Here is a 56,483-nt window from a genome sequence, read left to right as displayed (position 1 = left end):
AGCGCAAAGAGAGTGTCAAATTCTGTGCGGCGACAGCCGTGATGAGACTTTTCCTAAAATTAGCATCAAGTTTGTTAACCGCCAATTCTGGTACGTAATTAGCCACTAGCTTTAAGGATAAATCCTATATAATGGTTAAACTCTGGCTAAGGAATGGGTCTTGTTAAATGAAAAAAATGATAGCGCTTGCGCTGCTGGTGGTTGCTGTTGGGGCGGGTGCAGGTATTTACTCTATTAGTAATGACGAACCAGAATATATTCAGTCCGCGAAAGCGCGTGTTGGGTCATATTTAACCAGCGATTACGGACGCGTGGCCTGTAATAGCACCAGAATTGATGACCAGCGCTGGCAATTAGGCTGCACCAATCAGGCAAGAGGTAAAACATTCGAGTTTGCGGTTTATCCGTCTGAAAAAGCACCGTATGGTGTGTCGCGTTCGTTTTATCTGGAAGCCATCAATGATGATGCAAAACAGAGCGCGGAGCAGGGTCTGATGCGTTATTTGCAAATCAATACCAAAGCGGGTTAATCAGGCTGTTTACCTTTCATTGAGACTATGGATGTTAGTTTGTAAGAGATCCGCTGCCCGGCCATGGAGTGTCGGGACGTAGAGACCAAAATACAAATCTATCCATGCAAGCATTTACCGCCATATTATGGCGGTTTTTTTTGTCTGCAATCCGGCCACTAGCGGGCAGGACGCGAATAGTGTTTGCGATACTGGGCCGGTGAAAGGGCGAACTGCTGCCGAAAATGGTGACGCAGGGTCGATGCCTGACCGAATCCGGTCTGCTCCGCGATGCTGTCGATACTTAAACGACTGCTTTCCAGATAATCTTTTGCCCTCAGCAGGCGCTCATTGAGCAGCCAGCGCGCGGGCGTGGTGCCGGTCGCATCCTGAAAGCGGCGCAGAAAGGTGCGTTGACTCATGCCGACCCGACGCGCCAGTGAATCAACGCTGTGCGATACGGCAAGATGGGTGTGCAGAAAATCAAACAGCTGACCGAGACGCTGACTTTCGCGCAGTTGCGCCACCGGGCGGCTTAGCTGCTGCGGCTGTGAGCCATCCCGGTGCGGGGGAATGACCAGACGACGCGCTACGGTGTTGGCGATTTCCATCCCATAATCCCGCCGGACTACGTGTAGGCATAAATCGATGCCTGCCGCGCTGCCCGCCGAGGTGAGAATGTCGCCGTCGTCCTGATAAAGTACATCTTCAACCACCTCGATGGCCGGGTACCGGGCCTTAAGCGCCTCAATATAGCGCCAGTGCGTTGTGGCTTTACGCCCATCCAGCAGCCCGGCAGCGGCAAGAACAAACACGCCGGAACAGATCGACAAAAGCTGGCATCCCCGCGCATTGGCCTTACGTAATGCCGCGCAGAGCGCGGGCGGAACCGGTGAATCCAGTCCTCGCCAGCCGGGCACAACGATCAGGTCGGCCGTCTCAAGCAGGGTTAAATCACCGTCGGTGATGAGGCGAATCCCGCCGGTCGCCCGAAGTTCACCGCTGTCTACGCCCGCCACGGCAAAACGATACCATTCGTCTCCCAGCTCCGGACGCGGCAGACCAAAGATTTCCACTGCCACGCCAAACTCAAAGGTACACAAACCGTCATACGCCAGCACAATGACCTGAGGGCGGGAAATCTGTCTTAAGTTTGTCATCTTTTTGCTGTTTTCTGGCATAAGCGAGCGCATTCACGGGCTGAATTTGTGGATAGAGTAGTGTTAACACAAACGCCAAAGATGAGGAAGGATCATGAGTTATGTTACTGAATTTCCGGCTGCTGAACCCCAGGAAGCCGTTACCCATTTTCTGCGCCGCCTGAGCGTCGAGACCGATTGCGCCGATGTGCATCATGCCATCACGAATCACGAGCAGGATTTCGTCCTGCTGCACGTCGTCGGGAGCCCGCAGCAGTTCACCCGCCGTCACGTTCCCGGTGCGCTACATATGCCGTGGCGTCAGATCACCGCCGAACGCATGGCTCAGTGGCCTGACGGCACGCTGTTTGTGGTCTATTGCGCCGGGCCTCACTGCAACGGTGCGGACAGAGCCGCGCTGAAGCTGGCGCGTCTGGGGCTGCCGGTGAAAATTATGCTCGGTGGGATCACCGGCTGGGAAGATGAAAAGTTTGAGTTTGCGAGCCAGGAATCGCTCTCCGCACTGTGAAGATGAATTTTTTTCAACACCCGTGAAATTTTCTCGTTTGCTGGCTGGCGGCAGGTATGACATCTTTTTTGGACATTTAGACATCCAGAAGTCTAAAGATTCAAATAATGAATTATCACTGCGGGCAATTATTGTCGGCAGATAAAGGAGATTTCCATGCAACGTCACCATGCCCCATACCGCGCCGATGTAGTCGGCAGCTTTTTACGTCCGGATGCCATCAAACAGGCTCGCCTGAAATTCGCCAGCGGCGAAATTGATGCCGGGCAGCTTCGTGCGGTTGAGGATGAGGCGATCCGCCATGTTGTCGAGCAGCAGTGCGCCTGTGGCTTGCATGTGGTGACCGACGGTGAATTTCGTCGTGCCTGGTGGCACTTTGATTTCTTCGACGGTCTGCAGGGTGTTGAGCGTTACGATTCTCAGCAGGGTATTCAGTTCAACGGTGTACAGACCAAAGCCCACGGCGTGCGCGTGACCGGCAAACTGGGCTTTGGCGATCACCCGATGCTGGAGGATTTCCGCTACCTGAAAAGCATTAGCGGCAATGCTCAGCCGAAGATGACCATTCCCAGCCCGAGCGTGCTGCATTTCCGCGGTGGGCGCAAAGACATTGATGCGACGGTCTACCCGGATCTGAAGGACTATTTTGACGATCTGGCGACCACCTGGCGGGACGCGATCCGGGCGTTTTACGACGCGGGCTGCCGTTATCTGCAACTGGATGACACCGTCTGGGCCTATCTCTGTTCGGACGAACAACGTCGTCAGATCCACGAGCGTGGTGACGATGCCGACGAGCTGGCGCGTATTTATGCCCGCGTTCTGAATAAGGCACTGGAGGGCAAGCCGGACGATCTCACCATCGGGCTGCATGTCTGTCGCGGCAACTTCCGTTCAACCTGGATTTCCGAAGGGGGCTATGAGCCGGTGGCTGAAGTGCTGTTCGGGACGGTCAACGTGGATGCCTTTTTCCTTGAGTACGACAATGACCGGAGCGGTGATTTTGCGCCACTGCGTTTTGTTCGCCCGGGCAAGCAGCAGGTGGTGCTCGGCCTTATCACCACCAAAAATGGCGAGCTGGAGAACCCGGAAGGGGTGAAGGCGCGTCTGGAAGAGGCGGCGAAATACGTGGCTAAAGAGCAGATTTGCCTGAGCCCGCAGTGCGGATTTGCCTCTACCGAAGAGGGCAACAGCCTGAGCGAAACCCAGCAGTGGGACAAAGTCCGCCTGGTGACGCAGATCGCCAGCGAAGTCTGGTAAACCCTCCGCCACAGCGCTGCATTATAAAAGTGCAGCGCTGTACCATTCTGAGTCGTTCTTTTTACATCCTTCGTTACTTCTCCTGTCATAGCGCTTTATCCATCCTGGCATCCTTTTTGCTCTCTCTAAGCTGACGTTTTTATTTTCTGCGTCCACGCCGTAACGGACGCCTTTGCACAGCTTTCTTTTTCAGGAGTGAAAATATGCACCGTCGTACCTTATTAAAAGCCTTCGCATTGTCCGCGTCTGTCGTAGCTATGGGGATGAGTTTTGGCGCTCAGGCGGCCGATACCATCAAGGTGGGGATCATGCATTCCCTTTCCGGCACGATGGCGATTTCCGAAACGCCGCTTAAAGATGTTGCGCTGATGACCATCGATGAGATCAACGCCAAAGGGGGCGTGCTGGGTAAGAAGCTGGAACCGGTAGTGGTTGACCCGGCCTCGAACTGGCCGCTGTTTGCCGAAAAAGCGCGCCAGCTGTTGAGCCAGGACAAAGTAGCGGTGGTGTTTGGTTGCTGGACGTCGGTGTCGCGCAAATCGGTGCTGCCGGTGTTTGAGGAGCTGAATGGACTGCTGTTCTACCCGGTGCAGTATGAGGGTGAAGAGATGTCACCTAACGTCTTCTATACCGGTGCCGCGCCAAACCAGCAGGCTATCCCGGCGGTGGAGTACCTGATGAGTGAAGACGGAGGCAGCGCGAAACGCTTCTTCCTGTTAGGCACCGACTACGTTTATCCCCGCACCACGAACAAAATCTTGCGTGCTTTCCTGCATTCGAAAGGGGTGGAAGACAAAGACATTGAAGAGGTATACACCCCGTTTGGTCACAGCGATTACCAGACAATCGTTTCCAGTATCAAAAAATTCTCTGCCGGAGGGAAAACCGCGGTGGTTTCCACCATCAACGGCGACTCCAACGTTCCGTTCTATAAAGAGCTGGCTAACCAGGGCCTGAAAGCTACCGATGTTCCGGTTGTAGCCTTCTCCGTGGGAGAAGAGGAGCTGCGCGGGATCGACACCAAACCGCTGGTGGGCAACCTGGCGGCGTGGAACTACTTTGAGTCCGTTGATAACCCGACCAACCAGGCGTTTGTGGCGGATTACAAAGCGTATGCCAGGGCACACAAATTGCCGAACGCCGACACCGTGGTCACCAACGACCCGATGGAAGCCACCTACGTCGGGATCCACATGTGGGCGCAGGCGGTTGAAAAAGCAGGTACCACCGACGTCGATAAAGTTCGGGCGGCAATGGCCGGTCAGTCCTTCAAGGCCCCTTCAGGCTTTACGCTCACCATGGATGCCACCAACCACCATCTGCATAAGCCGGTCATGATTGGCGAAATTGAAGGTAACGGCCAGTTTAATGTGGTCTGGCAGACGGAACAGCCGGTGCGTGCTCAGCCGTGGAGTCCCTTCATTGCCGGTAATGACAAAAAGCCCGATCAGCCGATGAAAACCGCCAGCAACTAAGTTATCACCGCAGGGAGAAAAGTCATGAACGCCATACGCACGATCATCGCTATTGTGTGGCTTACCGGACTGCTGCCAGGGATGGTGCAGGCATCGGATGCCGACCAATTCGTGGCCGCCAGTCGCAGCCAGCAGGCAGAACTGTTGACGCAGTGGGCAACCGCGCCGGAGGCGGCACGGTTGCCGCTGCTCCAGGCGCTACAAAGTGAAAGTCTCTATACCGACAGCCAGAAACATGCGTTTGCACAACGCCAGGGGGCAATGGTTCCCCTGGGTGAAACAAAAGCCGCAGCAGGCCAAACCAAAGCCGTGCGTCTGACCAACCGGCTGCGCAATCTGGTGGCGACGGCAATGGCAACCCATCAGCTCGTGAGTGACAGTGTCACGGAGAGGCGTACGGCAGCCCGTCAACTCCAGCGGGATGCACAGCCTGAAATGCTTGATTTCCTGCAAAAACGGGTGAGCAGCGAAACGGATGATGTGGCCCGTCAGTCGCTGATGCTGGCGCTGGCGAACCTCCAGCTGGCAAGTCCGCAGGCTGCGGTGCGCCTGAACGCTGTGGCGCTGTTAGGGCAATCAGACGATCCGGACGTTCAGTCCCGGCTGACGCCGTATACGCAGGCAGCAACGGAGCCGGATGCTGGCGTGCGTGCTGCCGCTGCCGAAAGTCTGAAACTGATTGAGCATCGCCTGATGTGGGGCGATCTGCTTGGTCAGGCGTTTATGGGACTCTCGCTGGGGTCGGTACTGTTGCTCGCCGCGCTGGGGCTGGCAATTACCTACGGCCTGCTGGGGGTGATTAACATGGCCCACGGGGAGATGCTGATGCTGGGCGCGTACGCCACCTGGATGGTTCAGCAGGTGATGGCCGGGCTCGCCCCACAGTGGCTGGCGCTCTACCCGATCGTTGCGCTGCCGGTGGCGTTTATTGTGACCGCCAGCATCGGGATGGTGCTTGAGCGTACCGTTATTCGTCATTTGTATGGCCGACCACTGGAAACGCTGCTGGCGACATGGGGTATTAGCCTGATGATTATTCAGCTGGTACGCATGACGTTTGGCGCCCAGAACCTGGAGGTGGCAAACCCGACATGGCTGTCCGGTGGCGTGCAGGTGTTTGCCAATCTGACGCTGCCGTGGAACCGCATTGTGGTACTGGGTTTTGTGCTGCTGGTGCTGTTCTTCACGTGGCTCATTCTGAACAAAACCCGTCTTGGTCTGAACGTGCGCGCAGTGACGCAAAATCGCAGCATGGCGGCCTGCTGCGGGGTACCGACAGGTCGCGTCGATATGCTGGCCTTTGGGCTTGGCTCGGGGATTGCGGGTCTGGGGGGCGTGGCGTTATCGCAGTTAGGCAACGTTGGGCCAGAACTGGGCCAGGGTTACATCATCGACTCGTTCCTCGTGGTGGTGCTTGGCGGGGTGGGTCAACTGGCAGGTAGCGTGGCCGCGGCGTTTGGGCTGGGGATCTTTAATAAAATTCTCGAACCGCAAATGGGGGCAGTATTGGGCAAAATCCTGATCCTGGTGGCGATTATTCTGTTTATTCAGAAACGTCCGCAGGGGTTATTCGCACTGAAAGGGAGGGTTACTGACTGATGAGCCAGCCGCTTACCTTAACGCTGGCGCGCAAAGCGCCACGCACGACGCAGATAGCCGGTAGCCTGATCGTGGCCTGCCTGCTGATTTTACCGTTTTTCGCCTTACTGCCCTCGACGCATCCGCTGGCGATCTCGACCTGGATGCTCACGCTCACGGGTAAGATCCTCTGCTATGCCATTGTCGCCGTGGCGCTCGATCTGGTGTGGGGCTATGCCGGAATGCTCTCCCTGGGCCACGGTATCTTCTTCGCGCTGGGCGGCTATGCGATGGGCATGTACCTGATGCGCCAGGCGGCGGGTGACGGGCTGCCCGCGTTTATGTCGTTTCTCTCCTGGAGCGAACTGCCATGGTTCTGGTGGGGGACGCAGCACTTTGTCTGGGCACTGGTATTAATTGTGATGGTGCCGGGGATGCTGGCGCTGGTGTTTGGCTGGTTTGCCTTTCGCTCAAAAATCAAAGGGGTCTATTTTTCGATCATGACCCAGGCGCTGACGTACGCGGGGATGTTGCTGTTCTTTCGCAATGAAACCGGCTTTGGCGGGAATAACGGATTTACCGGTTTTACCACGCTGCTCGGGTTTTCCGTTACCGCGACCACCACCCGTATTGCGCTGTTTCTGGCTACCGTGATGCTGTTGCTGATAGCGCTGGGCACAGGCTTCGCGCTGGCGAAAAGTAAGTTCGGTCGCATTCTGACCGCGGTGCGTGACGCCGAAAACCGCCTGACGTTTTGCGGGTACGATCCCCGCGGTTTCAAGCTGCTGGTGTGGACACTTTCAGCCGTACTCTGCGGTCTGGCTGGCGCACTGTATGTGCCGCAGGTGGGCATTATCAACCCGGGTGAAATGTCGCCAACCAACTCAATTGAAGCGGCCATCTGGGTTGCGCTGGGGGGGCGCGGCACGCTGGTCGGCCCGGTGATAGGCGCGGCGCTGGTGAACGGTGCGAAGAGCGTCTTTACCGTTGCCCTGCCGGAATACTGGCAGCTGTTTCTGGGGCTGATTTTCATCGCCGTGACGCTGTTTTTACCGCGCGGTGTCTACGGTCTGTTTCGTAAGGGAGAACACTAATGCAGCCAGCCGAAGAATTATTTACCCGCCAGTTACCCGGGGATCGCTATCGCGACCAGACCGATCCGGTACTGCAACTTGAAGCCATCAACGTGAATTTCGATGGTTTTCAGGCGCTGACGGACCTCTCACTGAACATTGGCGTGGGTGAATTGCGCTGCGTGATTGGCCCAAACGGTGCGGGAAAAACGACATTAATGGACGTGATTACCGGCAAAACGCGGCCTAAAAGCGGCAGAGCGCTGTACGATCAGTCCATCGACCTGACGGCGCTTGAACCCGCCGAGATTGCCCGCCAGGGCATCGGACGTAAGTTCCAGAAGCCCACGGTCTTTGAAGCGCTCACGGTGTGGGAAAACCTTGAGATTGCGATGAAAACCGACAAATCCGTCTGGGCGAGCCTGCGGGCCAGACTCAACGGCGAGCAGCGGGACCGTATTGACGAGATGCTGCTCTTGCTGCGGCTTGGCGGCGAGCGCAATCGCCGCGCCGGGCTACTTTCGCACGGGCAAAAGCAGTTTCTGGAGATTGGCATGCTGCTGGTGCAGGACCCGCATCTGCTGTTGCTGGATGAACCGGCGGCCGGAATGACCGACGCGGAGACCGACTATACGGCTGAGCTGTTCAGAACCCTTGCGGGCAAACACTCCCTGATGGTCGTCGAGCACGATATGGGCTTTGTCGAAACCATTGCCGATCACGTGACGGTACTGCACCAGGGACGCGTGCTGGCGGAGGGTTCACTTCGCCAGGTGCAGGCCAATGAGCAGGTCATAGAAGTCTATCTGGGACGCTAAGGAGCCGTCATGTTACAGGTGAACGAACTGAATCAGTATTACGGCGGCAGTCATATTCTGCGCGGGGTCAGTTTTGAAGCGGCGACCGGTGAAGTGACCTGCCTGCTGGGGCGCAACGGGGTGGGGAAAACCACGCTGCTCAAGTGTCTGATGGGCCTGATCCCGGTAAAAACAGGCGACATTATCTGGCAGGGAAAAAAAATCACCCACAGCAAACCGCACCAGCGCGTGGAGTCCGGTGTGGCCTATGTTCCACAGGGGCGTGAGATTTTTCCACGCTTAACGGTCGAGGAGAATCTGTTGCTCGGGCTGTCACGCTTCCCCGCCCGCGACGCAAAGCGCGTCCCGGAGGATATCTGGCAGTTGTTCCCGGTGCTTAAAGAGATGAAGCATCGTCGTGGAGGCGATCTCTCCGGCGGTCAGCAGCAACAGCTGGCGATTGGTCGCGCTCTGGCGAGCCGGCCACAGCTGTTAATCCTCGATGAACCCACGGAAGGTATTCAGCCGTCGGTAATCAAAGAGATAGGCCTGGTGATCCGCAAGCTGGCGGACAGAGGGGATATGGCAATCCTGCTCGTAGAGCAGTTTTACGATTTCGCCGCTGAACTTGCCGACAGCTATCTGCTGATGTCGCGCGGGACCATCATCCAGCGTGGACGGGGCGATACAATGGAACAAGAGGGCGTTCGCGGACTGGTTGCGATTTGAAATGTTATATTATAACATCCTCATTCTCATAAAACGGAGTGAGGAGTTTGTTTTGGCTGCACATATTGGCAAATTTGCAATGACTCTGGGGGCGCTGCTGGTAAGCGGTCAGCTGTTTGCCCATTCGCATGGACATCAGATGACGGAAGCGGAACAGAAGGCGGCGAACGGCGTCTTTGAGGATAAAGACGTCAAAGACAGAAAGCTGTCTGACTGGGATGGGACATGGCAATCCGTCTATCCATTTTTGCTCGATGGCGCGCTGGATCCGGTTTTTAAACAGAAAGCGCAGAAGGATAAAAAATCCTTCGACGAGGTGAAAGCTTACTATCGCACAGGGTATGCGACGGACGTTGAGGCTATCGGCATCGAAAACAACGTGATGGAATTCCACAAAGGAAAGGCTATCAGTCGCTGCCAGTATGATTACAGCGGCTATAAGATCCTGACTTATGCATCAGGTAAGAAAGGGGTTCGCTATCTGTTCGAGTGTAAAGATCCGGACAGCAAGGCGCCGAAGTTTGTCCAGTTCAGCGACCATACCATCGCCCCAAAAGCCTCTTCCCATTTCCATATCTTTATGGGCAACACCTCCCACGAGGCGCTGCTAAAAGAGATGGATAACTGGCCGACGTACTACCCGAACGAAATGTACAAACAGCAGGTGGTAGACGAGATGCTGCACCATTAATGGCCTGCCCGAAGCCGGGTGGGCGTCATGCCGCCCGGCGTTGAGGACTTAAGCCACTTTCGGCATTTCGCACCACGCCTTCACGCTCATCCCACGCAAAATCATCAGCCAGGCAATCACGATGGCAACCATCATGATCGCAAACAATGACCAGTGCGGCAGGTTGGTAAGGATAATACCGGTGATCATCGGGTTTGCCGCCGCCCCAAGCCAGCCCAGCGCCTGGGCAGAGAAGTAACTCGCTTTCATACCCGGCGGGGCAATATTGTCGATCAGCATATATTCGCCCGGTGCATAGATAATCTCACCCAGCGTAAACACCGCTGCCGCAATGCCCCAGTAGACCAGGTTTTCCCCGGAGAGCATAAAACCGCCCAGACCCAGGACGAAGAAGAGAGTTCCCACCGTCATCAGCGGACGTATATTGGTGGCGGAGATCTTGCGACCGATAACGTATTGCAGGGTGACGACCACCGCAGCATTAACCGGCAGCACCACGGCGACCACGTTTTGCGCAAAGTTGCTGTCGGCATTCGCAGCCAACACGTACTGCGAAATACAGCTGGCGAATGACCCGCCCACATACGACGCCAGCAGGCCGGAAAGGGTGTACCAGAAGAGGGCGCGGTCTTTAAGCAGTACAGACGGTTGCCACGGCATTTTCTCTTCGGTGGCATCGAGCGCAACGCTTTTTTGCACGAAGAAATGGATAAAACCGAGCGGCAATGCGGCACAAAAAGCGGCCAGCCAGAACGGCAGCTGCAGGCTGTACATCACCAGTAAGGTGCCCACCGGCGGCCCGATCGTCCAACCAATGTTCAGGAAGCTATAGTTTAGCGAGAAAACGCGCGCTTTTTGGCTCGAGGTTAGCACATCGGCAAACCAGGCCTTCAGCACCGTTGAAAATACCGAATAGGCGCAGTTAATCAGGGAAAAGAAGAGCACCACCAGCGTGACGTTATCCACCAGCGGGATAGCAACAAACCCGGCAATAAAGGCGACGATAGAAATCAGCATGTAGCGCTTTTTATCAAACTTATCGGCGAGGATGCCAAACCCCATACTGAATACCACACCGACGGTAAGCGCAATGGTCAGGGCATAGCCAATATTCTCAACGCTCATATTAAATACACGCGTGAGATAGATGGTCATAAACGGCAGCGTTGCCCCACGACCAATGGTTAATAATAACGACGACGCCAGCAGCGCTGCGGTTGAGCGCCTGAGTGATGGTTTCATATTCCTGCCAGACAATTGCGTTTGTTTTTTTTGAGCCGCAGAGATTCTGGCCGCGCTTGCTCGCCGCCATCCTGCAACGTGTATTATTTTAGGTATATATCAGGAGTATCACGACATAAGAGGCTTGTATAGCACCTAATTTATCCGTAAGTGCTTCAGTTGACTGCCAGAAATAATGATCTTCTCGTGGCATGTTTTTTTCGTTACCTTGAAGTGTTTACAAAAATTTAATTATTCAGGGGCAGAGTATGACGCGAAAAGACGGGCTGCTGGCGTTGCTGGTGGTCATCGTATGGGGTCTGAATTTTGTGGTCATCAAGCTTGGGTTGCATAACATGCCCCCACTCATGCTGGCCGGTTTGCGTTTTCTGCTGGTGGCCTTCCCGGCGCTCTTCTTTGTCGCGCGCCCGAAAATTCCGTTCAGACTCTTACTGGGATACGGCCTGACCATCAGCTTTGGCCAGTTCGCGTTTCTGTTCTGCGCCATTAAGTTCGGGATGCCCGCCGGTCTGGCTTCTCTGGTGTTACAGGCTCAGGCGTTCTTTACCATCATTCTCGGGGCGTTTGTCTTTGGCGAGCGTCTGCAGGGTAAACAGCTGGCGGGGATCACCCTTGCGGTGTTCGGCGTGCTGGTGCTGATAGAAGCCAGCCTGAACGGGCAGCACGTGGCGTTACTGGGCTTTATGTTAACGCTGGCGGCAGGACTGAGCTGGGCCTGCGGGAATATCTTCAACAAGCTGATTATGCAGCATGAGGCGCGCCCGAAGGTGATGTCGCTGGTGGTCTGGAGCGCCTTGATCCCCATTGTTCCGTTTATGGTTGCGGCGCTCATTTTTGATGGGCCGGACGTGATGCTGAAAAGCCTGGTGGAAATCGATCTCACCACCATTTTATCGCTGATCTACCTGGCGTTTGTGGCCACCATTATTGGTTACGGGATCTGGGGATCGCTGCTGGGTCGCTACGAAACCTGGCGCGTGGCGCCGTTATCCCTGCTGGTTCCGGTGGTAGGGTTGGCCAGCGCCGCGCTGTTGCTCGATGAAAAGCTGAGTGCGCTGCAGCTGCTGGGGGCCGTGCTGATCATGGCCGGGCTGTACATCAACGTGTTTGGTTTGCGCGTGCGTCGGGTAACGCGGGCAAGAGGATAGGCATAAAAAAAGCCCCGCATCCGCGGGGCAAAAACGAATCAGAAGCTGTGCTGATTATAATAAGGCACGCCTAACTCGTCGGATTTGTCACTACCAGCACCCATGTGGTTGAAGTCATAAGGTGACTGGTCATGTGCTGACGGCAAAATCATCGTGTCACGATTATTTTGCTGCGTTGCACGAGGGGTTTGCTCCGCGAAGGTCTGGCTGGAAAACAGCACCAGCAAGGCGAGGGCGGCGGAGGCTGTAACTTTCATGATTTCCTCGGTTACGTCTTTACAGGCGATGATTAACTACAATGTTTTAGTGGATACAGGTATCGGGATTCACCCGGCACGCTGGTAATACGGTATTTGTGAGGCGGCACGTCGAAGTAGTTCTTAAACGTACGCGTCAGGGTTTGCTGTGATTCAAAACCGTAACGTTCCGCCAGATAAAGGATCGGCTCATTGCTTTCTTTCAGCTTCTGGGCAATTTCCGTCAGCTTGCGGCTGCGAATATATTGACCTAATGAATGGCCGGTCTCTTTTTTGAACATCCGTTGCAGGTGCCATTTGGAGTAACCTGAACGCTCTGACACTTTTTCAAGGGAGAGCGGCGATTCCAGGTTATCTTCGATCCAGTCCAAAATGCTATGAATAGTAATAGCGTCAGTATTGCGTCTGGACATCGTCATACCTCTTTTTCTGTTTACGGCAGTATTTTCTTAAGCAAAAGCTCAAGCGTTGCCACTTCATCTGCCGTTAAGTTTTTTGTTAGTTCCTGATGCAGTGTTTGTCCTACTAGTTGATGACATTGCTCGCACATAGCCGCGCCATCGCTGGTGAGTTTCACCAGGACGCCGCGTTTGTCATTCGGGTTAGGGCTTCGTTCTATCCATCCTTTGCAAACGAGACGATCGAGCATGCGGGTTAGCGCACCCAGATCGACAGAGAGCACCTTTTTCAGCTCAACCGGCGTGATACACACTTCGCAGCGAATGGAGCACAGCACTTTAAACTGCGTGGCGGTGATATCCAGCGGTGACAGATAGTCATTGAGCAGGCGATCTTTTTTCTGGTTAACCATATGAATAAGACGACCCAGCGGAATAATGTCGTTAAAGAGATCACTGGTGCTTTTCACAATGGTTGCCCTGGCAAGTAGTTTAGTCACGGCAGATATTATTGCTCAGGCAAGTATAAGTCAACTGAATGGATCAGCGGATGCCACGAATTGCTAAAACGTTTCATGAACTTTTTTTGCATGCTTTCAATTCAAATAGATAACGAAGGGTTATCGTTAATGACCGTAAATAATCGTTACGTTGAGCGAATGGCTGAACGTCACACTTTCACCCTATAATTGCGGTGATAAACATGGATAAGGACAACGACGCACTATGTTGGATTTGATTAAAGCAATTGGTCTGGGGCTGGTGGTATTGCTGCCGTTGGCTAACCCGCTAACGACGGTTGCGCTCTTCCTGGGGCTGGCAGGGAACATGAACAGCGCCGAGCGTAACCATCAGTCGATGATGGCCTCGGTCTATGTGTTTGCCATCATGATGGTGGCTTACTACGCCGGACAGCTGGTGATGAACACCTTCGGAATCTCTATCCCGGGTCTGCGTATTGCCGGCGGACTGATTGTCGCCTTCATCGGGTTCCGTATGCTGTTCCCTGCGCAGAAAGCGCATGAGTCACCTGAGGCCAAAAGCAAATCCGAAGAGCTGGAAACCGAGCCCAGCGCGAATATTGCTTTTGTCCCGCTGGCGATGCCAAGTACGGCGGGACCAGGAACAATTGCGATGATCATCAGCTCCGCGTCAACGGTGCGGGATGGTTCGACCTTCCCGGACTGGGTCATCACGGTTGCGCCCCCGCTGATTTTTGCACTGATTGGTATCATCGTATGGGCATCCTTGCGCAGTTCAGGCGCGATCATGCGCTGGGTCGGTAAGGGCGGTATTGAGGCGATTTCCCGCCTGATGGGCTTCTTACTGGTGTGTATGGGCGTGCAGTTTATTATCAACGGCGTGCTGGAGATTATTAAGACGTACCATTAATCACCCGCCCGGTAATGCAAAACGGCAACCTCGGTTGCCGTTTTACGTTGACTGCGGTCTACCCGTGATGGGCCTGTTCTTCCAGTGCGACCGGCCATTTACGGAAGATGAGCAGGGACCAGATGAGCGCCACCAGTGCCGGAATGGCACCCAGATAGCCAATCGCCGACATCGACACGTGAAGGCTAATCTGATTTCCCAGCAGCGCGCCCGCGCCAATACCAAGATTGAAAATCCCCGAGAACAGTGACATCGCCACATCCGTTGCGTCCGGCGCGAGGGCCAGCACCTTCACCTGCATACCCAGACCGATAATCATGATCGCCACTCCCCAGAACAGGCTCAGGACGGCCAGATGCCCCTCGCTGCCCGCCGCTGGCATGAGTAACACCAGGCACGCCAGCAGTAAACCAATGGCGCTACTGACCAGCGCCGACGCGTGCTGATTGCCGAGCTTACCAAACAGAATACTGCCAATAATGCCCGCGCCCCCCAGGATCAACAGCAGAACGGTGGCAAAGTTGGCGCTAAAGCCGGCCACGACCTGAACGAACGGCTCAATATAGCTGTAGGCGGTGTAATGTGCCGTGACCACAATGACCGTCAGCAAATAGATACTCAGCAATGCCGGACGACGCATTAACAGCGGCAGGCTTTTCAGCGAGCCGGAGTGTTCGCTTGGCAGCTTCGGCAGCAGTTTAATCAGGCAGACCAGGGTGATCATTGCCCCCATGCCGATAGCGAAGAACGTGGTTCGCCAGCCAAAGTATTGCCCAACGATACGGCCAATCGGCAGGCCCAGGACCATAGCCAGTGCCGTGCCGGTGGCTATCAGGCTCAGCGCCTGCGCGCGTTTACCCGCAGGTGCCAGGCGGATGGCCAGTGACGCGGTGATCGACCAGAATACGGCATGGGCAAAGGCGATACCGACGCGGCTGATGACCAGCACCGTAAAGTTCCACGCCAGAAACGACAGGACGTGGCTGACGATAAACAGGGCAAACAGGCCGATCAGCAGCTTCCGCCGTTCCATCTGGCTGGTCAGCAGCATAAACGGCAGTGACATCAGTGCCACCACCCAGGCATAGATGGTCAACATAATGCCCACCTGCGCGGTTTCCATCTGGAAACTTTCAGCGATGTCAGACAACAGCCCAACCGGAACAAATTCTGTGGTATTAAAAATAAACGCGGCAATTGCCAGCGTGACCACGCGTAGCCACGCGACTCTGCGGGTAACTGTGTTCGTTGTCATAGCGATGTCGGAGATTCGTTGCTGAAAAGAAGAGGAGACGATCTTAAAACGTCAACCGGCGAAAACTCAACCATTATGTGATGCAGATCTCAAAATTCACCTGGTAAAAGCGGTAGCCGGGGGCATGGTTTTCATTGAATATAAAAGAACATCACAACAAAAACAGGCGGTAAGACAATGCAGGAGATTGATTTTTATCTGGTAGATGCGTTCAGCAATGCCTCTTTTGGTGGAAACCCGGCGGCCGTGTGCCCGTTAGACGCATGGTTGCCTGATGAGACACTGCTCAGAATGGCACAGCAGCATAATCAGTCGGAAACGGCGTTTTTCGTCTGCAGTAAAGCGGGAATTGAGTTACGCTGGTTTACCACCCTTACCGAAGTCAACCTTTGCGGACATGCCACACTGGCAGCCGCGTACGTCCTGTTTAATGAACTCAACTATCCTGACTCGCGTATCCACTTTGATACCGCCTCTGGCCAGCTGACGGTTAGCCGGGAAGGGGACTGGATGACGCTGGACTTCCCGGCATGCCCGACGCAGGAAGAGACGCCCCCGCCGGCGATGCTTGCGGCGCTGGGGATCGGCCATTACGTAGAAGCCCGTAAGGGGCGAGCCTGGGTGGTGGTTCTGGAAAACCGCCAGCAGGTTGAGGCGCTTGCGCCGAATATCTCGGCAATGACGCCTGGCGAACATAAGGTCAGCGTGACGGCGCGGGGAGAGGGGGATTATGATTTTGTGAGCCGCTTTTTCTCACCGGGAGTTGCCGTCTGGGAAGATCCGGTCACCGGATCCGCGCATACAATGCTTATTCCCTACTGGAGTGAAAAACTGGGTAAAACAGCGATGTTTGCCCGCCAGGTGTCGGCGCGTGGCGGTGATATGCGCTGCGAACTGAAAGGTTCACGCGTGCTGATGAGCGGGCAGGCCTCGCTGTATCTGAAAGGCACCGTCTTTCTGCGCTAAATAACCATAACAAAAGAGGAAGAGACAATGCAGGAAATTGATTTCTATCTGGTCGATGCCTTCAGCGACAGGGCGTTTGGCGGCAACGCAGCGGCGGTTTGCCCCCTGGAAGAGTGGCTGCCGGACGAGACGCTGCTCAACATGGCGCAACAGCACAATCAGTCTGAGACGGCCTTTTTCGTACGCACTGACGGCGGATTCGAGCTGCGCTGGTTTACTACCCTTGACGAAATTAACCTGTGTGGACATGCCACACTGGCGGCATCGCATGTCATTTTCGAATACCTTGATTATCCACACACGGAAATCACCTTCACCACCCGTTTCGTCGGCGAGCTGACGGTAAAACGCAGCGGTGACTGGTTGACGCTCAACTTCCCGGCCTGGCCGACGGAGGTCGTCGATAATCCGCCAGCGCTGCTGTTGAGCGCGCTGGGCATTGAGCGGGCAAAAGAGGTGCGTGTCAGGCGCGACTACATGGTGGTGCTGGAGAACCAGCAGCAGGTAGAGGCCCTTACGCCGGATATCTCAGCAATGATTCCGCTGGATAAGATGGTCTGCGTCACGGCACCGGGCGATGAATATGACTTCGTCAGCCGCTTCTTCTGTCCGGGAGAAGGGGTGCCGGAAGATCCGGTCACGGGGTCCACTCACAGCATGTTGATTCCCTACTGGAGCGATAAGCTGGGCAAAACCGTGCTGAACGCGCGCCAGGTCTCGCGACGGGGCGGGGATTTACGCTGTGAACTGGCGGGGGACCGGGTGTTAATCGGCGGTCAGGCCACCCTGTATCTGAAAGGGCATATCTATCTACGCCAGGCGATGTAAGCCAGGAATGGGCCACCGTCATTTCATCATCGGGAATGACGGTGGCTTGCGTTAATCAAACGTTCGTTTTTCCCCCTGCCAGCCAGACGTAATCAGAAATTCACGCCACGTTAAGGTGGCAGGGTTTATGGTTCTGCTCCAGGTGAGATCCCGGTCTTTTCCGTAATAGCCGTAGTTCACGGCATATTCCGTCATGCCGGTAATTTCACTGACCAGTGCCGCGTTGTCTGCGAAATCGGGGAAGTGGTTAAGGAGTGCTTCTCGCGTGTAGGCTGAGCGATACCGGGCTTTTATGCCGGTGACCTCCGTGAAGGTTTCCACCATCTCACTCGGCGAAAGACACTCACCGACAACGGGTAACGTCATGCCGTTGTAGTGTTCGGGGTTATCGAACATCTCAAGCACCGCAGGGCCGGTTGCCGTGAGCGGATCGACAAAGGGCGCCCGAACGTCTTCCGGGAGATAGAGGGGAAAGATCAGCTCGTCGCCTTCTTTACGCGGCGGATAATATTCGGCCAGATTGGTGTAAAAGAACGCCAGTTGAATAAACGACGCGCTGACGGGGAGTGTGCGGATGTACTCCTCAATTCGGCCCTTATCGCTGAAATGAGGAGCCCATAGAGTTCCGCCCGTTATTCTCTCGACGTTTTCCAGACTGCTGAAGACAAGGTGTTTTACCCCGGCGTTGACGGCGGCATCTGCAAGCCTGTAGCCCAGCGCCGTTTCACCCGTTGGCATCTGCGTCGATACGGGGATGAAACCCGGTGTCATCAGGAACGCCCCGTCTGACTCGGCAAACGCCCCGATCAGATGCGCATCATTGCCCGTCTGAAGGGTGATTTGTCTCAGTTCAGCACCCCGTTCCGCCAGCTGTTTCGCCGCAGGAGAGTCCGTGTTTTGCGTTAAGGCGCGCACCCGATAGCGCCCACTTTGCAGCAGGGTTGTGGTTACGCTACGTCCTTGTTTACTGGTGGCACCAAAAACTGTTATGAGTGGTTTTTTATCATACGACATTTCATTCTCGCTCTGTGTTGTTGCGGTAGTGCATTATCGGAATGCGGACGGCGAGCGTGAAATCGATTTATTTCTTACATGATATCCACCCTATGAATACCAAAAAGCCTGACGTAAACCTGCTGCTGACTCTGGAAGCGCTGGTCGCGGAGCAAAATGTCACCAGGGCCGCCAGCCGGCTTTGTCTTAGCCAGCCTGCCGTCAGCGCGCAGCTTAACCGGCTGAGGGGGATGTTTAACGATCCGTTATTGATCCCGGGGCGCAGGGGGATGACGCCAACCCCCAAAGCTCTTGAGCTGATGGCGACGCTTGGTGGGGCGCTGGCAAAAATACGGGATACGCTGCAATCACATGAGGACTTTGATCCGCTGCACGATTCGCTAACGGTCTCTCTGGCCTGTACTGATTACGTGCAGGCCGCGGTTATTATGCCGCTGATTGTGACCCTGCAAGAGATTGCCCCCGGCGTGCGTATTGCTGTCAGGAATTACGATCCGCATCAGCTGGCCCATCAACTGAGCTCAGGCGATGTTGATGCTGCCATAGCCACGCCAGACCCTGCTCAGGCGCAGCTCAGAACGCAATATCTCTATGACGAATCGTACGTGCTTATCGGGCGCCCTCAGCATCCTGAACTGAACGACCAACTGACAATGGAAGCGTTCGCAAAACTTGAGCATATTATCGTGTCCCCCTCGGGGGGCGGTTTTACCACGCCGATGGATGTCATGCTGGCGGAGTCAGGGTTGCAACGTAAGGTTGCGGTGTCTGCGGCATCATTTCTGTTTGTTCCCGGCATGGTGCAGATGAGCCATCTGGTAGCACTGGTGCCCCGACGATTAATTATGGGAACCGTTAACCCGCTCACCGTGGTGGAACTCCCCTGGCTGAAAGAGACGTTTGACGTCAGTCTTATCTGGCATGAACGCAGCCATAACCACGCCGGACACCGCTGGTTAAGGAATACCCTCGTCAGCCTGAACGGCAATGCTGATATAAGTTAACGGTATGAAGCACGTGTGCAGGGCTGCGCTATGTTGAAATAAAAACAACAAGGAGCCCGCCATGTATTCCATTACCGCTGAATCTGCACATCACCCTGATATTTTGCATCTGATTGCCGCGCTTGACCGCTATCAGAGCGAACTCTATCCCGCTGAAAGTAACCACCTGCTCGATCTGACCGAACTGCCGACAGCCTCGCTGATCCTGATGATTATTCGGGACCGGCAGCTTCATGCCGTCGGGTGTGGTGCCGTGGTGCTCAACGGCGACGGGACCGGTGAAATGAAACGGGTGTATATCGATCCGGCTCATCGCGGGCAACATCTCGGCGAGATGCTGCTGGCGGCGCTGGAAGATGAAGCCCTGAGCCGTCACTGCCACACGCTTCGCCTGGAGACGGGCATCCGGCAACATGCCGCCGTCCGTCTGTATGAGCAGTGCGGCTATGAGCAACGTCCGGCGTTTCCGCCGTATGTTGATGACCCGCTGAGCCTATTTATGGAGAAGGCACTGGTGGTTGACGTTCGTTTAGCAGCGCTATAAAAGCCTCCAGCGGGCGGGTCATAGCCCCGCGGCGCCAGACCAGCCAGGTGGTAAGCCAGCGCCAGTTTTCTGCCAGCGGCCAGGCTTCCACCTGATGGTGGCCTGGCATACTTTCCAGCATCGAACGAGGCATCAGCGCGATACCGGCGCCCGCGATGACGCAGGCGAGCATGCCGTGATAAGACTCCATCTCATGAATACGCCCGGGCGTGGCTCTGTCGGCGTGAAACCAGCTTTCCAGATGTCGGCGATACGAACAGTTTGCGCGAAAGGCGTAGACGTCACTGCCGCTTACCTGCGTGGCGCGTGCCACTTCTGCATGCCCGGCGGGCGTGACCAGCATCATCTCTTCCCGGTAAACCGGCATGCCTTCCAGTTCCGGATGCGAAAGGGGGCCGTCGACAAACGCGGCGCTTAAGGTTCCCTCCAGTACGCCGTCAATCATTGTGCCGGACGGTCCGGTAGAGAGGGCAAACTGGATACGTGGATAGCGCTGGTTAAACTGCGCCAGGCTTTCCGGAATACGCACGGCGGCGGTACTCTCCAGCGCACCAAGCGCAAATAATCCCTGCGGTTCATCACCGGCGACGACCATTCGTGCCTCATCGACCAGCGCCAGGATCTGCTTGCTGTAGCGCAGGAAGTTATGCCCGGCAGGGGATAAACGTAAACGCTGGTTCTCACGAATAAACAGCTCAACGCCAAGATCGGCCTCCAGCTGGCGGATGCGGGTGGTCAGGTTCGACGGAACGCGATGCACCTTTTGCGCCGCCTGGGTGATGCTGCCGGTGAGCGCCACGGCGTTAAACATTTCAAGCTGAGTTAAGTCCATACCATTCTCGATTCGTGAACAAGGTGGTTAGTATTATTCATTTTTAAGAAATAGCAGAGTGCGCCACAATGAATCAACCGTTATTACGTGGAGACCATCATGACTTATTCCTCTGCTACACATGCCCTCTCTGTTAACCCAGCCACCGGTGAGACGCTTGCGGCGTATCCGTGGGCGAGCACCGACGACGTTGAACGCGCAATTGCGCAGGCTGATGCCGGTTTTCGTCAGTGGAGACGCGTAAGCGTTTCAGACCGGGCGCAAAAGCTGCGCGATCTCGCCAGCGCGCTGCGCAACCGTGCAGACGAGATGGCACGAATGATCTCCCGTGAGATGGGCAAACCTATTTTGCAGGCGCGTGCTGAAGTGGCAAAATCCGCCAGCCTCTGCGACTGGTATGCGGAACACGGCCCGGCAATGCTGCAGCCCGAACCGACCCTGGTAGAAAACCAGAACGCGGTGATTGAATACCGGCCGCTGGGACCTGTTCTTGCCGTCATGCCGTGGAACTTCCCGCTCTGGCAGGTACTGCGTGGCGCGGTACCCATCCTGCTGGCCGGGAACAGCTATCTGCTCAAGCACGCGCCAAACGTACTCGGCTCGGCTGACCTTATTGCGCAGGTGTTTGCTGACGCCGGTTTTCCGCAGGGTGTCTTTGGCTGGGTGAATGCCACGAATGAGGGCGTGAGCCAGGCGATCAACGACCGTCGCATTGCCGCTGTAACCGTAACCGGCAGCGTGCGCGCGGGGGCGGCGATTGGTGCGCAGGCGGGGGCAGCACTGAAGAAATGCGTTCTGGAGCTGGGCGGTTCAGATCCGTTTATTGTGCTCAATGATGCTGATTTGGATCTGGCGGTGAAAGCAGCCGTGGCCGGACGTTATCAGAATACCGGACAGGTTTGCGCCGCCGCTAAGCGCTTTATTGTGGAAGAGGGCATCGCTGATGCTTTCACCCAGCGTTTTGTCGAGGCGACGGCAGCCCTGAAGATGGGGACGCCGGATCGCGAAGAAAACTTTATTGGCCCGATGGCGCGATTTGACCTGCGCGATGAACTGCATCAGCAGGTGCAGGCCACGCTGGCCGAAGGCGCCACGCTGCTGCTTGGCGGGGAGAAAGTTGCCGGTGAAGGTAACTACTATGCACCGACCGTGCTGGGTAATGTCACTGCCAGCATGACGGCATTTCGTCAGGAGCTGTTTGGTCCGGTTGCGGCGGTTAGCGTTGCGAAAGACGCGGAGCACGCGCTGCAGCTGGCTAACGACAGCGACTTTGGTCTGTCCGCAACCGTCTTTACCGCGAACGATACGCTGGCGGAGAAATTCTCCCGTGAGCTGGAGTGCGGTGGGGTGTTCATCAATGGTTTCAGCGCCAGCGATGCGCGCGTGGCCTTTGGCGGCGTGAAGAAGAGCGGTTTTGGTCGTGAGCTTTCCCACTTCGGTCTGCACGAGTTCTGTAACGTGCAGACGGTATGGAAGAACAGAGTCTAGTTCGCTCTCCGATAACGGCCTTCAGCACGAAGGCCGTTGTCATTTTCCTGCAATGGTTCTGTCATTTTCGTTTCGTAGACTCGCACGCGTCTAACGTCTTGTTACTGAAGAAAATTATGAACCTAACGCAAATTTTTCGCCGTATTGCGCAGCGCCTCATCCCTCGTCAGTTTGGCCTGCTGACCGGTATTTTCTGTATTATTGGTCTTTTCTCCGCACTGCAACTCTCCTCTTCATTTTTGCTCAATGCTTCCCTGAAGGACGCTCAGCGCAACGAGCAGCAAAATCTGCTGGCGTACCAGCAACAGAGCAAACTGGATCTGGCCCGCGTGTCTCTGCTGGCAGCAAGCGATCTGCTTAACCGCTCCGGCGTCTGGTTTATGCAGGATAAAGAGACCGGCTCTGAAGGAAGCTGGCACAGCCTGATGGACGAAGCTCAGGCGTCGCTGACGGTTTCTCAGCAGGCCTGGAACGCCTGGCTGGCGCTTAATCCGCCAAAAGATGACGCCCTGATCACCAGCTACCAGCTTTTCTACGGTGCCATCAAGGAGCAGGCGGAAGGGCTCATCAAGACCAACACGATCGATGCCTTTTTTGCCGTACCTGCCCAGGCTTTTCAGACTGACTTCAACGAAAACTATGCCCGCTATCAGCAGGCCAGCGAGAAGCAGGCGATGCAGGGCCGCCAGAGCCTGATGGCACAACTCTCTGGCCTGCAAACGCTCTTCCTGATTGCACCGGTTCTGCTACTTGCCATCGCCGTTCTGGTGTGGTTCGGCATGTCCCGCTGGGTCATTACGCCGCTGCGTCGGTTGATTGCTCATATTAACCAGCTGGCGGCAGGAGACCTGTCCGGTACACCGCCGGGCGTGCTGCGCTTTAACAAGGAGATCGGACAGTTGAGCGACAGTGTTTCCACCCTGCAGGACGGACTGCAGGAACTGGTGACCCAGGTCAGCAATGCCACCCACGCAATGGTCGAAAATATAGGCTCGCTGGCGCAGGGCAACCAGAAGCTGTATCTGCAGTCGGCTCGTCAGGCGAAAGAGCTTGAGGATGTGACGACACACATTGCCGCGCTGGAAAACCACGTAGAAGGGAATACAGGTTATGCAAAACTCGCCAGTTCCAGGGCGGACGAGGCGCGCCAGGTAGCCGCGGGTGGCGATCGGATGATGACAACCGTCAATGCCTCCATGCAGGCGATCGTTGACCGATCGTCAGAGATGCGCGGGATTGTGGCGATGATCGACAGCGTGGCGTTTCAGACCAACATTCTGGCACTGAATGCGGCCATCGAGGCTGCCCATGCGGGGAACCACGGGCGCGGGTTCGCCGTTGTCGCCCGGGAAGTGGGGCTGCTGGCCAGAAAGAGCAGCCACTCGACGCAGACTATTCAGGCACTGATCAATCACTCTTTGCAGGGCATCGAAGACGGTTCCCGGGCCGTTAACCTGCTGGAAGATAATCTGCAGCAGGTGATCGGGCTGGTGGCTAATTTAAGCAGTCTGCTGAATGAGATCTCGGTAGCAACCCTGAGCCAGGGGGAGAGCATTCATCAGATGACGCGGCAGCTTCAGGCATTAAATCAGGTTTCCCGTCAGACCGACATGCTGGTGTCTGACGCGTCGGATGCCTCTGAACGGCTGCATAAGCAATCCGATCTTTTATTGCAGGCGGTTTCGCGTTTTCGTCTTAGCGCCTGACGCAACATATAAGCCTCTGTTATACTCGCAGCCCGTTTTAGCCTGAGGGCAAGGAGCAAAGTGTGGCTGCGGTCATCCATAATGAGATGTTGGACGAGATTCTGTCGCAGGTTCGTCCGTTAATTGGAAAAGGGAAGGTTGCCGACTATATTCCGGCCCTTGCCTCGGTCAGCGGGAATAAGCTGGGTATTGCCATTTGTACGGTAGACGGGCAGCGTTACCAGGCCGGTGACGCCACCGAGCGTTTTTCAATTCAGTCGATTTCAAAAGTACTCAGTCTGGTTGCGGCCATGCGCCAGTATGAGGAAGACGAAATCTGGCACCGCGTGGGGAAAGATCCGTCCGGGCAGCCTTTCAACTCACTGCTTCAGCTCGAAATTGAACAGGGTAAACCGCGTAACCCGTTTATCAATGCCGGTGCGCTGGTGGTTTGCGATATGCTGCAAAGCCGTCTCAGCGCCCCTCGCCAGCGTATGCTTGAAATTGTCCGCCAGCTCTCGGGCGTCGCGGATATTGCCTACAATGCGGTGGTGGCGCGCTCGGAGTTTGAACACTCCGCCCGTAACGCGGCTATCGCCTGGCTCATGAAATCGTTTGGTAACTTCCATAACGATGTCGCCACCGTGCTGCAAAACTATTTCCATTACTGCGCGCTGGAAATGAGCTGTGTTGAACTGGCACAGACATTCTTGTTCCTCGCCCATCAGGGGCATGCGCCGCACCTCGCGCAAGATGTTGTCTCGCCCATGCAGGCGCGTCAGGTGAATGCCCTGATGGCGACCAGCGGGATGTATCAGAACGCCGGAGAGTTTGCCTGGCGCGTCGGTCTTCCGGCTAAATCGGGTGTCGGCGGCGGGGTGGTGGCAATCGTGCCTCACGAAATGGCGATTGCCGTCTGGAGCCCGGAGCTGGATGAAACGGGAAATTCACTTGCCGGTGTGGCAGTTCTGGAGAAACTGACCCAACGTCTGAGACGTTCCGTATACTGATGTCGACCCTGGATCCGCTTTTTGCCCGCCTGGCACGATCGCCTTTTCGTTCGCGCTTTCGCTTAGGCACGAAGGAACGGCAGTACTGCTGGGACAAAGGTGCCGAAACCATTGACCAGCACGCCGCCGATTTTATTGCCCGGCGTCTTGCACCGGCCCATCCCAACAATGACGGGAAACAGACGCCCATGCGCGGTCATCCGGTGTTTATAGCTCAGCATGCCACCGCCACCTGTTGTCGTGGCTGTCTGGCAAAGTGGCATAACATTCCGCAGGGTGTTCAGCTCAGCGCGCAGCAACAGCATTATATCGTCAGCGTGATCCACCACTGGCTGGTGCTGCAGATGAACGCCTAAATTTGACGAGTTATGATCCTGTTGTATTTGTGTTATAGATGCAGGTTAAGTTAGTTCAGATCCTGCTGACGATCGACATAATCGCCATAAGTTATTATACGGAATGATATTTAATGCGTTCTGCTCTCTCTGCCTTCAGGTTTTTTCAACCCGATACTCCGCTGCGTAATGCGTCGTGGATCTTTATTTTCACCACCTTATTCTATTTTGTGGGTGCTGAATTGCGTCTGGTTGAAGCGTTGTCGCTGTTCTGGCCACTGAATGGCGTTATGGCGGGAGTATTCGCCCGTTATGCTTATCTGAATCGTCTGCATAACTACGCGATCGCGTATGTTGCCATGCTGATGTACGACGCGGTCACCACCAGCTGGGGAATGGCCTCGCTGGTGATTAACCTGTCGAATATGATTTTTATCGTCGTGGTCGCCATACTGGTTCTGCGTGATAAACGGCTGATGAAAACCCCCGATCCGCTTAATGCGCTGCGTCTGTTTAACTACTGCCTGATTGCTGCGCTGCTGTGTGCCTTGCTTGGCGCGGTGGGGTCGGTCGGTATCGACAGTCACACCTTCTGGCCGCTGTTTGCCGACTGGTTTAGCGAGCAGTTTTCAACGGGGGGGCTGATTGTGCCGTGTATGCTGACGATTAGCCTGCCCGTGCGTGATATTCAGCTACGCCTGGAGCAGCTGTTCCCGGTTATGGCGTTGATTGTCTCGGTGGTCGCGTCGGTGGTGATTGGCGGCGCGGGGAGCCTCTGTTTCCCGCTGCCGGCGCTTATCTGGTGTGCGGTACGCTACCCGCTGCCCGTCACCTGTTTACTGACGTTTCTCACGGGCGCCGTTGAGATCATTCTGGTTGCCAACTCCATTATCAATATTGCCGTCGCGACACCGCTTTCGACCCCGATGATGTTCTCAGCCCGGCTGGGCATTGCCACTATGGCTATTTGTCCGGTGATGGTCTCCGTCAGCGTGGCGGCCATTAATTCACTGATTCGCCAGGTGTCACTGCGGGCAGATTATGATTTTCTAACGCATGTCTATTCCCGCTCCGGGCTTTATGAAGCGTTAAAGCAAGAAGAGGCGCACCGGCATTCGCGTTTTTTAACCGTCATGCTGCTGGATATCGATTACTTCAAAAGCATCAATGATAACTACGGTCACGAGTGCGGTGACCGCGTACTGGCGGCCTTTGCCCGGCAGGTTCAGCAGGTTGTCGGTGAGGACGGTATGGTGGCGCGAATGGGCGGAGAAGAGTTCGCGGTGGTCGTGAATTCCGGGGATGCGCAGCACGGTTTTGAACTGGCTGAACGCATCCGAACCACCGTCGCACATCATCCGTTTACCTGGCGCCAGCAGACGCTGTATCTGACCGTCAGCATTGGCCTGGGCAGCGGTAAATCTGAGTCATGGCAGTTGACGGAGGTCTTTAATAAGCTGATGGCTGAAGCGGACGATCATCTCTATCGTTCAAAGAAAGCGGGGCGAAATCGGACCAGCGCCCGGCTGTCGGATGAGCAGGTTACTGCAACGTCCGGCAGCGAAACATCACTGCATTAGTCGTCATAAGCCAGTGACGTTAACAAATAGCGTCTGAACAGGATATTCGTACACTGACAATGTCTCTGTTTAAGCTACGCTTTTAGTAAAGCTTGCGTCAGGAGACGTTATGAAAACACCTGCAACCCCTGAAAATGAAACGGAACGTCTGAACTCGCTGCGCGAATCAGGCCTGCTTGAAATCGACAGTTCGCCGGCCTTTGACCGCCTGACGCGTCTGGCAAAACGCTTTTTCCAGGTGCCGCTGGCGATGGTCAATCTTATCGATGAGCATTCGCTGATCGTGAAGTCAGCGGATGGCCAGGCACCGGACTCTGTCCCGCGCAATATCTCATTTTGTGGCCATACGATCCTCAGCGAAGCGCCGCTGGTGGTGGGGGACATGCGTCAGGATGACCGCTTTGCCGATAATCCGCTGGTGGCCGGTGAGCCTGGCGTTCGTTTCTACGCTGGTTTCCCGCTGCGTCTGCGCGACGGCGCGAGCGTCGGATCGCTTTGCCTGATTGATTATTCTCCGCGCGAGTTTACGGCGGCCGATCTTGCCGTGCTGGGAGACCTGGGCGCGCTGGCAGAAGATGAATTTGCCGCCGTCAGTGCGGCGACTACCGATGAACTGACGGGCTTATTCAACCGTCGGGGCTTTAATCAGCTCGTCCGGTTTACCCTGTCCGTCGCCCGACGCCGTGCAGAGCCGTTAACCCTCGGCTGGCTGGATCTGGATCGTTTTAAGGAGATAAACGATCGCTACGGCCACGAGGAAGGCGATAAGGCGCTGAACGTGATGGCGCAACTGATGCGTTCCTCCTTCCGTGAGGCGGATCTGCTGGTTCGCTTTGGTGGGGATGAGTTTGCCGTGCTGTTCGCCGATACGGATGAGCAGGGGGCCTGGATTGCGATGCAGTATCTGGCCGAGCAGGTCGAAAATTATAATGCCCGCAAACTGCATCCGTGGTCGCTTCTGTTCTCGTGGGGCCTCAGTGAATTCGACCACAATGGCCATGACCTGCAACAGTGGCTAAAAGAGGCCGATGAAAAGATGTATGCCATGAAGCAGCAGCGCCATCGCGAAAGATGACATAACAAAAGCCTATGATCGATCCGTTTGCGTTAATAAGATGTTAATTGCACAGTGACGGTATTCAACGTAAGGAAAAACAATGAATACCTCACTGCACATCAAAAACCTCTCCCGGGAAGAGATCCTCACTCACCTCGATGCGTTGTCCGCGATCCTCGAAAACTGCGTTAACGGCGGCGCATCCGTCAGTTTTATGTTGCCCTTTAGCCCGGAAAAAGCGCGTGCTTTCTGGCGCGGTATTGCTGAGAGCGTGGGACGCAATGAACGTCTTGTGCTGGCCAGTATCGATCCGCAGGACGGTGTTATCGGCACGGTACAGTTGATCACCGATCAGCCGGAGAATCAGCCGCATCGCGCGGATGTGGCAAAACTGCTGGTCCATGAAAAAGCGCGCCGTAAAGGGGCGGCAATGGCCCTGATGGAAGAACTTGAAGTTCAGGCCAGAGCCAGAGGCATTTCGGTCCTGGTACTGGATACGTCGACTGGCAGCGGTGCCGAGACGTTCTACCAGCGTGCTGGCTGGCAAAAAGTGGGGGAGATCCCGCGCTATGCATTGATGCCGGATGGCGCGATGACCGCCACCTCCGTGTTCTATAAGTTCTTATAATTATTTTTCACAACTCCATCATGAATTGATCAAAACAGGGTTCCCGGTCGTAAAGTTTTGATAAGTTATCGTACCAATCTTATCAGGCTGTATGACTAATTATAAAAGGAACCCATTGTGAACACACTTAACCGTCATGATTTTCCCGGTCCACACTATCCGGAACGTATCATTCAGTTTGGTGAAGGCAATTTCCTGCGGGCGTTTATCGACTGGCAAATCGACTTGTTAAACGAACATACCGATCTCAACGCCGGTGTGGTGGTCGTTCGTCCCATTCAAAGTGATTTTCCGCCGTCGCTGAATACGCAGGATGGACTGTATACCACGATCATTCGCGGCCTGAACGAGAAGGGCGACGCGGTGAGCGATGCGCGTCTTATCCGTTCCGTTAACCGCGAAATCAACGTTTATAATGAATACGATGCGTTCCTCAGGCTGGCTCATAACCCGGAGATGCGCTTTGTGTTCTCGAATACCACGGAAGCCGGGATCGGTTATCACGCGGGCGACACCTTTGAAGATGCGCCTGCCGTCAGCTACCCGGCGAAACTGACGCGATTGCTCTTCGAGCGTTTCAGTCATTTTAACGGTGCGCCAGACAAAGGCTGGGTCATCATTCCGTGTGAACTGATTGACTACAACGGGGATGCGCTGCGGGAACTGGTGCTGCGCTACGCGCAGGATTGGGCGCTGCCGACGGCCTTTACTGAATGGTTGAACGATGCCAACTGCTTCTGCTCGACCCTGGTTGACCGCATTGTAACGGGTTACCCGCGTGACGAAGTGGCCGCCCTGCAGGCTGAACTGGGTTATCAGGACGGGTTCCTGGATACCGCCGAAAACTTCTATCTGTTTGTGATTCAAGGCCCTGACTCCCTTGCCAGCGAACTGCGTCTCGATAAGTTCCCGCTCAACGTATTGATCGTGGATGACATCCGCCCTTACAAAGAGCGTAAAGTCGCCATTCTGAACGGTGCGCACACGGCGCTGGTACCGGTAGCCTTCCAGGCCGGGCTGGACACGGTAGGCGAGGCGATGAACGATGCTGACGTGTGTGCTTTTGTCGAAAAAGCTATCTATGAGGAAATTATTCCGGTACTGGATTTGCCGCGTGATGAGCTGGAATCGTTCGCCAGTGCGGTAACGGGCCGTTTCCGTAACCCTTACATCCGGCATCAGCTGCTGTCGATTGCCCTCAACGGGATGACAAAGTTCCGCACCCGCATTCTGCCGCAGCTGCTGGCAGGGCAGAAAGCAACCGGGTCATTGCCTGCGCGACTGACGTTTGCTTTAGCGGCACTGATTGCGTTTTATCGCGGGGAGCGTAACGGGGAAAGTTACCCGGTACAGGATGACGCGCACTGGCTGGCGCGTTTCCAGCAGATGTGGACACAGCATCACGATCGCCAGATCACTACCCGCCAACTGGTAAAATCGGTACTGAGCGTGAGCGAACACTGGGAGCAAAATCTTACGCAGGTTAACGGCCTGGTCGAGCAGGTTACGCGGGATCTGGATGCTATTCTGCTACAGGGAATGCGTGCGGCGGTTAAACCGCTCTGCTAACACCGTTGCCCGGCTTCGGCCGGGTTTTAATGGAAATCTTATTAGTTACAACATACTATTTGCTCTGTTTTTAAAAAACACCTCTGACACCGTGCGGTTTAGGCTAACCAGGTCAGAAAATTCAATGTTTTATTAACATGCTTGCAACCGTGAGGGGGATCACGTTTAATAGCCACGCTCTTTTTCTTTCCTGAAACTCACTATGATTGTTCGTCCTAAACAGCACTGGTTACAACTCATCTTTGTCTGGCATGGCTCGGTACTGCCAAAAATCTATACCCGCTTGCTACTCAACTTTCTGCTTTCTATCGCCGTGATCCTGATGCTGCCGTGGTACACGTCCCTTGGCATCAAATTTACCGTTGCGCCATTTAGCATTCTCGGTGTGGCGATCGCTATCTTTCTCGGTTTCCGAAACAACGCCTGCTATTCCCGCTACGTTGAGGCGCGCCAGCTTTGGGGGCAACTGATGATAGCGGCACGCTCTCTGTTTCGCGAGGTAAAAAACACCTTGCCGGACGATAAACATCTCGGCGAGTTTGTCCGCCTGCAGATTGCCTTTGCCAACTGTTTGCGCATGACCCTGCGCCGGGAAACGAACGCCGAACAACTTTCCCGTTATCTTCCGGAAGATGATTTACGCAAGGTGATGAACGCCAACTCGCCGGCGAACCGTATTTTACTGATCATGGGGGAGTGGCTTGCCGTCAGGCGCCGCAATGGCGAGCTCTCAGATATCCTGTTCCACAGTCTCAACAACCGGCTGAACGACATGTCCATCGTCCTGTCGGGTTGCGAGCGTATTTTGACGACACCCGTACCGTTTGCTTACACGCTGATCCTTCATCGTACGGTGTATCTGTTCTGCATCATGCTGCCGTTCGCGCTGGTCGTCGATCTGCACTACATGACACCTTTTGTGTCGGCGCTGATTTCTTACACCTTTATCTCGCTGGATACGCTGGCGGAAGAGCTGGAAGACCCGTTTGGTACCGAAGATAATGACCTGCCGCTGGACGCCATCTGCAACATGATGGAACGAGACCTGTTGCAGATGAACGATGAAGAAGAGATCCCCGAAAGACTGTTACCGGATAAATATTATCAACTGACCTGACGGGCATTCCATTCGTCACGGGTGATTTCCCATAGTTCGGAGTCCAGTATGCCGCTGACGTACGCTTTCTTTTCTGTCCTGATAAGCCGCATGCCGCTACTGTCTGAAATACGACGGGAGCGGCTGTTAGCAGCCGCTTTTGGCGCACGCAACACCGGCTTGTTCAGGGTGTTAAACCAATAATCCGTCGCCGCAATACTGGCCTCACGCATGTATCCCTTACCCTGAAACTCCGGCGCCAGCCAGAACCCACGGTTATTATCTTCAACATCGTACAGGCAGATAATCCCCATCAGCTCATCCGGCACCTCGCGACGTCGAATACTCCAGAACCAGGCAATGCCTTTTTCCATATCCGGCAGCGCAACGTTATTAACATAATACTCCGCGCCGTTATCCGGGTAGGGCCAGGGCACTGAGGAGACCATATAGCGAACGATTTCCCAGCGTGGATAAAGCCGCTGTATCTGGACGGCATCTTCCGCGACCAGGGGAATGAGTAACAGGCGGTCTGTCGTTAGCGTCGGTATTGTCATCCGTGGTTCTCCCTGTTTAAGCGTTATGTTCTTGTTCACCTTCTGATATTTTCATCTCTATCACATTCTTTTTCGGTGTGCTGGAATTCTTTACTACCAATAACTGCTTTTAAAAGGCTTTCGATTTGTAATATGAGGAATATATGGCTGTTACGGTAAGAGCTTTACGCGCAGAAGATTATTCCCAGTGGCGTCCGCTGTGGGACGGCTACACCCATTTTTATGACTGTGTCCTCGATGAGTCCGTGACAGCCGCGACATGGCAAAGGGCGCTCGACGAGCGATCATCGATGTTTTGCCGGGTTGCGGAAAGCGACGGCAACGTCATCGGCTTCGCCATGTGTATTTTGCACGAAGGAACCTGGTCGACAGCGCCCGTTTGTTATCTGGAAGACCTGTTTGTTGCTGCCAGCCAACGGGGAGCAGGGACCGGAAAAGCGCTCATTGACGCCCTGATGGACGAAGGCAAGCGCGAAGGGTGGTCGAAACTTTACTGGGTCACGCGGCAGAACAACCCGGCACGTAAACTCTACGACCAATATGGCGAAGCCGACGATTACGTTCGTTATCGCGTCTCGCTTTAAGACGCAATGACCTGTGTTTGTATCACATTGTATCAACGCCTCTGATACATACACAGGCTTGCAATAAAGGCCCATTCGCACATATCCGCTATACAAACCGATGTTGTTATATCCCCGTGAATCGTACTCAATCGGAGATAACAACATGTTCAGCAAACTCGCATACTCAACTCTGGCGTTAACCGTTTCTCTTGGTACCGTCATGTCCTGTCAGGCCGAAGCAACCGGTACTGATTTCGCGACGGCGTTTGATCATCCTCAGCAGATTAACGCCGGCGACCTTAACGTCGGTTATGTCGACATCGGCCCGAAAAATGGTCAACCGATCATTTTATTACACGGCTGGCCCTACGATATTCATAGTTATGCGCAAGTCGCTCCCGCGCTGGCTGCCAAAGGATATCGGGTGATTGTGCCTTCTCTGCGTGGCTACGGAACTACCCGTTTCCTCTCAGACAAAACGCCGCGTAACGGCCAGCCTTCGGCCATGGCGAAAGACATTGTGAACCTGATGGATGCCCTGAACATCAAGCAGGCCGTTTTTGCAGGATACGACTGGGGTGCCCGTACGGCGGACATCGTCGCGGCGCTGTGGCCAGAACGCGTTAAATCGCTGGTCTCCGTCAGCGGATACCTGATCAGCAGCCAGCAGATTGGCAAACAACCCTTACCGCCGAAAGCAGAAGTTCAGTGGTGGTATCAGTTCTATTTCGCCACCGAACGTGGTGCTGAAGGCTACGCCAAAAACACCCATGACTTCGCCCGTTTGATCTGGTCGCAGGCATCACCTGACTGGAAATTTAGCGATGCAACGTTTAACGCCAGTGCCAAATCCCTTGATAACCCGGACCATGTCGCGGTGACGCTCAGTAACTATCGCTGGCGTTTAGGGCTGGAAAAAGGGGAGCGCAAATACGACAGTTATGAGCAAAAACTGGCAACGCTTCCGAATATTACCGTCCCGACGATCACCATCGAAGGTGGAAACAACGGGGCGCCGCATCCTGCTCCACAGGCCTACGCCGGGAAATTCACCGGCAAGTATGAACACCGTACCTTTGGCAAAACCGTAGGTCACAATCCTCCGCAGGAAGATCCGCAGGATTTCGTCAACGCAGTTGTGGACGCAGATAAACTCTGAAATGTGCTATTTTCAATACGTTACCCTTCAGTCTGGAGATTTCTGTGGAGCATATTGATCATATCCTTGTCGTCGATGACGACAGGGATATTCGTGAGCTGATTGTCGATTACCTCGTTAAGTCCGGATATCGCGCCTCTGGCGCGGCAAATGGCAAAGAGATGCGAGTTGTGCTTGATAAACAGCATATCGATCTTGTGGTGCTGGATGTCATGATGCCCGGCGATGACGGATTAACGCTGTGCCGTCAGCTCCGAAGCGGTAAACATAAAGACTTGCCCATTCTGATGCTCACGGCGCGTAACGAGGAAACAGACCGGATCCTGGGGCTGGAGATGGGGGCAGACGATTATGTCGTGAAGCCTTTTGTTGCACGCGAGTTACTCGCGCGGATCAAAGCCATTTTACGTCGTTTCCGCACAATGCCCCCTAATTTACAGGTGACGGAAGCCGGACGACTGGTCACGTTCGGAGAATGGCAACTGGACACCGTGGCCCGTCATTTAATCGACAGTGAAGGGATGGTGGTGGCGCTCAGCGGGGCGGAATATCGTCTGCTGCGCGTGTTCCTCGATCACCCTCAGCGTGTCCTGACCCGCGATCAACTGCTAAATCTGACCCAGGGGCGCGATGCCGAGCTTTTTGAACGATCGATTGATCTGCTGGTGAGCCGGGTGCGTCAGCGTCTGAATGAAGACGCCCGCACGCCGGCCTATATCAAGACCGTGCGCAGTGAAGGTTATGTCTTTACAATGCCGGTGACCATAAAAGAGGCCAATGAATGACGCTTTGGCCACGCTCGTTGCTGTCCCGGCTGTTGGTCATCGTGCTGGCTGGACTCTTGCTGGCGAATACTCTCAGCCTGACGCTGGTGATGGTTGAACGCATGCACAGCGCCCGCACCGTAATGCTGGGTAATCTGGAAAACGATGTAGCCACTAGCGTGGCCATTCTTGACCGGCTTCCCGCCCAGGAGCGGGCGGCCTGGCTGCCGCGGCTGGAGCGCGGTAACTATCGCTATATTCTCGGGCCTGGAGAACCGGGCGCACCGCCTGAGGATAAGCGTTCACGCGATGCCATTCGAACGCTTAAAGAGACCCTTACGGCTGACTACCCGCTCACGTTTACCGCCGTTCCCGGTCCCATTTCCCATATTCAGGCGCATCTCACCTTACGGGATGGCGCACCGTTGACCATCGATCTGACACCACGCATGCCGCCGGTCGCCAGCTGGTTACCTGTCGTGCTGGTATTGCAGCTGCTGCTGCTTGCGGCCTGTGCCTGGATCGCCGTGCGTCAGGTGATTCGGCCTTTTTCTCAGTTTACCCGTGCGGTTGACGCGCTGGACCCGGCGGCAAACACACCAATGACGGAGAAGGGGCCGGTAGAAGTGCAAAGAGCCGCGCATGCCTTTAACGCGATGCAGGCGCGCATTCAATCCTATCTTCGCGAACGCGCGCAGATCCTGGCATCCATTTCTCACGACCTGCAGACGCCCATCACGCGCATGAAATTGCGCGTCGAGATGGCCGATCAACCCGAGTTACGAGACAAGTTATTGAACGACCTCGATAACATGACCCGTCTGGTGCGAGAGGGGATTGCCTATGCCCGGTCATCAGAATCTCTGGAAGAGACCTCGCTAAAGCTGGAGCTCAATGCCTGGGTAAACAGCATTGCCTGTGATTATCAGGACATTGGTAAAAACGTGCAGTTTCAGGCAAACGACGCTCGTCTGCCGATAGTGACTCGGCCGCAGGCGCTTCGCCGGGTGATGACCAACCTCCTGGATAACGCGCTTAAGTTTGGTGGCTATGCCGTTATTGAGATTGATGATTCTTCAGCCGGACACATTGCTATCCATATTCTGGACGGCGGGCCGGGGATACCCGAGGCTGAACTCGACGCGGTATTACAGCCTTTTTATCGGGTAGAAACTTCGCGTAACCGTGATACCGGCGGAACCGGCCTGGGGCTGGCGATTGCCTCACAGCTGACCGCGCAGCTTGACGGGAAACTGCGGCTGGCAAACCTTCCTGAAGGCGGGCTGAAGGTCACGGTAACGCTGCCGCGTCGCTAATTGTACGGTTTTGTATCCGGTTCCGTTACCGATACGAGAGCAGACAAATCATCCCGTTTTGTACACATCCCAAACACATCCGTACGATGAAATACCCTCACTGCAGCGTCGCAGGCCATCTGTAATGTGAGGTTTTTATGTTTTTGATAATCGCGTTTCTGGGCGGGATGATAAGCCTGCTCAGTCCATGTACGCTCCCGGTGATACCTCTTCTGTTTGCCGGTTTTCAGGGGCAGCGAAGACATATCCTGGCTCTGCTGGCAGGGATGATCGTGATGTTTACCGTGGTGGCGATGGTTGTCACGGTTGCCAGCGAATGGATCACGGATGCCACGATAATAGGGCGCTGGCTGGCACTCATTATTCTGGCTACAGCCGCGCTGGCCTTGATTTTCCCGTCCTTCGCCCAGCGTATAGCCGAGCCTGCGGTCAGCGCGGGCAATATCCTCAATACCCGCAGCGGACAAACGCGCGGAATGTTTTCTGCTTTCCTGGCCGGACTGGCCGTCGGTCTGCTCTGGTCTCCCTGTGCCGGACCGATCCTCGGGGCTATTTTCAGTATCAATATTGCAGGTCATTCGGCCATCACCACCGGCGCGCTGCTGGCGGCGTATGGCAGCGGATGTGCGCTTATGCTGGGCCTGCTTATGGCCGGTGGTCGGAAACTGATGGCACCGCTGCGGGCCAAATCAGCACTGATGGAAAGGATGCGCAAGGGGGCGGGCGTGGTGATGTTAGCGGCTGTGGCGTTCAACGCCACGGGGATGAACTCGGTGCTGAAAGGTGCAAATGGCGTGGCAGACCGTCTTGAAACCACGCTGTTGACTCTGGCGAAGCCCGCCACTGCGCCAGTAAAACTGCAGCCGGTCGTCATGACCGAACCCAGCAGTCAGTTGCCTTCGTTAAGTGGCGGAACCGGATGGGTTAATGGTGACCCTGTCACGTCTGAATCTTTGCGAGGTAAAGTCGTCCTGATTGATTTCTGGACCTGGGACTGCATCAACTGCCAGCATACGCTCCCGCATGTCCGCGACTGGGCCACACGATATCAGTCCCAGGGTCTGGTGGTCATCGGCGTGCATACGCCTGAATATCCGTGGGAAAAACCGCTCTCGTCGGTGAAAAACGCGGTGAACAAATGGCAACTGCCGTATCGGGTCGTGACGGATAATAACTACCAGATCTGGAACGCCTTCGGTAACCAGTACTGGCCTGCACATTATTATTTCGATGCCAAAGGGCAGTTACGTTATACCTCTTTTGGTGAAGGTAACTATGAAGAACAGGAAAAAGTTATCCAGCAGTTGCTTAAAGAGGCCCGCTCATAACGTTGCTCAGGGCTGACGTTGAGCAATGATAAACAACCGTGGAAAAGCCAGCAGTATCTGCCCGTTTTCCTGGAGCGGATACTGCTCTTCCAGCATTTCATGGTAGCGCTTGAGAAAACGTTTCTGCTCGCTCTCATTAAGCTCCTGCAGCCACGGACGTAAACCGGTCGCGCTTACCCAGTCAATGATGGCCTGGTGTGAGCTCATTTTATGGAAATAGGTTGTCCGCCAGATATCCACATCACAACCGGCGTCTGTCAGAATGTCGTAATAGGCATGCACGCCGGGTAAGGCTTCACGACCCCGGTCGGGATAGCCTTGCTCCCAGGCAACTTCACGCATCGCCACATGAGTGGGCTCAAGCCAGTTGTCAGGCATCTGAATGGCCAGTACGCCATTTAACGTGAGCAGAGAGACCAGGTGCGGCAGAAGATCGTAGTGGTCGGGCACCCACTGCAATGAGGCATTGGCGTAAATCAGGCTCAGCGGCTGGCCGGGCTTAAACTGACGGATATCGGCCTCAACAAAGTGGCAATCCGGTAAGGCGCTGCGGGCTTCGTCGAGCATCGCAGGTGAGTTATCGACCCCTGTGACGTGCGCTGAAGGCCAGCGATGTTTTAACAGCGCCGTACTGTTTCCAGGCCCGCAGCCCAGATCGACGATGGATGACACGTCATCCAGGGGAATTCTGGCGAGCAATTCAGCGGCGGGGCGCGTACGTTCGGCTCCGTATCGCAGGTACAGGGAAGGGTTCCAGTCAGCCATCTTTGCATCTCCGTTGTGCATGCTTCAGCAAGAATAGCACACACAGACACCTGCACTGCGGCAGGTGTCTGTCCTGCAGCAATTACAGAATGCCTTTCAGGGCAATATGATAAAGCAGCATGATGGTTTTCCCGTCGACAATCCTGCCCGTTTCAATGCCGCGCAGTGCCTCTTCCAGCGTCATTTCCAGTACGTCGATATCCTCACCCTCCGCTTTGAGTCCACCGCCTTCACTGGTTCTGTCTTTCGGCTGGTATTCGGCGAGATAAAAATAGAGTTTTTCAGTGACGGAGCCCGGGCTCATGTAAGCTTCAAAAATTTTCTCAACGCGGGAAACGCTATAGCCGGTCTCTTCTTCCGCTTCTGCTTTAATCCGGCTTTCCGGATCCATGTTATCGAGCAAGCCCGCAGCAGCTTCAATAAGGTCATCTTCGTGCCCGTTAATAAAGACAGGGAAACGGAACTGGCGGGTCAGGATCACCGTCTTTTTATCCCGGTTATAAAGCAGGATGGTGGCTCCGTTTCCCCGGTCGTAAACTTCGCGATTTTGCCGCTGCCATTCGCCATCGCGTCGCTGCAGATCAAAGGTATATTTTTTCAGGATGTACCAGTTATCAGACAGTGTTTCACTTTCTATGATGCGTACATCTGCACGTTTTGATTGCACGTTTGTTCCTCCTTACGTAGAGTAATTATCATAAACAGCATTGTCGTGCAGTTTCAAGATTAAACGTGCAATATCAGGAATTCCTTATGCTCACAACGCAGCGAAAACAATTGATCCTTGAAAAGCTCGAGGCTGAAGGTCAGGTCCAGTCGAAAGCGCTCAGCACGCTTTTCGCGGTGTCTGAAGATACCATTCGGCGTGATTTACGCGAGCTGGCGGCAGAAGGGCGTTTACAGCGTGTTCACGGCGGGGCGCTGCCGTCATCCTCGGCCATTGCCCCGTTTGCTGAGCGTAAATCGGTAAAGATGGATGCCAAGAAAAATGTCGCCCGTAAAGGTGCGCAGCTGATTTCTGACGGCCAGGTGGTGATCATTGACGGCGGCACGACCACGTCAGAGCTGATTACGTTTCTGCCTCCTGATTTGAAGATAACCGTGGTCACGCACAGCCCTGGCATTGCGCTGGGACTTGTCGAACATCCCTCCATTGAGGTTATCCTGATCGGTGGCCGTCTGTATAAACACTCTATTGTCGCGGTCGGCGCGGCTGCTATCGAAGGCATCGAAAAAATCCATGCGGACCTGTTCTTTATGGGAGTGACTGGCATCCATCCTGATGCGGGCCTGACGACCGGTGATTTTGAAGAGGCGAGTATCAAACGTGCATTTTCCGGCAGAGCCGCCGAAACGGTTGTGCTGGCTTCCCCCGAAAAAATCAATACCGCGTCATCTTTTGTGATTGGCGATCTGTCGCTGGTGAACACGATTGTCGTTGAAGACGATACCGATAGCGCCTGGATTAACGCGGTAAAAGAAAAGGGGATTTCCGTGGTGATGACCTCAGCACGGGAAAAGGCATAACCCACGCGAAAAGCCTTTATGATCCGGCCTGTCGGTAAGCCGACAGGCTGGCAGGCCACATCAAACCTGAGGGATATCCTCAAGCGCAGTGTAAATCTTAAGCCCCAGCGTTTGCGCCACCTCTATGTCCATATCGGCCCCTTTGGACGCGCCGGCAATCCGGTAGATAGCATCACATTTTGCAATGAGTCGGTGCGCGACGGGATACAGCATTGCTTCACTGATTTCATCACCCATCGATTTCGAGCCAGCCGCTTTTGCCAACGGTAAGGCCAGCCATTCGCCAATAACCGGAACGTGGCCACGTTGATAGACGGCTAACGCCGCATTTTCAAGACGAGCAAGGTTTTCATCAATGCGCGCCTGCACGCCATCGGTGCCGCTACGATAGGGGCCGGCGATTAAAATCAACTGTTGTGTCATATCAACCTCAGTAAGTAAAAATGCATGAGTTTGCACATTTGTGCGTCTTTTGTTTCTGGCTTCATATTAATCGCCAGTTTCGTGCAATTTCAAGCAATATTGTGCATTATGGTTTTTTTAAGACAGTTGCAGAAGAGTAGAGCTGGTCTATGCTCAAAAAGCAGAGATCAACCATTCTCTGGGCGTATTGAAAAATAACAATAATCTTGCGTTTCAGGGGGTGGAAATGAAGAGGATCCTGCTCGTTACAGTGTCATGCTTGCTCTCGGTAATCTCCTTTCTCAGCGTAGCCGCAGAGCCGCGCCAGGAGCCGACAGATCGGGAGCGCGCCAGAACGATTTATATTTTCCATCAGCCGATTGTTATGCTGCAGGCAAAATTCGGTCTGACCACGCCTGAAGAGCGAGTTTTGCGCATTCGTAATACGCTGCGCAATTTCTCTCAACAGGATGTTCGGGAGCCCCTGAAAATTATTCCGGTTACCCGTTACAACCAACCGGGAAGACTGATTGTGATGAACGGCAAGCCGGTGATGTTACTGGCACAAGCCGATCTCGATGAGGGCGACGACCTGACGCTTGATGAGGCAGCTCAACGTGTGCTGACCCGAATGGAGGCACAACGTACGGCGCTTCGCGATCAATATGACGCCGGGTGGCTGGCATTATCGGCAGGCAAAACGGCCGCAGGGCTGCTGGCACTGTTTGTTTTCTGGTACGGTGCCTGGCGGTCATGGCGTGGAGTAAGGCGTTTTTACCGAGGCCGCATTCTTGAGAACCGCAGTATCATTCCACAAAGCTGGCGCAGGTTTGTCGGCGCGATTGAGACTCGTTTGTATGCTTTGCTGATGATTATTCTGGGTATTCTCGGGCTTTATATCTGGCTAAGTTGGTCATTCAGTCTGTTTCCCTGGACGCGCGTTTGGGGGGCATCGCTGGGTGACTGGACCATGCGTGTTCTGCGGGATATCGCACTGTCTATTGTCTCGGCTATGCCGGGCATTTTAATCGTCCTGATTATTTTTCTTATCACAGCCTTCATTCTAAAACTCCTTAAAGTCTTGTTAAATCAGGTAGAAGCAGGGCGTTTACACCTTCCCGGGATCCATCCTGAAACCGTCGGCGCGACGCGGAAGTTAATTTCTGTAGTGGTGTGGTTATTTGCTCTGTCCGCGGCATACCCGTTTTTACCCGGGGCCAATTCACTGGCCTTTAAAGGTATCAGTGTATTCTTTGGGCTGATGTTGACCCTGGGATCTGCCGGGGTGATGAACCATGCCATGAGTGGCCTGGTACTGATTTACTCGCGAGCATTGAGAAAAGGCGACATCATTCGGGTCGCGGATAACGAAGGGTTGGTCACAGAGATAGGTATGCTCGCGACGAAAATCATTACGCGGGAGAATTATGTTGTAACCGTACCGAATGCTGTCGTAGTTAGCGGCAAAATCACTAATCTGAGCGCGCAAAATCCAGATGGTGGCGTGAACCTGACGACAGGTGTCACTATCGGATACGACACGCCATGGCGGCAAGTTCATGCCATGCTGGAGATTGCCGCCAGACGGGCGAAATGTATCGATCAGTCACAACAGCCGCTGGTAAGACAATTGAGTTTGATGGACTGGTATATTGCTTATGAACTTCAGGTGAAGCTGCGTGCCGGGCAATCACTGGCGGAGGCCCGCAATGAACTGCACAGCAATATTCAGGATGTCTTTAACGAGTTTAATGTACAAATCATGTCGCCAAACTTTGTGATGCAACCAGAAGGCGCGGTCGTCGTGACGGAAGATAACTGGTATGCAGCGCCGGCAGAGAAGCCAGAGAATAAACAGCGTGAGTGAAGATGGCTATGCAGGTTTAGAGGATTCGGAGCAGATAAGGTGCATTAGAGGATGTCAAACACCAGAACAAGGATGACCATAAAAAGCCAGATTCTGCCTTAATCTATGTAAGTGCGCATAATGTATATTATGTTAAATTGACTATTATGATCCATTCATGGGCAACACTCATTACGCAATCCTACCTCCTTCTATAAGATGCTGCTATTTACCCTTCATAATCGCGCATGGCGCCAGCAAATCCGCCAGACACGCAATAACATGCAGCGTTAAACACATTCCCGCCACTACTGGCGGGACTTCGCCCTGTGCCTGCGCAACCTTATCGCTCGGTCGCGGAGATCAAAAAATCAATCAGGGCTTTCACCCTTTTCGTTAAGCTTCGAGTGCATTCCTCTTGGCTCCTTTATTAACTGGGAAAATCTCTTCTCAGAAGAATTTAAAAACTAAAAGCACGGCGTGGCTGACGTCCCGTCTTTTTAAGACGCTGCATCTGAAAACACGCCTGAGTTAAACATCCATCAATTCTGCATAACTGATTGAAATGAAAAATATCCTTATCGTTTCCGGACATCCAGAACTTAACCATTCTGTCGCCAACGCCACCATCCTTGACGAGGTGGCGACAGCCCTGCCCGACGCTGAAGGTTGATCATGAGGCGGGCACGCTGGCGATGTACGCGCTGAAACGCAGTGACAATGCGCGTCAGGCATATATGGTTGAGCTTTATGCAAGCGAGTTGGCCTACCGCAAACATCTGGATGCCGCTCCATACAAAGCGTTTGATGCTCAAGCTCCTGATATGATTGATCGGAAGCTGAAAATCACACTGGTGCCGCAATTTACAGGGGACAAACACATCATACCCGATGAGCGGACCATCAATAATCTGGTGGTAGTCGAGGTGAAGCCGGAATATCAGACCGAATTCAAAAACATTGTCCTTCCTGAAATGGCTCAGTCGCTCAACATAGAAAAAGGTGTGCTTGCCATGTATGCCGCGACAGACGTAGATGATCCCCACCGCTGGTATTTCTATGAGATTTACGCCAGTGAGGAAGATTATCAACTCCACAGACAGACGCCGCACTTTAGGGATTATCTAAAGCAAACGGCGCACATCAGTACCCGTAAAACGTCTATTCCTGTCAAACCACTATTTCTGCGTAATAAAGGTGGGATAACCGCAGATATCGTCCCTGGCGGCTAAAGCGTAGAAAAATGGCGTTTAAGCAGGCCAGGTGTGATACATTCCGGGCGCTCTAATGACCACCACACATGACAGGTATGCAGAACATAACTCAACATTTTCGCTGGCTTCTGCTTGTTATCCCGTCACTCAGCGGTTGTGGCACGCTCTCGCAAATGTCCTCCCCGGCAGGAACACAGGAACTCCTCACCCATAAATCGCTGGACGGCGACGTTGATAGCGTGGTGCGTCACTATATGGCGCAAAAATCCGTACCCGGGATGACGGTTGCGGTGATCCATAATTACGGTTCTCCGCAGTTTTACAGTTGGGGCGTAACCGATGCGGCCAATCGCTACCCGATCGGGTCCAATACCTTGTTTGCCCTCGGTTCGCTCAGCAAAGGGATTACGGCGGAAGTGGTGGCTTGTCTGGTGAACGAAGGAAGGCTGAGTTGGGACGATAACCTGGCGACATTGCTGCCACCGGGTACGCCCTTAAGCGCAGATGCACAAAAAATTACTCTACTGGAACTGGTGAATCACACCTCTGGCCTGCCCCGTCAGAATATGGATGTTCCGATGCTGGGAAAATTCATCAGCTATTTAAGCAGTGGTGATAACTTTTATGGCGAACTGGATAGCGATAACGTATTGCGCTATTTAGCCAACTGGCATGCACCGCAGCATAAAATGCCGCAATACTCTAATACCGGCTATGCCCTGATTGGCTATATCCTGAAACACAAAACCGGCGAAGATATTCAGAGTTTAGCCTCGCGCTATATTTTTCAACCGCTGCAAATGGCTAACAGTAGTTTTACTCCCCAGACGTTAAAGGGATACCCGCAGCGTGCGCTTGGCCACGCTGGCGATCAACCCAAATTCATCCCGCGCGGTCAGCTGACGCCCGACTGGCATTTTTCCAACAACATGGTAGCGGCAGCGAGTTTATACAGTAACGCCGAAGATCTGGCCGCGTATGCCCGCTATCACGTGGCGACAACCGACAATCGCTTATTGGATAGCGTCTTTGCTGAAGTCAGTAATACCGATATTCAACGCCCCGACGGTGTACAGGGGATTGCCTGGACCACCGACTTTATCGGTCTGGAAAAAATTACTTATCAGGTAGGCTATATTGGCGGCTACTCAAGCTTTATCGGTTTCGATAAACAAAAAGGCAATGCGGTAGTCGTGCTTCAAAATGCATTTAACTGGAGTAACTATATTGGTATCGCACTATTAATGGATATGGCGAAGAACGATAGCCAGAGAGAAGAACATTCTCGCGCGCTGTAACCTCTACTGACAAACACCTTGCATGTAAACATTTTATGGTTCCTTTCATTCATCGCTCTCCTCTGTATGCAAAAGCTTACGTATCCGGGGAGTTAGTGATAGGCCATAACCGATACAGAAAAGAGCCAGAAGCACATGAAATAAAATTGATCCCGCTTCGTCCTGTCGGGTGAACACACCAAGTAATGTCTGCAAACCAACTGCAGCGCCACCAATGAAACACCCACGCCTCAGTAGGATCATATTACGTAACAACTTATCAGGATCTTGCGGATGATTTTTATTCTGTTTCATTCTTATCATCTGTTTGTGGTGAGTTTGGAATCTAAATATGTTAAGTGCGTTATTTTAACAATCTTCAGGCATGTTACATATTTTTTGGTCCGGGATGAAGATAAAAGTAGATCTCTGACTGCAGCGCTTCTCCGTATCGGCATGATACTGCTCAGCGGTGGCTGCATCCTTAGAAGAACTTCTAAAAGATGCTGAAAACGCCCCACACTCGAGGGGCGTATACCCGTGACATCCACCACGCGCCAGTTAATTCGCCTGATTCATACGGCGATGTTTCTCTGCCTGTTGCTGGTGAATAACAGAAGACTGCCCATTGTTCGCCGTTTCATGCACAACGGCGGCCTTCTCATGCTCATTCATCGCAGAGAAAGACTTTGCCGATTCGGGAGTATTACAGGGGCCAGCTTTGAGCATTTTCTTGTGCATCTCAGCCATGGTTTGATGCGCAGTTGCCTGAGCGTTATTAACCTGGTCGTGCATGTTGATCGTTTCTGCTGCCCAGCCAGATGAGGTGACAGCCATAATGGTGACAATGGATAACAGGATCTTTTTCATGGTCGAATCTCCTAAGTTTACATGCTCTGCAATATCGCTGAATGAAAAGTCAGAGATAAATGCATCGGCGTCTGAATTATCATTGATTATAAAAACCGACCTCTGTTTATCCCGTGACGGGCTGATGACATTTCTGTCACTGGGCCATACGGGGAATAACGCCCTGCCCCATACGCATAAAAAAGGACACTCCAGCGTGTCCTTTTAATATCGTCGCGCGTTTATTTATGTCTTCGCAGCCAGATTAATTTGTAGGCGGCCGGAATAATGAACAGGGATAACAGCGGAGCCGTAATCATTCCTCCAATCATCGGCGCGGCTATCCGGCTCATGACTTCTGAGCCCGCACCGGTTCCCCAGAGGATGGGCAACAGACCGGCAATGATAACCGCTACGGTCATTGCTTTCGGTCTCACGCGGAGTACCGCCCCCTGATAAAGGGCTTCATCGAGCCCTTCCGCGGTAAAGGTTTCCCGCTGGGCAAGCGCCGGATGGGCTTCAATGGCATGACGCAAGTACATCAGCATCACCACGCCAAACTCTGCTGCCACCCCGGCCAGGGCAATAAAGCCGGTTCCGGTCGCCACGGACATATGGAAGCCCTGCCAGTACAGGAACCAAATTCCGCCGACCAGGGCGAATGGCAGACTCATCAGAATAAGCAGTGCCTCATCAACACGACGGAATGCCAGATATAACAAAATGAATATGATCATTACCGTCATCGGCACCATCAGTTTCAGTTTTTTATTGGCGTGCTCCAGCAATTCAAACTGTCCGGAGAAAGAGACACTGGTGCCCGGTCTTAATTTTACGTGCTGGCTGATAGCGGTTTTAATGTCGTTCACAACCGACACCATATCCCTGCCACGGGCATCAATATAAATCCAGCTGGCAGGACGGGCATTTTCCGTTTTCAGCATGGTAGGTCCGGAAACGACACGAATATCAGCGACATCGCCCAGGGTAATTTGCTGCTTCATGGGCGTCAGAATGGGCATCTGTTTCAGTGCCTGTGGGCTGTTTCGGTAATCCTGAGGGTAGCGGATATTGATCGGGTAACGGGCTACGCCCTCAACCGTCTCGCCGGTTGTTGCGCCACCGATGGCTGATGAGACAAACAGCTGCACATCACCCACCGTCATTCCGTATCGGGATGCTTTCTCCCGGTTGATATCCACGTCGATGTAGCGTCCGCCTTCCAGACGTTCTGCCAGTGCTGAAACCACGCCCGGCACGGTTTTGGCCACCGCTTCGATACGTTGTGCCGTGGCATCAATATCAGACAAAACGGTGCCAGACACCTTGATACCGATTGGGCTTTTAATGCCGGTGGAGAGCATATCTATACGGTTACGGATCGGCGGTACCCAGAGGTTAGCCAGGCCGGGCAAACGCACGGTCTTATCCAGTTCATCAACGATCTTGTCAATCGTCATTCCTGGTCGCCACTGATCTTCAGGTTTAAGCTGAAGGGTGGTTTCGACCATTTCCAGTGGCGCGGAGTCGGTCGCCGTTTCAGCCTTACCGGTCTTACCAAATACGGACGCCACTTCAGGGACGGTTTTGATTAATTTGTCTGTCGTCTGCAAGAGCGCGGCAGCCTCTGCCGGCGATACGCCAGGTAACGTTGAAGGCATGTACAGCAGATCGCCCTCATTGATCTTTGGCAGAAATTCCCCCCCGACCTGGCTCAGCGGCCATATGACCGTAAAAATAGTTAACGCCGCAACCAGCATGGTCGTTTTCGGCCAGTGGAGCACACGAAGCAGTAACGGGTGATAGGCATTAATCAGCAGTCGGTTCAGCGGGTTACTGGTCTCCGCGGGGATTTTCCCTCTGATCCAGAACCCCATCAGTATAGGAATGACGATGATCGCCAGCGCGGCCGCGCCCGCCATGGCATACGTCTTCGTGAAGGCCAGCGGCCCAAACAGGCGCCCTTCCTGTCCCTCAAGCGTGAAAATGGGGATGAACGACAAGGTAATGATCAGCAGGCTGATAAACAGCGCCGGGCCCACTTCAACGGACGCATCGGTAATGACCTTCCAGCGGGTTGCGTTGTCTATCTGCTCCTCAGGGTGTTGATGATCCCACTCTTCCAGCCGTTTATGTGCATTTTCAATCATCACAATGGCGGCATCCACCATCGCCCCCACGGCAATGGCAATCCCGCCCAGAGACATAATATTGGCGTTTAGCCCCTGGAAATGCATGACGATAAAGGCAATGCACAGGCCAAGCGGCAGAGAAACGATCGCCACCAGCGCAGAGCGGATATGCCAGAGGAACAGCGCACAGACGATGGCCACCACGATAAACTCTTCAAGGAGTTTGTTACTCAGGTTATCAATGGCGCGGTCAATTAACTGGCTGCGATCGTAGGTGGTCACCACCTCGACACCCTCTGGCAGGCTGGCTTTCAGCGTCTCCAGTTTGTCTTTCACTGCGGTAATGACTTCACGTGCGTTTTTCCCCGAGCGCAGGATCACGACGCCACCAGCAACTTCGCCCTGGCCGTTAAGTTCTGCAATGCCGCGCCGCATTTCCGGGCCCGTTTGCACGCGGGCCACATCGCGCAGATAAACCGGCACGCCGTTCTCGCCCGATTTCAGAACGATATTATTGAAATCATCAATGGACTGAAGGTAACCGCTGGCGCGGACCATGTACTCCGCTTCCGCCATTTCAATGGATGATCCCCCTGCTTCCTGGTTAGATGATTCGAGAGCCTGTTTAACGCCGGGCAGCGTGACACCGTACTGCGCCAGCTTCAACGGGTTAACCTGAATCTGATACTGCTTAACCACGCCGCCTACTGACGCAACCTCCGCGACGTTAGGGATGGTTTTCAGTTCGAATTTCAGGAACCAGTCCTGAAGGGAACGCAGTTCTGCAAGATCGTGTTTTCCGCTGTGATCCACCAGAGCATATTCAAATATCCAGCCGACACCGGTGGCATCTGGTCCTATTTCTGAGCTTACTCCGGCAGGCAATTTGCCCTGCACCTGATTCAGGTATTCCAGAACGCGTGAGCGGGCCCAGTAGAGGTCAGTACCGTCTTCAAAAATGACGTACACATAGGAGTCACCAAACTGGGAAAAACCACGCACGGTCTTTGCGCCGGGTACCGACAGCATGGTTGTCGTGAGCGGATACGTGACCTGATTTTCAACAATCTGCGGGGCCTGACCGGGATAGCTGGTTTTAATGATCACCTGCACATCAGACAGATCGGGCAATGCATCCACAGGGGTATTGATGATAGTCCATGTTCCCCAGACGCTGAGAAACAAAGCGCCCATCATCACCAGGAAACGGTTGGCGACGGAGCGCCGGATAATCCATTCAATCATCATCGTCTCCTTAATGGCCCGAATGCGCGTCGTCAGTTTTTTCAGAATGACGCATGCGCTCCAGCGCACCGCTAATATTGGCTTCGGAGTCAATCAGGAACAGACCGCTGACCACGACAGAATCGCCTTCGCTCAGTCCGCTGCCAATCGCGGACTGCTGCTGAGATTCATGCAGAACATGAATGCTTTTCGGCACAAAACGCCCTTCCGCATCGACCACAATCACCCGCTGTTCTTTGCCCGTATCAATCACGGCCTGGGATGGGATCAGCAGCATCTCCTGGCTCCTGGCGTTCAGTTTCAGGTAGGCGTTCATGCCGGGTTTCAGGCTTTCGTCTTGGTTGGAGACCTGCAAACGGACCTGCAGCGTGCGGGTAGTTTGATCCACGCTGGGGAGAATGTTCCATTTTTCAACGGCAAATGATTTATCCGGATACGCGGGCACTGAAATTTCAAACTGCGAGCTGTCTTTGAGAAGATACGCAATGGATTCCGGCACGGCCGCACTGATCCAGACCGGATCCATCCCCTGTATCTGTGCCACCACGTTATCTTTGGTAATGTTCATGCCCGTGCGCAGGTTAAACGCCGTAATCACGCCATCTATGGGGGCCTTGATAGTAAAACGGGTCTGGATACTCCGGGTCGCACGCAGTCGTTGAACATCCTCTTCCGGCATGCCGGCAAGACGTAGTCGCTCCAGAACACCTTTTATCTGGGTAGGGGTTCCGCCGGTACCCGATAACAACAGGAACTCGCTTTGCGCTTCTACCCATTCCGGAATGGTGATATCGATAAGCGGCGTCCCTTTTTTAACATGATCGCCCACGGTCAGTGGGTACACTCTCTCAACGAAACCCTCAGAACGCGCCTGCACAATGACAAACTGATATTCGTTATAACTGACGTTGGCCGGTATGGTCTGGGCGTAATTCAGCGCTCCCCGCGTCACTTTCTGCGTTTTGAGTCCCAGGTTCTGAACCTGCGTCGGGTCAATACGAATACCCTCACTCCTTTTTTCGTCATTTTCATCGGCATATTTCGGCACCAGATCCATATCCATAAACGGAGACTTGCCGGGTTTATCAAACCGGGTATCCGGCTTCATCGGGTCATACCAGAAAAGAACTTTTCTCTCCGTCGTGGTCTGTTCTGTTTTTTCTGCGGGATGCACCGACTGCCAGGCGATAACTGAAATCAGCCCTCCTGCAATAAGGCTGCCGAGGATGACGGCAGCAAACTTTATTCTTAAAGAGGCCATGCTTTTTCTCGCTATTTAATGCTCTTGAGTAAAGAGATATTGCCCTGCTGAACAAACGTAAAATTAACGTGGCTGCCGGCTTTTAAGGCGAGAATAGTTTCGTCTGCCTGGACAAAGGTGAAACGCATGGTCATGGCGGGCCAACCAATCGCTGGAATATCATCATGCGCGATAGTGATTTTTTTAGTGCTCAGATCAACCGCTTTCACCACGCCGGTTCCCGCGATGACCTGCTCTGGCGTGGCTTGTGCTGCTGTGCTCATCTCCCCGTGCTGATGTGTTTCAGCATGCAGGCCTGCAGAAAATATAACGGAGAGTGCGCCCAGTACGACCGCGTTAAATAAACTGTTCATTTTTTGATTTCCTGATGGAGTAATTAAAAGAAATTACTCAACCCAACCGCCGCCCAGCGCGGTGAATAAGTTAATTTCATTCACCTGTCGGGAATAGATAAGGTCGAGAATGGTTTGTTGTGTTGCAAAAAGAGAACGTTCGGCATCAAGCACTTCAATGTAACTGACCGCGCCACTGGAATATAAACCTCTGGCTCGCTGCAGGGTGATGTGTAGCGAATCAAGATAACGTTGCTGGGCGTCGAGTTGCTGACTGATGCTGTCCCGCAATGCGAGCGCGTCGGCGACCTGTTTAAAAGCCGCCTGAATTTTTTGTTCGTAATTAACGATTGACTGCTGCTGGCGAATTTCAGCCAGTTTGAGATTGGCTTTATTCCTTCCAGCATTAAAAACAGGAATGTCAATTTTCGGAATAAAATTCCACATCCCGCTTCCTGCGGTGAAGAGGCTGGATAATTCCGTACTGCTTGCTGAAAGCCCGCTGGTTAGCGTAATGGACGGGAAAAAGGCGGCGCGCGCCGCGCCAATATTGGCATCAGCCGCTTTCAGTTGATACTCCGCTTCCATAATGTCCGGGCGCTGAAGCAATATTTCTGACGGCAGACGAGGCGGCAGTTTGACGGGTGAAATCTCATCGACGCTGCCTCCTTTCTCTGCCGGCAGCGCGCGATAGGTTCCCAGAACCTGCTGCAGGGCATTATTGGCCTGAGCCAGCTCGCCTTCTCTTTTCGCTATTTCTGCACGGGTACTTTCAATCTGCCCCCGGGCCTGTTCAAGTGCCAGAACGTTGGTGCTGCCCGTTACCAGCTGTTGTTCAACAAAAGCCCAGGATTGTTGATAGTTTTTTAGCGTATCGCGGGCAATACGACGTTGTTTGTAGGCCAGCTGCTGGCTGAAATAGCTCTGCGACACGCTGGAGACGAGCAGGATATGCACGGCACGGCGAGCCTCCTCGCTGGCAAAATAGTTCTGTCTGTCAGCATTACTCATATTCCTGAGTTTGCCGAAGAAATCGAGTTCGTAACTGAGGTTCAACCCTGCGTCGTACTGCTGTGTGGTCGGCTTGTCCGTTTTCAGCCCACCGCTGTAGGTCACACCTGACGAGGCATTCAGCTGCGGATACCGGTCGGCATCCGTCACGTTGAACTGCGCGCGCGCTTCTTCAACCTTAAGGGCGGCCATTTTTAAATCACGGTTGTTATTCAGGGCTTCGGCGATCAGTGCTGCGACCTGAGGATCGGTAAAAAAGCTACGCCATCCGCTGTCGTGATACCCCGCCACCACCGGCGTGAGGCTATTTCGGGATAACGAGAACTGCTGCGGAACCGGTGCTGGCGGACGCGCATATTCTGGTGCCAGCGAGACGCAGCCTGCCAGGAAAAATATTGTGCTAATGCTAAGTCGTTTTAATGTGCACATCACGCTTCTCGTCCAGGCAGACCTGGTAAATGTTTCAAATGAAGTCCAGGGTATTACCAGGGTTACTCTACAGCGTGCTTCCTGTTTGCCTGGTGACAGGATAATGACAATGTTGTCATTCTTAACGTAAGTCATTGATAACGGTTTGAGGCTCTCTAGAATGTCCAGAGCAGCCAGTCAGGGGAGCAAGATGAAAATACTGATCGTTGAAGACGAGATAAAAACCGGGGAGTACCTCAGCAAGGGGCTGACTGAGGCGGGGTTTGTGGTGGACCACGCTGACAATGGCCTGACCGGATATCATCTCGCCATGACCGCCGAGTATGACCTCCTGATTCTGGATATCATGCTTCCCGACGTGAACGGCTGGGATATCATCCGCATGCTACGTTCTGCCGGGAAGGGAATGCCGGTTCTGTTACTCTCAGCCCTTGGCACTATTGAACACCGGGTGAAGGGTCTTGAACTGGGCGCGGATGATTACCTGATCAAACCCTTTGCCTTTGCGGAGCTTCTCGCCCGCGTCAGGACGCTTCTGCGACGGGGCAATACGGTGATCACGGAAAGCCAGTTTCAGGTGGCTGATCTGATGATTGATCTCGTGTCCAGAAAGGTGAGCCGCGCGGGCAACCGCATCCTGCTGACCAGCAAAGAGTTCAGCCTGCTGGAGTTTTTTATGCGACACCAGGGGGAAGTGCTGCCCCGCTCCCTGATTGCATCCCAGGTCTGGGACATGAATTTTGACAGCGACACCAACGCGATTGATGTCGCCGTCAAACGGCTTCGCGCGAAAATAGACAATGATTATGAGCCGAAGCTGATCCAGACGGTCCGCGGCGTGGGGTACATGCTGGAGGCACCGGATGCGCGTTAAACTACCCAGACGCCCTTTTTCATTAGCCCTCAGGCTAACGTTTTTTATCAGCCTCTCCACGATATTGGCATTTTTCGCCTTCACCTGGTTTATGCTGCACTCCGTTGAAAAGCATTTCGCCGAGCAGGATATCAACGATCTGCAGCAAATCAGTACCGCGATGCACCGTATCCTGCAGTCCCCGGCAGATCCGGACGAGAAGAAAATCAGTAAAATCAAAGAGTCAATTGCCAGCTATCGTAACGTTGCGGTTCTGCTTCTCGACGCGCGTGGGGAGGTGTTGTTCAGTACGGCGCAGGGGGCAGCGTTACGCCCTGCCGTGAACACGGCGGCGTTCAGCACGCACAGCCGGGCACGGGATGTGTTTCTCTGGACGGTGGATGACTCCACCCGGCAAAGTCATTCCGGCGCTGAGATGAAAAGTGACACGTACCGGATTATCGCCTCGTCAGGCACGGCAACGCTGCAGGGAAAAGCGCAGAATTACGTTATGCTGATCGGGCTTTCAATTAATTTCCATCTCCATTACCTCGATGCGCTGAAAAAGAACCTGATTGCGATTGCCGTGGTGATCAGCCTGCTGATTATTCTTATCATTCGAATCGCGGTCCGTCAGGGACACCTGCCGCTGCGTAACGTCAGCAATGCCATTAAAAATATCACCTCTGAAAATCTCGATGCGAGGCTGGAACCGTCGCGCGTTCCGGTTGAACTGGAGCAACTGGTGATTTCGTTCAACCATATGATTGAAAAGATTGAAGATGTGTTCACCCGCCAGGCGAATTTTTCTGCCGATATCGCCCACGAAATCAGAACCCCCATCACCAATCTGGTGACCCAGACTGAAATCGCACTCAGCCAGAACCGGACGCCGAAAGAGCTGGAAGATATCCTCTACTCCAGCCTTGAAGAGTATAACCGGATGACCCGGATGGTCAGCGATATGCTTTTCCTGGCGCAGGCGGATAATAATCAGCTGATCCCGGACAGGGTGATGTTTGATTTAAGCGCGGAGGTCATTAAAGTCTTTGATTTCTTCGAGGCCTGGGCGGAAGAACGTCATATCACGCTGACGTTTCACGGGATGCCCTGCCTGATCGAAGGCGATCCGCAGATGTTCAGACGCGCAATCAACAACCTGTTATCCAATGCCCTGCGCTATACGCCGGAAGGCAAGACGGTGACCGTCTCAATCGACGAACGGGAAAACGATTTTGAGCTGATGATTGCCAACCCCGGGAAACCTGTCCCGCAAGAACATCTACCCAGGCTGTTTGACCGTTTTTACCGGGTGGATCCTTCCAGGCAGCGAAAAGGCGAAGGCAGCGGGATTGGTCTTGCCATTGTGAAGTCAATTGTCACCGCGCATCATGGCAAAGTCCGCGTCGAATCGGATACTCAGTCGACGCGCTTTATCTTGTCCGTGCCTAAGCGGGTTACCCAGTACTGAGTGGTTGCTGCACAGCCCGACACACGTCCAGCACTTTCTCTCTCAGCCAGCGGTGCCCCGGATCCCTTTCCATTCGCGGGTGCCACATCTGCGATACCGTAATGGTTTGGGTTTTAAACGGCAGTTCAAAGACATGCACACTCTGCGCCATCGGCTGGTTCAGCAGATACAATGCCGGAACCATGGCGATCAGATCGGACGCCAGCGCCACGGATAACGCCGTCGGGAAACCGGGCACGACGCTGGCAATTTTGCGCTTCATCCCCACTTCTGCCAGCGCATCGTCGACAAAGCCGTGTAGCGACCCGTCGGGCGCGGCAACCACGTGGCCCCAGGAAACATAATCGTGAAGGCTGACCGTGGGGTGTGCCGCCAGCGGATGTCCCTTACGCACCGCGGCAATGAACCGATCCTGAAATAATCGCTGCAGGCGTATTTCAGGTCCCATGTTGCTCTGCACGCCAATTTCCAGGTCAACCAGCCCTTCCCGCAGATAGCGTGACGTTTTCTCGGGCTTCGGCGAGAACCGAATACACACATCGGGCGCAGCTTCGGCCACGGCGGCAATCAGCAATGGGCCAAATGCGACCACAAAACCATCATTGGCTCTGATGGTGAACAGCCGCTCGAGGTTTTCCACCTTCAGCGTTTCAGTGGAGGGCTGCAATACGGCTCTTGCCTCATACACGGCCCCTCTGGCTCGCTCCCGGGTGGCCTCGGCCCAGGGCGTCAGCACCATATTACGCCCTGCCCGCACCAGGATCGGGTCGCCGGTCACCTCTCGCAGCCGGCTCAGGGTACGGCTCATGGCTGACGTACTCAGGTTTAAACGCCGCGCCGCGCCCGCCACGCTGGCTTCGGCCAGCAGGACGTCGAGGGCGACAAGCAAATTAAAATCCGGATCGGACATGATGCATCCTCAGATAAGGCGTTGTATGCAACTGAACAGTGCAACTGCTGCGTCTTCCGCCTTGTATATCCCATGATTATAGTTTCGTCATCAACATTCTTTCCGGAGTTACGACGATGACGCTATTTTCAAACCAGCCCGGCGACGAAGGATTGCCCGGCCATGAACGCGCCCGGGTGATGGCCGCGGTAATGACCACCACGCTGATGGGCGTTTTTGATGGCACCATGATCAACATCGCCTTGCCTTCGATGGCAAGCGCGATGCAGGTGCCCGCGAATGTGGCCGTCTGGTTCGCCAATGGGTATCTGTTGTCCGCGGCCATGACTCTGGCCATCTTCGCTGCCCTGGCGGCCCGGGTTGGCTACCGCCCGGTGTTTCTGACCGGACTTGCCGTCTTTACACTCACCTCGCTCGGCTGCGCGCTGGCCCGCACCCCGGACATGCTGATCGGGATGCGGATTTTGCAGGGGATTGGCGGGGCGGCCACACTGAGTATTGCCCCAGCGATACTGCGCGCCGTCTTCCCCGGTCGACTGCTTGGCCGCATTCTGGGACTGCACGCCCTGCTGATCGCCTCCAGCACGGCCATTGCACCCGTACTGGGCGGGACGATCCTGGACGTACTGCGCTGGCAGTGGTTATTCGCCATTAACCTTGTTCCCGGAACGATTGCCCTGCTGTTGGCCTGGAAGGCCTTTCCACGACAGCCGGCTTCAGATCCTTCTCCGTTCGATGCCCCGGGGGCACTGCTCTCCGCGGTCCTGTTGGGGGCAATGATCATGGCGGCCAACAGTTTCCAGCATGCTTCGCACCACATCAGCCACGAGGCTATCAGCTGGGCGATGCTGGCCACGATTAGCGCCATCACCTTTGTCTGGCATATTCGCCGCACCCGAAGCCCCATACTGCCTCCCGTTATTTTCCACAACGGACGCTTTACGCTCGCCGCGCTCACGTCGCTGGCCTCGTTTGTGAGCCAGGGCATCACCTTTATCGCCCTGCCGTTCCTGTTTCAGAGCGTGTACGGCTACAGTCCGGTGGTCTCCGCGCTGCTGTTCACGCCCTGGCCGATAGGCATCGTACTGATTGCGCCGCATGCGGGCCGCTGGGCAGACACAATTTCAGCCCCGCTGATATCTACCCTCGGGCTATTCGTGTTTGTGGTGGGGTTGATCCTGCTCGCGACACTGCCCGCCAGCCCTTCCGCATGGAATATCTGCCTGAGAAGCCTGGTGTGCGGGATCGGTTTTGGCTGTTTCCAGAGTCCCAATAACCGGGAAATGCTCTCTAACGTGGTGCGGGAGTATGCCAGCTACGCATCCGGCGTACTGGCTATCGTGCGGACGTTTGGACAATGCCTGGGGGCTGCCGTGGTCGGCGTTCTGCTGGCCACAACGCAGAATCAGCCGGCTTTTGACGATCGGGCCGTTCATTATTCACTGTGGATTGCGGTCATTGCTTCAGCGGTTTCTGTCGTGTTTAGCGTGAGCCGGCTGCGCGCCACGCGTCAGGCTACGGCATAAACACGGTGCAGCGCACTACGCGCTGCACCTGTGATTTACTCCAGCGCCAGCAGCGCAAAACTCGCCAGCCAGTGTCCGCCGCTGTAGTGGCTTCCCACCACATGCTCGACGCTTGCCGCCAGATGTCGGTTGACTGCCTCGCGCAGCGCCTGTTGTCCCGGATGGTTATCGGGCAACGCGCGGGCAATATGCTTCATGCACCAGGCGCGGCTGAGGTTTAACCCATCCAGATGGGCAATTTTCGGGTCGGTACGATCGCTCACTTCTGCCGGGTGCATCAGGGCCGAAACAGACCCCACATCAGGAAGAAAGGCGTCAAACCACGTCGGGAAATGCTCCGCCACCTTACTCATCAACAGCGCTTCCGTCAGCGCGCCGGAAATATACTCATCACCACCCGGTTCATAGTGGGCCGGGTAATGCGTGTCAGCCAGATAAAAGCGCGTCGCCGCCGTCAGAATAGCCTGTTCAAGGGCGTTATCCTGCACTGCCCGGGCGTAATCAATCCCCAGCGCCAGGGCAAAAGCGGTGTTGTAATGCGTACCGACACGGATCGGATAGGTGAGCTTGCTGAGGTAATCCACCAGCCTGTCGCGAATGTCCTGCGTTAACGGCTGCAGTGTCTGATACCAGCT

At 54.3% G+C, this 56,483-nt stretch carries 55 protein-coding genes and 3 pseudogenes (1 of these 58 cut by a window edge); 38 read left to right on the top strand and 20 right to left on the bottom strand.

Annotation, left to right across the window (positions count from 1 at the left end; genetic code table 11):
* Positions 1-167 precede the first annotated feature (167 nt).
* Entirely contained in the window at positions 168-530 is a 363-nt protein-coding gene (locus tag AB6731_RS05080; RefSeq protein WP_014170029.1) for a hypothetical protein, read from the top strand.
* A 158-nt stretch (positions 531-688) separates the two neighbouring features.
* On the opposite strand, the gene ftrA is transcribed toward AB6731_RS05080, so the two are convergent.
* On the bottom strand, positions 689-1,690 hold the full coding sequence (gene ftrA, locus AB6731_RS05075; protein ID WP_032670382.1) for a transcriptional regulator FtrA: 1,002 nt from the start codon (positions 1,688-1,690) through the stop codon (positions 689-691).
* Positions 1,691-1,763: 73 nt separating this feature from the next.
* On the opposite strand from ftrA, the gene AB6731_RS05070 reads away from it, so the two are divergent.
* The 8 genes from AB6731_RS05070 (at position 1,764) to zinT (ending at position 9,780) form a co-directional block, all read left to right on the top strand.
* Positions 1,764-2,177, top strand: a complete 414-nt coding sequence (locus AB6731_RS05070) for a rhodanese-like domain-containing protein (RefSeq protein WP_020884168.1) — start codon at positions 1,764-1,766, stop codon at positions 2,175-2,177.
* Positions 2,178-2,333: 156 nt separating this feature from the next.
* Positions 2,334-3,437 carry a cobalamin-independent methionine synthase II family protein gene (locus AB6731_RS05065; RefSeq protein ID WP_113656209.1) on the top strand — a complete coding sequence of 368 codons (1,104 nt, stop codon included), beginning with the start codon at positions 2,334-2,336 and terminating at the stop codon, positions 3,435-3,437.
* Between the two features lie 203 nt (positions 3,438-3,640).
* Positions 3,641-4,912, top strand: a complete 1,272-nt coding sequence (gene urtA / locus AB6731_RS05060) for an urea ABC transporter substrate-binding protein (protein WP_020884166.1) — start codon at positions 3,641-3,643, stop codon at positions 4,910-4,912.
* A gap of 24 nt (positions 4,913-4,936) precedes the next feature.
* A complete protein-coding gene (gene urtB, locus AB6731_RS05055; RefSeq protein WP_371005973.1) occupies positions 4,937-6,511 on the top strand; it encodes an urea ABC transporter permease subunit UrtB in 1,575 nt (524 codons plus the stop codon).
* A complete protein-coding gene (gene urtC, locus AB6731_RS05050; RefSeq protein ID WP_063924954.1) occupies positions 6,511-7,584 on the top strand; it encodes an urea ABC transporter permease subunit UrtC in 1,074 nt (357 codons plus the stop codon). The genes urtB and urtC overlap by 1 nt, the downstream gene beginning before the upstream one ends.
* Positions 7,584-8,381, top strand: a complete 798-nt coding sequence (urtD, locus tag AB6731_RS05045; RefSeq protein ID WP_063214471.1) for an urea ABC transporter ATP-binding protein UrtD — start codon at positions 7,584-7,586, stop codon at positions 8,379-8,381. Before urtC ends, urtD begins: the two co-directional genes overlap by 1 nt.
* 9 nt (positions 8,382-8,390) lie before the next feature.
* Entirely contained in the window at positions 8,391-9,089 is a 699-nt protein-coding gene (gene urtE / locus AB6731_RS05040) for an urea ABC transporter ATP-binding subunit UrtE (RefSeq protein WP_371005972.1), read from the top strand.
* Between the two features lie 52 nt (positions 9,090-9,141).
* The gene (zinT, locus tag AB6731_RS05035) at positions 9,142-9,780 is read left to right on the top strand and encodes a metal-binding protein ZinT (RefSeq protein ID WP_041162947.1); all 639 of its coding nucleotides are present in this window, start codon (positions 9,142-9,144) and stop codon (positions 9,778-9,780) included.
* A gap of 48 nt (positions 9,781-9,828) precedes the next feature.
* On the opposite strand, the gene ydeE is transcribed toward zinT, so the two are convergent.
* Positions 9,829-11,067 (bottom strand): efflux MFS transporter YdeE, encoded by a 1,239-nt coding sequence (ydeE, locus tag AB6731_RS05030; RefSeq protein WP_162269664.1) that lies wholly within the window; start codon positions 11,065-11,067, stop codon positions 9,829-9,831.
* 203 nt (positions 11,068-11,270) lie between these two features.
* Between ydeE and eamA the strand changes: the two genes are divergently transcribed.
* Complete coding sequence (gene eamA, locus AB6731_RS05025; RefSeq protein WP_020884160.1) at positions 11,271-12,170, top strand: O-acetylserine/cysteine exporter; 900 nt, start codon at positions 11,271-11,273, stop codon at positions 12,168-12,170.
* 38 nt (positions 12,171-12,208) lie between these two features.
* On the opposite strand, the gene marB is transcribed toward eamA, so the two are convergent.
* Genes marB through marR form a run of 3 tightly spaced genes read right to left on the bottom strand, consistent with a single transcriptional unit; the run spans position 12,209 to position 13,295 of the window.
* The gene (marB, locus tag AB6731_RS05020; RefSeq protein WP_014170042.1) at positions 12,209-12,427 is read right to left on the bottom strand and encodes a multiple antibiotic resistance protein MarB; all 219 of its coding nucleotides are present in this window, start codon (positions 12,425-12,427) and stop codon (positions 12,209-12,211) included.
* 32 nt (positions 12,428-12,459) lie between these two features.
* The gene (gene marA / locus AB6731_RS05015; RefSeq protein ID WP_008502237.1) at positions 12,460-12,840 is read right to left on the bottom strand and encodes an MDR efflux pump AcrAB transcriptional activator MarA; all 381 of its coding nucleotides are present in this window, start codon (positions 12,838-12,840) and stop codon (positions 12,460-12,462) included.
* 20 nt (positions 12,841-12,860) lie between these two features.
* Positions 12,861-13,295, bottom strand: coding sequence for a multiple antibiotic resistance transcriptional regulator MarR (gene marR, locus AB6731_RS05010; RefSeq protein ID WP_020884159.1), 435 nt, complete (start codon positions 13,293-13,295; stop codon positions 12,861-12,863).
* A gap of 256 nt (positions 13,296-13,551) precedes the next feature.
* Here marR and AB6731_RS05005 point away from each other — a divergent pair, with 256 nt between their 5' ends.
* A complete protein-coding gene (locus tag AB6731_RS05005; protein ID WP_014170045.1) occupies positions 13,552-14,217 on the top strand; it encodes a MarC family NAAT transporter in 666 nt (221 codons plus the stop codon).
* Positions 14,218-14,275: 58 nt separating this feature from the next.
* On the opposite strand, the gene AB6731_RS05000 is transcribed toward AB6731_RS05005, so the two are convergent.
* Positions 14,276-15,472 (bottom strand): sugar transporter, encoded by a 1,197-nt coding sequence (locus AB6731_RS05000; protein ID WP_020884157.1) that lies wholly within the window; start codon positions 15,470-15,472, stop codon positions 14,276-14,278.
* 177 nt (positions 15,473-15,649) lie between these two features.
* Here AB6731_RS05000 and AB6731_RS04995 point away from each other — a divergent pair, with 177 nt between their 5' ends.
* Together AB6731_RS04995 and AB6731_RS04990 are read left to right on the top strand one after the other, a co-directional pair.
* Positions 15,650-16,438 (top strand): PhzF family phenazine biosynthesis protein, encoded by a 789-nt coding sequence (locus AB6731_RS04995; protein WP_371005971.1) that lies wholly within the window; start codon positions 15,650-15,652, stop codon positions 16,436-16,438.
* A gap of 27 nt (positions 16,439-16,465) precedes the next feature.
* Complete coding sequence (locus tag AB6731_RS04990; RefSeq protein WP_371005969.1) at positions 16,466-17,266, top strand: PhzF family phenazine biosynthesis protein; 801 nt, start codon at positions 16,466-16,468, stop codon at positions 17,264-17,266.
* A gap of 51 nt (positions 17,267-17,317) precedes the next feature.
* On the opposite strand, the gene AB6731_RS04985 is transcribed toward AB6731_RS04990, so the two are convergent.
* Positions 17,318-18,280: an NmrA/HSCARG family protein gene (locus AB6731_RS04985; RefSeq protein WP_219372994.1), complete on the bottom strand. Its 963-nt coding sequence runs from the start codon at positions 18,278-18,280 to the stop codon at positions 17,318-17,320.
* Between the two features lie 92 nt (positions 18,281-18,372).
* Between AB6731_RS04985 and AB6731_RS04980 the strand changes: the two genes are divergently transcribed.
* Both AB6731_RS04980 and AB6731_RS04975 read left to right on the top strand, forming a co-directional pair.
* Positions 18,373-19,284: a LysR family transcriptional regulator gene (locus AB6731_RS04980; RefSeq protein WP_279258240.1), complete on the top strand. Its 912-nt coding sequence runs from the start codon at positions 18,373-18,375 to the stop codon at positions 19,282-19,284.
* 61 nt (positions 19,285-19,345) lie between these two features.
* Positions 19,346-19,828 carry a GNAT family N-acetyltransferase gene (locus AB6731_RS04975; RefSeq protein ID WP_014170050.1) on the top strand — a complete coding sequence of 161 codons (483 nt, stop codon included), beginning with the start codon at positions 19,346-19,348 and terminating at the stop codon, positions 19,826-19,828.
* Here AB6731_RS04975 and AB6731_RS04970 read toward each other — a convergent pair.
* Positions 19,782-20,660: a LysR family transcriptional regulator gene (locus tag AB6731_RS04970; RefSeq protein ID WP_014170051.1), complete on the bottom strand. Its 879-nt coding sequence runs from the start codon at positions 20,658-20,660 to the stop codon at positions 19,782-19,784. The genes AB6731_RS04975 and AB6731_RS04970 overlap by 47 nt on opposite strands.
* Before the next feature lie 99 nt (positions 20,661-20,759).
* On the opposite strand from AB6731_RS04970, the gene sad reads away from it, so the two are divergent.
* The 9 genes from sad (at position 20,760) to AB6731_RS04925 (ending at position 31,129) form a co-directional block, all read left to right on the top strand.
* A complete protein-coding gene (sad, locus tag AB6731_RS04965; RefSeq protein ID WP_063156406.1) occupies positions 20,760-22,148 on the top strand; it encodes a succinate-semialdehyde dehydrogenase in 1,389 nt (462 codons plus the stop codon).
* 116 nt (positions 22,149-22,264) lie between these two features.
* On the top strand, positions 22,265-23,854 hold the full coding sequence (locus AB6731_RS04960; RefSeq protein ID WP_047356501.1) for a methyl-accepting chemotaxis protein: 1,590 nt from the start codon (positions 22,265-22,267) through the stop codon (positions 23,852-23,854).
* 62 nt (positions 23,855-23,916) lie between these two features.
* On the top strand, positions 23,917-24,843 hold the full coding sequence (gene glsB / locus AB6731_RS04955; protein ID WP_244047987.1) for a glutaminase B: 927 nt from the start codon (positions 23,917-23,919) through the stop codon (positions 24,841-24,843).
* Entirely contained in the window at positions 24,843-25,199 is a 357-nt protein-coding gene (locus AB6731_RS04950) for a DUF4186 domain-containing protein (protein WP_063156408.1), read from the top strand. Before glsB ends, AB6731_RS04950 begins: the two co-directional genes overlap by 1 nt.
* Positions 25,200-25,312: 113 nt before the next feature.
* A complete protein-coding gene (locus AB6731_RS04945) occupies positions 25,313-26,758 on the top strand; it encodes a diguanylate cyclase domain-containing protein (protein ID WP_371005968.1) in 1,446 nt (481 codons plus the stop codon).
* A gap of 109 nt (positions 26,759-26,867) precedes the next feature.
* Positions 26,868-27,833, top strand: coding sequence for a sensor domain-containing diguanylate cyclase (locus tag AB6731_RS04940; protein ID WP_014170057.1), 966 nt, complete (start codon positions 26,868-26,870; stop codon positions 27,831-27,833).
* An 82-nt stretch (positions 27,834-27,915) separates the two neighbouring features.
* A complete protein-coding gene (locus tag AB6731_RS04935; RefSeq protein WP_371005967.1) occupies positions 27,916-28,443 on the top strand; it encodes an N-acetyltransferase family protein in 528 nt (175 codons plus the stop codon).
* 117 nt (positions 28,444-28,560) lie between these two features.
* Positions 28,561-30,012 (top strand): tagaturonate reductase, encoded by a 1,452-nt coding sequence (locus AB6731_RS04930; protein WP_371005965.1) that lies wholly within the window; start codon positions 28,561-28,563, stop codon positions 30,010-30,012.
* 202 nt (positions 30,013-30,214) lie between these two features.
* Complete coding sequence (locus AB6731_RS04925) at positions 30,215-31,129, top strand: bestrophin family protein (RefSeq protein WP_014170060.1); 915 nt, start codon at positions 30,215-30,217, stop codon at positions 31,127-31,129.
* Here AB6731_RS04925 and AB6731_RS04920 read toward each other — a convergent pair.
* On the bottom strand, positions 31,117-31,665 hold the full coding sequence (locus AB6731_RS04920; RefSeq protein ID WP_025204195.1) for a GNAT family N-acetyltransferase: 549 nt from the start codon (positions 31,663-31,665) through the stop codon (positions 31,117-31,119). The genes AB6731_RS04925 and AB6731_RS04920 overlap by 13 nt on opposite strands.
* Positions 31,666-31,808: 143 nt before the next feature.
* On the opposite strand from AB6731_RS04920, the gene AB6731_RS04915 reads away from it, so the two are divergent.
* The 5 genes from AB6731_RS04915 to AB6731_RS04895 all read left to right on the top strand — a co-directional run bounded on the left by AB6731_RS04915 (position 31,809) and on the right by AB6731_RS04895 (position 36,798).
* Positions 31,809-32,249: a GNAT family N-acetyltransferase gene (locus tag AB6731_RS04915; RefSeq protein ID WP_014170062.1), complete on the top strand. Its 441-nt coding sequence runs from the start codon at positions 31,809-31,811 to the stop codon at positions 32,247-32,249.
* Positions 32,250-32,394: 145 nt separating this feature from the next.
* On the top strand, positions 32,395-33,390 hold the full coding sequence (locus tag AB6731_RS04910; protein ID WP_020884143.1) for an alpha/beta fold hydrolase: 996 nt from the start codon (positions 32,395-32,397) through the stop codon (positions 33,388-33,390).
* Positions 33,391-33,434: 44 nt separating this feature from the next.
* The gene (locus tag AB6731_RS04905) at positions 33,435-34,175 is read left to right on the top strand and encodes a response regulator (RefSeq protein ID WP_025204193.1); all 741 of its coding nucleotides are present in this window, start codon (positions 33,435-33,437) and stop codon (positions 34,173-34,175) included.
* Positions 34,172-35,470: an ATP-binding protein gene (locus AB6731_RS04900; protein WP_371005964.1), complete on the top strand. Its 1,299-nt coding sequence runs from the start codon at positions 34,172-34,174 to the stop codon at positions 35,468-35,470. Before AB6731_RS04905 ends, AB6731_RS04900 begins: the two co-directional genes overlap by 4 nt.
* A gap of 137 nt (positions 35,471-35,607) precedes the next feature.
* Complete coding sequence (locus AB6731_RS04895) at positions 35,608-36,798, top strand: cytochrome c biogenesis protein/redoxin (RefSeq protein WP_371005963.1); 1,191 nt, start codon at positions 35,608-35,610, stop codon at positions 36,796-36,798.
* A gap of 6 nt (positions 36,799-36,804) precedes the next feature.
* Here AB6731_RS04895 and tam read toward each other — a convergent pair whose 3' ends face one another.
* Together tam and AB6731_RS04885 are read right to left on the bottom strand one after the other, a co-directional pair.
* Positions 36,805-37,563 carry a trans-aconitate 2-methyltransferase gene (gene tam / locus AB6731_RS04890; protein WP_020884139.1) on the bottom strand — a complete coding sequence of 253 codons (759 nt, stop codon included), beginning with the start codon at positions 37,561-37,563 and terminating at the stop codon, positions 36,805-36,807.
* 82 nt (positions 37,564-37,645) lie between these two features.
* Positions 37,646-38,230 (bottom strand): NUDIX domain-containing protein, encoded by a 585-nt coding sequence (locus AB6731_RS04885; protein WP_047356491.1) that lies wholly within the window; start codon positions 38,228-38,230, stop codon positions 37,646-37,648.
* Positions 38,231-38,316: 86 nt separating this feature from the next.
* Here AB6731_RS04885 and AB6731_RS04880 point away from each other — a divergent pair, with 86 nt between their 5' ends.
* A complete protein-coding gene (locus tag AB6731_RS04880) occupies positions 38,317-39,090 on the top strand; it encodes a DeoR/GlpR family DNA-binding transcription regulator (protein WP_050736794.1) in 774 nt (257 codons plus the stop codon).
* Between the two features lie 60 nt (positions 39,091-39,150).
* On the opposite strand, the gene AB6731_RS04875 is transcribed toward AB6731_RS04880, so the two are convergent.
* The gene (locus AB6731_RS04875; protein WP_020884136.1) at positions 39,151-39,513 is read right to left on the bottom strand and encodes a DUF4406 domain-containing protein; all 363 of its coding nucleotides are present in this window, start codon (positions 39,511-39,513) and stop codon (positions 39,151-39,153) included.
* 226 nt (positions 39,514-39,739) lie between these two features.
* On the opposite strand from AB6731_RS04875, the gene AB6731_RS04870 reads away from it, so the two are divergent.
* The 5 genes and pseudogenes from AB6731_RS04870 to AB6731_RS04850 all read left to right on the top strand — a co-directional run bounded on the left by AB6731_RS04870 (position 39,740) and on the right by AB6731_RS04850 (position 43,850).
* Entirely contained in the window at positions 39,740-41,359 is a 1,620-nt protein-coding gene (locus AB6731_RS04870; RefSeq protein WP_371005962.1) for a mechanosensitive ion channel family protein, read from the top strand.
* A 375-nt stretch (positions 41,360-41,734) separates the two neighbouring features.
* Positions 41,735-41,809 (top strand): annotated as a pseudogene (locus AB6731_RS04865) (superoxide dismutase); the annotation flags it as partial.
* 94 nt (positions 41,810-41,903) lie between these two features.
* Positions 41,904-42,005 (top strand): annotated as a pseudogene (locus tag AB6731_RS04860) (flavodoxin family protein); the annotation flags it as partial.
* 1 nt (position 42,006) lies between these two features.
* Positions 42,007-42,570 (top strand): annotated as a pseudogene (locus AB6731_RS04855) (putative quinol monooxygenase); the annotation flags it as partial.
* Positions 42,571-42,647: 77 nt separating this feature from the next.
* Complete coding sequence (locus AB6731_RS04850) at positions 42,648-43,850, top strand: serine hydrolase domain-containing protein (protein WP_371005961.1); 1,203 nt, start codon at positions 42,648-42,650, stop codon at positions 43,848-43,850.
* Positions 43,851-43,895: 45 nt separating this feature from the next.
* Here the strand turns inward: AB6731_RS04850 and AB6731_RS04845 are convergent, their stop codons facing one another.
* The 6 genes from AB6731_RS04845 to AB6731_RS04820 form a co-directional block, all read right to left on the bottom strand.
* The gene (locus AB6731_RS04845; protein ID WP_139252553.1) at positions 43,896-44,144 is read right to left on the bottom strand and encodes a hypothetical protein; all 249 of its coding nucleotides are present in this window, start codon (positions 44,142-44,144) and stop codon (positions 43,896-43,898) included.
* Positions 44,145-44,390: 246 nt separating this feature from the next.
* Positions 44,391-44,699 carry a hypothetical protein gene (locus tag AB6731_RS04840; RefSeq protein ID WP_032678164.1) on the bottom strand — a complete coding sequence of 103 codons (309 nt, stop codon included), beginning with the start codon at positions 44,697-44,699 and terminating at the stop codon, positions 44,391-44,393.
* 221 nt (positions 44,700-44,920) lie between these two features.
* A complete protein-coding gene (silA, locus tag AB6731_RS04835; RefSeq protein WP_371005960.1) occupies positions 44,921-48,055 on the bottom strand; it encodes a Cu(+)/Ag(+) efflux RND transporter permease subunit SilA in 3,135 nt (1,044 codons plus the stop codon).
* 10 nt (positions 48,056-48,065) lie between these two features.
* Entirely contained in the window at positions 48,066-49,316 is a 1,251-nt protein-coding gene (locus AB6731_RS04830; RefSeq protein ID WP_371005959.1) for an efflux RND transporter periplasmic adaptor subunit, read from the bottom strand.
* 11 nt (positions 49,317-49,327) lie between these two features.
* On the bottom strand, positions 49,328-49,669 hold the full coding sequence (gene cusF, locus AB6731_RS04825; protein ID WP_044867030.1) for a cation efflux system protein CusF: 342 nt from the start codon (positions 49,667-49,669) through the stop codon (positions 49,328-49,330).
* Between the two features lie 33 nt (positions 49,670-49,702).
* Positions 49,703-51,088 (bottom strand): efflux transporter outer membrane subunit, encoded by a 1,386-nt coding sequence (locus AB6731_RS04820; RefSeq protein WP_371005958.1) that lies wholly within the window; start codon positions 51,086-51,088, stop codon positions 49,703-49,705.
* A gap of 190 nt (positions 51,089-51,278) precedes the next feature.
* Between AB6731_RS04820 and silR the strand changes: the two genes are divergently transcribed.
* Together silR and AB6731_RS04810 are read left to right on the top strand one after the other, a co-directional pair.
* Positions 51,279-51,962, top strand: a complete 684-nt coding sequence (silR, locus tag AB6731_RS04815) for a copper/silver response regulator transcription factor SilR (protein WP_032670366.1) — start codon at positions 51,279-51,281, stop codon at positions 51,960-51,962.
* Positions 51,952-53,412 (top strand): Cu(+)/Ag(+) sensor histidine kinase, encoded by a 1,461-nt coding sequence (locus AB6731_RS04810; protein WP_371005957.1) that lies wholly within the window; start codon positions 51,952-51,954, stop codon positions 53,410-53,412. Before silR ends, AB6731_RS04810 begins: the two co-directional genes overlap by 11 nt.
* Here AB6731_RS04810 and AB6731_RS04805 read toward each other — a convergent pair.
* Positions 53,399-54,322, bottom strand: a complete 924-nt coding sequence (locus AB6731_RS04805) for a LysR family transcriptional regulator (protein ID WP_371005956.1) — start codon at positions 54,320-54,322, stop codon at positions 53,399-53,401. The genes AB6731_RS04810 and AB6731_RS04805 overlap by 14 nt on opposite strands.
* A 116-nt stretch (positions 54,323-54,438) precedes the next feature.
* On the opposite strand from AB6731_RS04805, the gene AB6731_RS04800 reads away from it, so the two are divergent.
* Positions 54,439-55,848 (top strand): MFS transporter, encoded by a 1,410-nt coding sequence (locus AB6731_RS04800; protein WP_371005955.1) that lies wholly within the window; start codon positions 54,439-54,441, stop codon positions 55,846-55,848.
* Positions 55,849-55,883: 35 nt separating this feature from the next.
* Here AB6731_RS04800 and AB6731_RS04795 read toward each other — a convergent pair whose 3' ends face one another.
* Positions 55,884-56,483: the 3' portion of a DUF2891 domain-containing protein gene (locus tag AB6731_RS04795; RefSeq protein WP_371005954.1), read on the bottom strand. The gene runs 396 nt beyond the window's last position; only the last 600 of its 996 coding nucleotides appear in the window; its start codon lies off the right edge, out of view; it ends in the stop codon at positions 55,884-55,886.

The sequence above is a fragment of the Enterobacter sp. RCC_40 genome (genome assembly GCF_041360735.1).
Lineage (GTDB): Bacteria > Pseudomonadota > Gammaproteobacteria > Enterobacterales > Enterobacteriaceae > Enterobacter > Enterobacter ludwigii.
Note: the sequence above shows the minus strand (reverse complement) of the source record. Positions and strands in the feature narration are given on the sequence as shown.

What these genes read in the sequence shown, in the direction of transcription:
- AB6731_RS05080 (WP_014170029.1), top strand. Translation starts at nt 168, where the DNA reads ATGAAAAAAATGATAGCGCTTGCGCTGCTGGTGGTTGCTGTTGGGGCG.
- ftrA (WP_032670382.1), bottom strand. Translation starts at nt 1,690, where the DNA reads ATGCCAGAAAACAGCAAAAAGATGACAAACTTAAGACAGATTTCCCGC.
- AB6731_RS05070 (WP_020884168.1), top strand. Translation starts at nt 1,764, where the DNA reads ATGAGTTATGTTACTGAATTTCCGGCTGCTGAACCCCAGGAAGCCGTT.
- AB6731_RS05065 (WP_113656209.1), top strand. Translation starts at nt 2,334, where the DNA reads ATGCAACGTCACCATGCCCCATACCGCGCCGATGTAGTCGGCAGCTTT.
- urtA (WP_020884166.1), top strand. Translation starts at nt 3,641, where the DNA reads ATGCACCGTCGTACCTTATTAAAAGCCTTCGCATTGTCCGCGTCTGTC.
- urtB (WP_371005973.1), top strand. Translation starts at nt 4,937, where the DNA reads ATGAACGCCATACGCACGATCATCGCTATTGTGTGGCTTACCGGACTG.
- urtC (WP_063924954.1), top strand. Translation starts at nt 6,511, where the DNA reads ATGAGCCAGCCGCTTACCTTAACGCTGGCGCGCAAAGCGCCACGCACG.
- urtD (WP_063214471.1), top strand. Translation starts at nt 7,584, where the DNA reads ATGCAGCCAGCCGAAGAATTATTTACCCGCCAGTTACCCGGGGATCGC.
- urtE (WP_371005972.1), top strand. Translation starts at nt 8,391, where the DNA reads ATGTTACAGGTGAACGAACTGAATCAGTATTACGGCGGCAGTCATATT.
- eamA (WP_020884160.1), top strand. Translation starts at nt 11,271, where the DNA reads ATGACGCGAAAAGACGGGCTGCTGGCGTTGCTGGTGGTCATCGTATGG.
- marB (WP_014170042.1), bottom strand. Translation starts at nt 12,427, where the DNA reads ATGAAAGTTACAGCCTCCGCCGCCCTCGCCTTGCTGGTGCTGTTTTCC.
- marA (WP_008502237.1), bottom strand. Translation starts at nt 12,840, where the DNA reads ATGTCCAGACGCAATACTGACGCTATTACTATTCATAGCATTTTGGAC.
- AB6731_RS05005 (WP_014170045.1), top strand. Translation starts at nt 13,552, where the DNA reads ATGTTGGATTTGATTAAAGCAATTGGTCTGGGGCTGGTGGTATTGCTG.
- AB6731_RS05000 (WP_020884157.1), bottom strand. Translation starts at nt 15,472, where the DNA reads ATGACAACGAACACAGTTACCCGCAGAGTCGCGTGGCTACGCGTGGTC.
- AB6731_RS04995 (WP_371005971.1), top strand. Translation starts at nt 15,650, where the DNA reads ATGCAGGAGATTGATTTTTATCTGGTAGATGCGTTCAGCAATGCCTCT.
- AB6731_RS04990 (WP_371005969.1), top strand. Translation starts at nt 16,466, where the DNA reads ATGCAGGAAATTGATTTCTATCTGGTCGATGCCTTCAGCGACAGGGCG.
- AB6731_RS04985 (WP_219372994.1), bottom strand. Translation starts at nt 18,280, where the DNA reads ATGTCGTATGATAAAAAACCACTCATAACAGTTTTTGGTGCCACCAGT.
- AB6731_RS04980 (WP_279258240.1), top strand. Translation starts at nt 18,373, where the DNA reads ATGAATACCAAAAAGCCTGACGTAAACCTGCTGCTGACTCTGGAAGCG.
- AB6731_RS04975 (WP_014170050.1), top strand. Translation starts at nt 19,346, where the DNA reads ATGTATTCCATTACCGCTGAATCTGCACATCACCCTGATATTTTGCAT.
- AB6731_RS04970 (WP_014170051.1), bottom strand. Translation starts at nt 20,660, where the DNA reads ATGGACTTAACTCAGCTTGAAATGTTTAACGCCGTGGCGCTCACCGGC.
- sad (WP_063156406.1), top strand. Translation starts at nt 20,760, where the DNA reads ATGACTTATTCCTCTGCTACACATGCCCTCTCTGTTAACCCAGCCACC.
- AB6731_RS04960 (WP_047356501.1), top strand. Translation starts at nt 22,265, where the DNA reads ATGAACCTAACGCAAATTTTTCGCCGTATTGCGCAGCGCCTCATCCCT.
- AB6731_RS04950 (WP_063156408.1), top strand. Translation starts at nt 24,843, where the DNA reads ATGTCGACCCTGGATCCGCTTTTTGCCCGCCTGGCACGATCGCCTTTT.
- AB6731_RS04945 (WP_371005968.1), top strand. Translation starts at nt 25,313, where the DNA reads ATGCGTTCTGCTCTCTCTGCCTTCAGGTTTTTTCAACCCGATACTCCG.
- AB6731_RS04940 (WP_014170057.1), top strand. Translation starts at nt 26,868, where the DNA reads ATGAAAACACCTGCAACCCCTGAAAATGAAACGGAACGTCTGAACTCG.
- AB6731_RS04935 (WP_371005967.1), top strand. Translation starts at nt 27,916, where the DNA reads ATGAATACCTCACTGCACATCAAAAACCTCTCCCGGGAAGAGATCCTC.
- AB6731_RS04925 (WP_014170060.1), top strand. Translation starts at nt 30,215, where the DNA reads ATGATTGTTCGTCCTAAACAGCACTGGTTACAACTCATCTTTGTCTGG.
- AB6731_RS04920 (WP_025204195.1), bottom strand. Translation starts at nt 31,665, where the DNA reads ATGACAATACCGACGCTAACGACAGACCGCCTGTTACTCATTCCCCTG.
- AB6731_RS04915 (WP_014170062.1), top strand. Translation starts at nt 31,809, where the DNA reads ATGGCTGTTACGGTAAGAGCTTTACGCGCAGAAGATTATTCCCAGTGG.
- AB6731_RS04910 (WP_020884143.1), top strand. Translation starts at nt 32,395, where the DNA reads ATGTTCAGCAAACTCGCATACTCAACTCTGGCGTTAACCGTTTCTCTT.
- AB6731_RS04900 (WP_371005964.1), top strand. Translation starts at nt 34,172, where the DNA reads ATGACGCTTTGGCCACGCTCGTTGCTGTCCCGGCTGTTGGTCATCGTG.
- AB6731_RS04895 (WP_371005963.1), top strand. Translation starts at nt 35,608, where the DNA reads ATGTTTTTGATAATCGCGTTTCTGGGCGGGATGATAAGCCTGCTCAGT.
- tam (WP_020884139.1), bottom strand. Translation starts at nt 37,563, where the DNA reads ATGGCTGACTGGAACCCTTCCCTGTACCTGCGATACGGAGCCGAACGT.
- AB6731_RS04880 (WP_050736794.1), top strand. Translation starts at nt 38,317, where the DNA reads ATGCTCACAACGCAGCGAAAACAATTGATCCTTGAAAAGCTCGAGGCT.
- AB6731_RS04875 (WP_020884136.1), bottom strand. Translation starts at nt 39,513, where the DNA reads ATGACACAACAGTTGATTTTAATCGCCGGCCCCTATCGTAGCGGCACC.
- AB6731_RS04870 (WP_371005962.1), top strand. Translation starts at nt 39,740, where the DNA reads ATGAAGAGGATCCTGCTCGTTACAGTGTCATGCTTGCTCTCGGTAATC.
- AB6731_RS04850 (WP_371005961.1), top strand. Translation starts at nt 42,648, where the DNA reads ATGCAGAACATAACTCAACATTTTCGCTGGCTTCTGCTTGTTATCCCG.
- AB6731_RS04845 (WP_139252553.1), bottom strand. Translation starts at nt 44,144, where the DNA reads ATGAAACAGAATAAAAATCATCCGCAAGATCCTGATAAGTTGTTACGT.
- AB6731_RS04840 (WP_032678164.1), bottom strand. Translation starts at nt 44,699, where the DNA reads ATGAAAAAGATCCTGTTATCCATTGTCACCATTATGGCTGTCACCTCA.
- silA (WP_371005960.1), bottom strand. Translation starts at nt 48,055, where the DNA reads ATGATTGAATGGATTATCCGGCGCTCCGTCGCCAACCGTTTCCTGGTG.
- AB6731_RS04830 (WP_371005959.1), bottom strand. Translation starts at nt 49,316, where the DNA reads ATGGCCTCTTTAAGAATAAAGTTTGCTGCCGTCATCCTCGGCAGCCTT.
- cusF (WP_044867030.1), bottom strand. Translation starts at nt 49,669, where the DNA reads ATGAACAGTTTATTTAACGCGGTCGTACTGGGCGCACTCTCCGTTATA.
- AB6731_RS04820 (WP_371005958.1), bottom strand. Translation starts at nt 51,088, where the DNA reads ATGTGCACATTAAAACGACTTAGCATTAGCACAATATTTTTCCTGGCA.
- silR (WP_032670366.1), top strand. Translation starts at nt 51,279, where the DNA reads ATGAAAATACTGATCGTTGAAGACGAGATAAAAACCGGGGAGTACCTC.
- AB6731_RS04810 (WP_371005957.1), top strand. Translation starts at nt 51,952, where the DNA reads ATGCGCGTTAAACTACCCAGACGCCCTTTTTCATTAGCCCTCAGGCTA.
- AB6731_RS04805 (WP_371005956.1), bottom strand. Translation starts at nt 54,322, where the DNA reads ATGTCCGATCCGGATTTTAATTTGCTTGTCGCCCTCGACGTCCTGCTG.
- AB6731_RS04800 (WP_371005955.1), top strand. Translation starts at nt 54,439, where the DNA reads ATGACGCTATTTTCAAACCAGCCCGGCGACGAAGGATTGCCCGGCCAT.